The following is a 56914-nucleotide window of genomic DNA, read 5'->3' as shown; positions in this document are numbered from 1 at the left end:
TTGCCGCCGCTGTAGGACGACTCGTCGAGGCTGGCCAGCACCCGGGCGCTGGACCGGGGGTTGGTGCGGTAGTTGTACCACTCGTCGGAGCGGACCCAGGTGGTCCCGAGGTGGGCGGTCGAGGGGTTGGTCTGGTCCTCGATCTTCACCGTGGCGTTCTGGATCGCCGGGTGCGAGTCGAACCATGCTCCGACCAGCGAGCCGTACCACGGCCAGCTGTACTCGGTGTCGGCTGCGGCGTGCACGCCGACGTAGCCACCACCGGCGGCGATGTACGACTCGAACGCGCTCTGCTGGCTGGCGTTGAGGACGTCGCCGGTGGTCGACATGAAGACCACCGCCTGGTACTGGGCCAGGTTGGAGGTGGTGAACTGGGCGGCGTCCTCGGTCGAGGTCACTGTGAAGCCGTTGGCCGAGCCGAGCTGCTGGATCGCGGCGATGCCGTTGGGGATGGACGAGTGCCGGAACCCGGCGGTCTTGCTGAACACCAGGACCTTGGTCAGGGGTGCCGCCGAGGCGGGGGTCGGCAGTGCCACCAGGCTGGCCAACATGACGGCCAGGCCGGTGACGAGTGCCAACAGGCGGGGACGGGAACGCATGGTCTTGCTCCTCTGCTGAGCGTCGACCTCAGGCTGTGCACACGGTTAGGCCGGAGGCCGCGATGGCGGTGGTGCGGAAGCCGGGCCGCCGATGCTCGGCTGAGGTGGTGCGGGGTGGTGGGGGTGCAGGGGTGGGCTTGCTGAAACCAGCCGATGACGGAGAGCACCCACATTGGACGATCAAAATTCATCGACTGGCATCGTTGACGCAGTAAACCTCCGATGTCTACGCCCCGTCAAGCCCAGGCGCTCCGGGCCGAGCGCACCCGTGCGTGGCCGGCGGAGGTGCTGAGGTGAGACGTATGACGTATGGTCGGTGTATGGCCATCGACGAAGATCGAGAACAGCTCGCCGGGCACCTCGTGGCGCTGCGGCTGGCCGTCGCGCGGCCAACCACTGCGGCCCTACGCGGGACTGCGGGTGCCGCGGGTCGCCATCAGGATGAGGTCGGCGATCGTCTCCGGGTGCGTGACCATGGCCAGATGCGATGATTCGACCTCAATGGTCGTGGCGTTCATCCGATCGGCCAGAAACCGCTCCAGCTCCGGCGCTGTAGTGCGGTCCTGAGTGGAGATCGAGTAAAAGCACTGCCGAGCCCGCCAGGCGGCCGTGGTCGTGCGGCCCTGGAAGAGGTCCTTGGCGATCGGGCCCTGCACCGCGTACAAGGCGCGGGCGCGGGCCTCCTCGATTCCACCGGCGAAGTCGGCCAGGAAGGCGCTCTCGCTGAGCTGCGCGTACCCGTCGTGGTGCACGAGGCCGGCGTTCGCTGGTGGCGTGGGATATTTCGCCGCGAGCGCGTTGTAGTCCTCGCCGGCGTCCGGCGCGCGGGCCGCCACGTACACCAGGGCGGTGACCCTCGGGTGGTTGCCGGCCTCGCTGATGATCGTGCCGGCCCAGGAATGGCCCACCAGCACCGTCGGGCCGTCCTGGCGGTCGAGGGCGCGGTTGGTGGCCGCGACGTCGTCGGCCAGGGAGGTCAGCGGGTTCTGCACCGCGGTGACCGTCAGCCCGGCCCGCTGTAGCAGCGGGATGACGTCGGACCAGGACGAGCCGTCGGCGTACGCGCCGTGGACCAGGACCACGTTGCGAACGGGCGTGGCCGAAGACGTGTCGCTCATCCGAAGAACCTCCGCACGACGCCGTGCCGTCGCTCGCTGGTCGACGACAGCTCTCGCCCGCCACTCTTCCCCACGCCGGTCGGGCCGGTGGGCCAAACGCCCAGGCTTCAGCCCTTCAACGCACCGGCTCGGGTGCGAGGGCGCGCCAGTTCAGGCGGTCCCGGTAGTGGTGTCGCAGGACCAACCAGCTCACTGAGAACGGGATGGCCCCCATGGCCACCACGCCCAGGACGTCCGCGCCGACCACGTCGAAGACCGCCCCGACGTCGCCGAACAGCTGAGCGACAGTTTGGAACGCGACGTGCAGGCCGATGCCGGCCCAGATGTCGCCGGTGGCGGCGCGGAAGGCGCCCAGCAGTAGCGCGAAGACGAAGAAGAGCGCCAGTCGGTCGACGGACCTCGCCGCCCCGGTAAGGAACCCGAACACTGTGAACAGCACCGCCTGCCCGATGGTCGCCTGCCAGGCGGGCAGCCGGGTGGCGAGATTGTGTTGCAGGTACCCGCGGAAGATCAGCTCCTCCGGCAGCGCCTCCTTCAGGAAAACCAGCACGACCAGCAGCGCCGCCACCCGCAGCACGTCCCCGACGGACGTCCGGACACTGATCTCGACCCAGCCGAGACCGAGGCAGAGTGCGAACCCCACAGCGGCGGGCACGAGCCAGCAGGCCATGCCGAACAGCAGACGCCGCCAGCCGGCGCGCAGCGACGGCAACCCGAGGCCGGCCCACGGCCGTCGGTCCAGGACGCGACGGGCGACGACCACCAGGGGTACGACCAGCGCGGTGGTGAGAACCGCCCCGACCGCATGGGTGGGCCGGTCGTAGTCACGATCGAGCAGGACGCCCAGGAACAGCCACACCAGCACGGCGGCGGCGGACACGACGAGGATCCGCCAGGGCAGGGCGAGACGAGATCCGGCGCTCACCACGCGCAGCCTAGCCAGCGACGTCAATTGCGGACGGTCAGCGCCCGAGGACGAGATAGCCGAGGCCGAGGACACCCCGGTAACCGCCGACGTACTGGCACAACCGGTCGTCGAGTTCCGCGCGGACCTCGGCCGCACGGGGATCCTCCGGGTACGCCAGCAGCCACTCCTGCCGGCCGGCGAGCCAGGTGGACTCGAAGTCGTCCCATTCCCGCTGATCGGCGGTGCTCAGGTGCAGCAACCGCCAGCCCCGCTGACGGGCGGCCTCGACCAGGCCGGGCAGGGTCGGGACCTCCGGGCCGAAGACCTCGGCGATCTCCGCCGTGGGGGGCCGCTCCCAGTACGCGTCACCGAACAGCAGCCGCCCACCGGGCCGGACCACTGCGGCGAGGGCGTCGAGGGCGGCCTCGGTGCCGCCGAAGGCGTGTGCCGAGCCGATGCAGAGGACCCGGTCGGCCGGCTCATGCCAGGCCGCCGCTTCCCCCATCACGAAGGCGACGTGCCGGTTCAATGACCGCCCCGCGGCCAGCCGCCGCCCTCGGGCGAGCGCGCCCTCGTCGGTGTCGACGCCGACGCCCCGCGTCGCGACCGGACCGGAGACACCGCCGGCGGCGACCGCCCGCAGCAGCAGCTCACCCCAGCCGCAGCCGAGGTCGAGTACGCGCGCGCCGGGGCGGACGTCGAGCCGTTGCAGCAGCAACGCGGCGTGCTCCGGCGAGAGCGGAGTGTTCCAGCGCATCCGCGCGTAACGGCTGGCGGCGAGGTGGTCGGTTGACTGCATCCGTTGAGGGTGTCAAGCCGTCCGCCGGGTCCGGCACCGGGGCGTACGGCAGGATCAGTGGAGTGGACGCTGAGCGTGCGGGGCCGGCGCGGCGGCCGACCCCGCAGGAGGTGTCTGCGGCGGCCGGCCGGGGTCTGCCGGACATCATCGGCCCCGGGCTGCGCGTGCTGTTCTGCGGCTACAACCCGGGCCTCTACTCGGCCGCCGTGGGGGAGCCGTTCGCCCGACGGGGCAGCCGATTCTGGCCGGCCCTGCACGGAGCCGGCTTCACCGATCGCCAGCTGCACTCGTGGGAACGCGACGAGCTGCTGCGGCAGGGCCTGGGCATCACCAGCCTGAGCAACAGGGCCACCGCCCGCGCCGCCGAGCTGACCCCGGAGGAACTGGTGGCCGGTGTGACCGGGTTGGCGGTGAAGGCCGAACGCTACCGGCCGCGCTGGGTGGCGATCCTCGGGGTGAGCGCGTACCGGATCGCCTTCGCCCGACCGAAGGCCGGGCTGGGCCCGCGACCGGACCGGCTGGGGCCGGCCCAGGTCTGGGTGCTGCCGAACCCCAGCGGCCTGAACGCGCACTTCCCGCTGCCGGCGTTGACCGCCGAGTTCGCCAAGCTGCGGCGGGCCCTCGACCCCTAGCCGGCCGCGGCGGCCAGCCCTTGGTAGTAGGGCTGCATCGCCGGGTGGTAGTCGTCGAACTCCGGGCGGGGCGAGCCGTCCCGGGAGGCGACCAGCATGTCCAGGTAGTACTCCCAGCCGGCGCCGACCTCGGCGATGCCCTCCACACTGGTGAGATGCTGGACGAACCGCAGCTCGGTGCTGCCGTCGGTCTCGGTCAGCACCATCTCCAGCAGCCAGGTCCCGTAGCTGTCGATCATCGACACGGCGAGGCGCTGCTGCGGTTCGCACGCGTCGATGAGTACCTCACACCAGGGCTGCTGCTCCTCGTACGCCATCTGGACCCGGATGGTCCGTCCGGGCCCGGCGTCGCCCTCCCACGGGCCGAACCAGCGGGCCGTGCGCTCGGGCTCGGTCAGGCTGGCCCAGACGTCCGCCGCCGGGGCGCGGAAGGTTCGGGTGAGGACGAGATCGTGGCCGGTGTCGGTGTGAAACAGGCGTCCGGCGGGTGTGCGGGTCATGCCGTGTGCTCCCTTCGGTGCTCCGCCGGGCCGCGGCTGCGGCGCTCTCGGCGGGTGCGATAGACCTCGGTCTCCAGTGCGTCGAGGTGCCGCTCCCACCGGTCGGTCGCTGCGAGCGCGGCGAGCCAGTCGACCAGCGGAGCGAGCGGGCGCGGATCGAGTCGGTAGATCCTCTGGCGGCCGACCATCTCGTCGTGCACCAGACCGCTCTCGCGAAGCAGCCGTAGGTGGCGGCTGATCGCGGGTCGGCTGATCACGAATCGCTGGGCGATGTCACCAGCGGACAGCGGCTCGTCGCGCAGCAGGGTCAGGATGTGCCGCCGTACCGGGTCGGCGATCGCGGTGGCCACCTCGTTCACTCGGGAAGCGTAACCTATGGGTTACGGGTTTGCGTGGTGAAGGCCACGCTCGGCCGCATGTCGCCACGTCGATGGTGGTCACATGATCACTTGACCTGGCACTCTGTATGGCATGGCCGCCCTCCTTCGCTCCCGCCTGACCGACTGGACGTTCGTCGTACCTGTGCTCGCCGTCCTGATATTGATGGTCACCTGGGGGCGGAGCCTGCCTGGGCCCGTCATCGTGGTTGTCGCGGTGCTGCTGGGCGGCGCTGTGCTCGCGGCGGTGCACCACGCGGAGGTGGTCGCCCACCGGGTGGGGGAGCCGTACGGGTCCCTCGTGCTCGCCGTCGCGGTCACCGTGATCGAGGTGGCCCTGATCGTCACGCTCATGATCAGCGGGCCGGAGAAGACCCAGTCGCTCGCCCGCGACACCGTCTTCGCCGCCGTCATGATCACCTGTAACGGGATACTCGGCCTGTCCCTGCTGCTCGGGGCGCTGCGCCGTCGCGTCGCGGTGTTCAACCCGGAGGGCACCGGCGGCGCCCTGGCCACCGTGATCACCCTGGCCACCCTGAGTCTGGTCATCCCGACCTTCACCACGGCCCGGCCCGGCCCGGAGTTCAGCCCGGCCCAGCTCACCTTCGCCGCCGTCGCCTCGCTGGCGCTCTACGGGCTGTTCGTGCTCGTGCAGACCGGTCGGCACCGCGACTACTTCCTGCCGGTCGACAGCCGGGGCAAGGTCATCGAGACGGAGGAGCACGCCAAGCCGCCCACGACCCGCGCGGCGATGGTCAGCCTGGGCCTGCTGCTGGTGGCGCTGGTCGCGGTGGTCGGCGACGCGAAGACGGTCTCCCCGACCATCGAGGCCGGGGTCGCGGCGGCGAACCTACCGCACGCGTTCGTCGGCGTGATCATCGCCCTGCTGGTGCTGCTGCCGGAGACCCTGGCCGCCGCCCGCGCCGCCCGCCGCGACCGCGTCCAGACCAGCCTGAACCTCGCGCTCGGCTCGGCGATGGCCAGCATCGGCCTGACCATCCCGGCCATCGCGATCGCCTCGATCTGGCTGGACGGCCCGCTGCTGCTCGGCCTCGGCGGCACCCAGCTCGCCCTGCTCGCGCTCACCGCCGTGACCGCCGTCCTCACCGTGGTGCCCGGCCGGGCCAACGTGTTGCAGGGCGGCGTACACCTGGTGCTGCTGGCCGCGTTCGTCTTCCTGGCCGCCAGCCCGTGACCCGCACGGGCCGTGCGGCTCAGCCCGTGATCCGCACGGCCGGCCGGCTCCGCCCGTGACCCGCACGGGCCGTGCGGCTCAGCCGGCGGGCGGCGGGTCGCCCGCGAGGCCCCCCGCGCGGGCGTTCAGGTAGCGCTGCTGCGCCAGGTTCGTCGAACGCGCCGCCGCCATCCGGTACGCCTCCCGCGCAGCTACCCGCTCACCCTCCAACTCCCAGAGGTGGGCGCGGGCGGCCGGCAGTCGCGGGTCGTCGGCCAGGCGGGGGTCGTCGGCCAGGTCGGCGAGCAGCGCCAACCCGGCCGGCGCGCCCCGGCTCATGGCCACCGCCACGGCGTGGTTGAGCGCCACCACTGGGTTGTCGGACATCCCGAGGAGCACCTCGTACAGGGCGGTGATCTGCGCCCAGTCGGTGGCCGCCGCGTTGGGCGCCTCGTCGTGCACGGCCGCGATGGCCGCTTGGAGCTGGTACGCCCCGACCACCCCGCGCGGCAGCGCCCCGGTGATCAGCTCGACCCCCTCGGTGATCTGGTCGGCCCGCCACCGGGAGCGGTCCTGCTCGGCCATCGGCACCAGCTCGCCGTGCGGGCCGATCCGCGCCGGCGCGCGGGCGTCGGTGAGCAGCATCAACGCGAGCAGCCCGGTGACCTCGGGGTCCTCGGGCACCAGCCGGCGCACCAGCCGGGTCAGTCGGATCGCCTCGGCGGTCAGGTCGGCGCGCAGCAACCCGGGCCCGGCGGTGCGGGCGTACCCCTCCGTGAAGATCAGGTAGAGCACGTGCAGCACGGCGGCGAGCCGGTCGGCGCACTCCGGGCCGGTGGGCGGCGCGAACCGCAGCCCACTGTCACGGATCCGCTGCTTACCCCGACTGATCCGCCGGGTCATCGTCGCCTCCGGCACCAGGAACGCGCGCGCCACCTCGGCAGTGCTCAGCCCGCCCACGGCGCGCAGGGTGAGCGCGATCTGCGACGCCGCCGACAGCGCCGGGTGGCAGCACAGGAACAACAGGATGAGCGTGTCGTCGGCGTCCGCCGGCGGACGGTCGGCGGCGGGGGCGCGCCACTGCTCCGGGAGCACCCACCGGGCCACCGTGTTCTCCCGCCGGATCCGGGCCTGCTCGCGACGGAGCAGGTCGGTCAGCCGACGGGACGCCACGGTGATCAGCCAACCGCGCGGATTTTCCGGTACGCCGTCGCGCGGCCAACCGTGCGCCGCGGCGATCAGCGCCTCCTGCACCGCGTCCTCGGCCGTGTCGAAGTGCCCGTAGCGGCGTACCAGCGCGCCGAGGACCTGCGGCGCCAGCTCGCGCAGCAGGTCCTCGGCGGGAGTCTCCGGCACCCTGTCAGCCGGCCAGGTCCTCGACACCGTCGAGAACCGGCCGCACGTCCACGTAACCGCCGGGGGCGTCCGGGTCGACCAGGCCGGCGGCGATCTCGGTGGCCCGGTCGAAGCTGGCGCACTCCACGATGGTGTAACCGGCGAGGACCTCCTGCGTCTCCGGGTACGGGCCGTCGGTGACCACTGGTGTCCCCTCGCGCACCTGCACCCGGCGGGCGTGCACCGGCTCGCTCAGGCCCCGGGCGTCGACCAACTCGCCGGACTCGGCCAGCGCCTGGTGGAAGGTCTCCATGTGCTTGTGCATCGCCGCGATCTGCTCGGCCGACATCGCCGGCCGGTCGGAAGCCCGCCCCGACAGCACGTCGTAGTCCTGCTGCGACCCGTAGAGCAAAATCATGTACTTCACGGTTCTTCCCCTCCTCCTGCGAGGACACCACCCCGGCGCCCCCACAGGAAACGTCGAACCCAACCCCCGGTCCCGGACACCCCCTGCCCCACCCGAACCGGTGATCATGAAGTTAGCGTCACGACACGCCGAGTGGGATGACGCCAACTTCATGATCACCGAGGTTCCGGGGTGGTCGGCGGGGCCTAGGTTGGCGGGATGACTGTGGTGTGGGTGGTGGGCGGGGTCTTTGTTGTCTTGGCGGGTTTGGCGTTTGGCGTCGTGGCGCGGCGGGGGCGGATTCGTGAGGTTGGGGGCGACGACCCTCGGGCTGGGCGGGACGCTCGGGCGCGGCAGCAGCGGTACGAGGCCGAGCGGCACGGTGACCAGGGCGACACGTGGCAGCGCGGCCGGGAGTCGGGCGGGTGAGCGACCCTACTGGCCGTACGAGCGGCGCAGCCGACCCGGGACCATCGGAGGTGAACCGTTCGGCCACCTCGTGCGTGAATCGGTGATGGGCGTGGCGGTCGTATCGTCGGGGTACATCGCAGCGCGAGCACCGATGTCTGGGGAGGCACAGTGGGGGCACGGTTCGGACGCGACGCGCGGGGCCCGCTGGCGGGTCTGCTGATCGCCGCCCTGGTCTCCCTCGCCTGCGCCGGCGGTGGGCTGGCCGAGCCGGAGGCCGAACGCCCCGGGGTGAACCCGACGGCCGCGTCACCGGGCCCGAGCACCACCCGGGCCGACAGCACCACCAGCGTCGCCGAGTTCGAGCAGGACGTCGCCGACGCGCAGGCGGTCGCCGAGCGGTACTGGGCGGCCCAGTTCAAGGAATCCGGGCAGCGCTTCCGACCGATCCGGCGGATCATCCCGTACCAGCGCGACGGCGAGGTGTCCTGCGGCGGCCAGTCGTTGCCCCGCAACAACGCCGTCTACTGCTCGCAGGGCGACTTCATCGCGTACGACGTCGCCTGGTCGGTGGCGGCGTTCCGCCAGGTCGGCGACGCGTTCGTGTTCTACCTGCTCGGGCACGAGTACGCGCACGCCATCCAGGTGCGGCTCGGCATCAACTACAGCTTCACCATCCAGCAGGAGTTGCAGGCCGACTGCATGGCCGGGGCGTACCTCGGCGATTCGGTGCGCTCGCGGGCCCTGACCCTCGCCGAGGGTGACCTGGACGAGTTCCGGGAGGGGGTGGCGGCGGTCGGCGACGACCCGGACCAGCCGTGGTTCGCGGAAGGGGCGCACGGCACCGCCGAGCAGCGCACCGACATGTTCTTCAGGGGTTACGAGGGTTCCCTGAAGGAGTGCGACCTGGGCTGAGCGGGGTTGCCCGGATCACCCTGGAGCCCGTTGCCGCCACCGGCCCCGGGAGCTGCTGGCAGGATCGCCGGTGTCGGTCACGACCCTGGAGGTTCCGCTGAGCAGCCATCACCCCGCCGCTGTGCTCTTCGACATGGACGGCACGCTGGTCGACAGCGAGAAGCTGTGGGACGTCGCGTTGCAGGAACTCGCGAAGGAATACGGCGGCGAACTCTCCGTCGAGGCCCGCCAGTCGATCATCGGCACCGCCATGGCCGAGTCGATGCGCATCCTGCACGACGACCTGGGGCAGCCGGAACGGGATCCGGAGATCAGCGCGGCGTGGATCAACACCCGGATCCTGGAGCTGTTCCGCACCGGCCTGCCCTGGCGGCCGGGCGCGTTCGACCTGTTGCGCGCGGTCCGCGCGGCGGCAATCCCCACCGCGCTGGTCACCTCCAGCCCTCGGGCGCTGGTCGAGATCGCCCTGGACACCCTTGGTCGGGACAACTTCGACACTGTGGTCGCCGGTGACGAGGTGGTGGCGGCCAAGCCGCACCCCGAGCCGTACCTGACCGCCGCCCGGCTGTTGGGTGTGCCGATCGAGCGGTGCGTGGCGATCGAGGACTCACCGACCGGGGTGGCCAGCGCGCTCGCCTCGGGCGCGGCGGTCCTGGCCGTACCGGCGGAGGTGGCGTTGCCGAGCACTGTCGGCGTACACCAGGTGGAGAGCCTGACCGGCGTGGACCTGGCGCTGCTCGCGGGCCTGCTGACCGATCGGGCCGCGACGACCGGCTGACCCGCCCGGCGCGGGTCCGACGGTGCGCGGCTGTCGCGACCGGCCTCGTTCACTGGCGCTCGGCGAAGACCGCCGCGACCACCTGGTAGCTGTCGAACGCCCGCGCGGCCCCCGCGTACGCGGCCAGGTGGATGAACAGCTCGACGATCTCCTCCCTGGTCACGCCCGAGGTCAGCGCGATGCGCAGCTGCCCGCGCAGCGGCTCGTGGGTGCCGAGGGCGGCGGCGATCGCCACCGAGACCAGGCACCGGCTGCGCAGGTCCAGGCCTTCCCGGGGCCAGGCCGCGCCGAAGGTCTGCACGGTGGCGAGACGACGGAAGTCGTTTCCCACCGACGGCTCACCCTCGCCGAGCGGCAGGACCAGCGGCTGCCCGAGCAGCCGCTCGGCGTTGTCGAGTGCCCGCTGGTACGCGTCCTGATCGGTCATGTCACCGGCCCCGGTTCTCCGACCGCCCGCTCGCGGGGCGGGCCGGCGCCCTGCCGGCAGCACCAGCCTGGCAGTCGCGTACGGGTGGCCGAGGGGGAATGGGACACGCCGAGGCCCCCGTCGCGCGGATGGCGACCGGGGGCCTCGGTAGTGCCGATCAGTCGTGGGCGATGGCGCCCAGGACGTTGATCCGGGCCGCCCGGATCGCCGGGAGCACCGCGGCCACCACGCCGATGATGGCGGCGAGACCGAGGAAGACACCCATCTGCCCCCAGGGCAGGATCAGGTCGGTGATGCCCTCGTCCTTGAGGGCCTCGACCACTGCGGCGCCGAGGCCGGTGCCCACCACCACGCCGAGCAGCGCACCGAACACCGAGATCACCACCGCCTCCACGGTGATCATGCCCATGGTCTGGGACCGGCGCAGGCCGATCGCCCGCAGCAGACCCAACTCGCGGGTCCGCTCCAGCACCGACAGGGCCAGGGTGTTGATGATGCCCAGCACGGCGATCACGATGGCCAGCGCGAGCAGGATCTGGATCATCGTGAGCAGCCCGTCGAGCGAACTGGTCTGCTGCTTGATGAACGCGTCCCGGTCGGCCACCGACACCTCGGGGCTGTCCGCGAGCAACGCCTCCACCTGCGGCTGGACGTCGGACACCCGGGTGCCCGGGTCCAGTTGGATGAAGCCCTGGATGGGCTGCGGGATGGCGAAGTCCTTCGCCGCGGTCGCCGGCAGCGTCACCGGGTTGGTCAGCTGCGACGACTCGTAGATGCCGCTGATCGTGTAGGTGCGTGCCTCGCCCCGGGTCAGCTGCACGTTGACAGTGGAGCCCACCGACCAGCCACGGGACGTTGCGGTGTCCGAGCTGGCGAGCATCTGGGTCGGCCCGAGCCGGTCGATGTCACCGGCGGTCGGCTTCGCGCCGAAGATCTGCCGCAGCGACGCGATGTCGCTGCTCGCCGCGACCCAGGTGCTCTCCCCGTCGATCCGCCCCATGTCGCCGTACTCGCCGTCGACCAACCGCACACCGGGCAGGGCCTTGGCCTGATCCAGTACCCCCGGGTCGAAGGTCGGCGGACGCGGGCCGCCCTGCTGACCGGCGATCACCAGCTCGGCCTTGATGGTGTCCTGGGCGAGTGCGCTGATGCTGCCCTTGGCCGAGTCGAGGATGACAGTGACACCGGTGACCAGCGCGATGCCGACCATCAGCGCGGCGGCGGTGATCGCCGTACGACGCGGGTTGCGCCCCGAGTTGAGCCGGCCCAGCTTGCCCGGCACCGACCAGGAGAAGATCGCCCCGAGCAGGCTCACCACCGGCCGGCTGATCAACGGGGTCAGCAGCGCCACCCCGATGAAGGCGAACAGCACCCCACCGAGGATGGTGGCCAGGGTCTGACCCCCGGCGTTGCCGCTGAGCCCGAGGAACAGCAGCACCGCGCCGACGCCGGTGACCAGCGACCCGGCAACGGTGACCTTGGTCAACGGCCGGTCCGGGGTGGCCACGTCCTGCATGGCAGCGATCGGCGGGATCCGGGACGCCCGCAGCGCCGGCAGCAACGCCGCCACCACGGTGATCACCAGACCGACGGCGAACGAACCGATCACCGCGGCCGCCGGCACGCCGATCCCGGCCAGTGTGAGCCCACCGGCGAGCTTGCCGAACAGGAACGCCAGCAGCGCGCCCACCCCGATACCGGCGGCGAGGCCGAGCACCGACGCGATCAACCCCACCGCGATGGCCTCCAGCACCACCGAACCGATGATCTGCCGGCCGCTGGCCCCGATGGCGCGCATCAGCGCCAACTCCCGGGTCCGCTGCGCCACGATGATCGAGAAGGTGTTGAGGATCAGGAAGGTGCCCACCAGCAGCGCCACCGCGGCGAAGCCGAGCAGGATCTTGTTGAAGAAGGACAGGCCCTCCTTCAGGCTCGCCGAGGCGTCCGCGGCCACCTGCTCGCCGGTCTTCACCTCGAAGTCCGCGCCCAGGGTGCGGGCCACGTCGTCGCGCAGCTTCTCGTCCGAGACCCCGCCGGCGGCCTGCACAGTGATGCTGCTGAACACGTCCGGCTCGCCCAGCATCAGCCGCTGCGCCACCGGCGTGGTGAAGAAGACCTCGTTGACCCCGCCGATCGAGTCCCGGTCACCGCTGTAACCGAAGACGCCGACCAGTGTGAAGTCCCGCTTCTTCGACTCGAACGCGGTGAGCACGCCGACCTTCTGGCCGACCTGCACCTTCGCGGCCGTGGCCAACGCCTTGTTGATGACGATCTCGTCCTCGGCCTGCGGCGCGCGCCCCTCACGCAGCTTCAGCAGCTCGCTCTCGCCGATCCAGTTCTCGCCCAACTGCGGCGGGCCGAACGACGTGACGACCTTGCCGTTGCTGCCGATCACACGTGCGCCGTCGGCGTTGACCACACCGGTCGCCGAGGCCGCCCCCGGCACCTGCTTCACCCGGTCCACCAGCGTGGCCGGCAGCGGCGCGACCGTCTGCTCGCCCTCCATCTCGTTGACCTGGACCTTCGGCTTCGCCGCGACGTTCACGTCGATTTCGGAGAAACCGTCGGCGAAGACCGAGTCGAAGGAGCGACCCAGCGTGTCGGTGAGCACGAACGCGCCGGAGACGAACATCACCCCAAGCACCACCGCCAGGCCGGACAGGATCAGCCGGACCTTACGGGCCAGCAGACTCTTCAGCGTCGCGCGGAACATCAGTTGCCCACCTCGGCCGCAGTGTCCAGCTTCTTCATGGTGTCCAGCACCGTCTCGGCGGTCGGCTCGATCAGCTCCGAGACGATCTCGCCGTCGGCGAGGAAGACCACCCGGTCGGCGTACGCGGCGGCCGTCGGGTCGTGGGTGACCATCACGATGGTCTGGCCGTGCTCCCGAACCGAGTTACGCAGGAAGTTGAGCACCTCCGCGCCGGAGCGCGAGTCCAGGTTGCCGGTCGGCTCGTCCGCGAAGATCACCTCGGGGCGGGAGACCAGCGCCCGGGCGCACGCCACCCGCTGCTGCTGCCCACCGGAGAGCTGTGCCGGCCGGTGGTCCAGCCGGTCCTTCAGACCCACCGTCTCGATCACCGTGTCGTACCAGGCCGGGTCCGGCTTGCGCCCGGCGATCGACAGCGGCAGCAGGATGTTCTCCTTGGCGGTCAGCGTCGGCAGCAGGTTGAACTGCTGGAAGATGAAGCCCACCTTGTCGCGGCGCAACTTCGTCAGCCCCGCGTCGCCCAGCCCCGTGACCGTGGTCTCACCGATCGACACCGTCCCCCGGGTCACCGAGTCCAGGCCGGCCAGGCAGTGCATCAGCGTCGACTTCCCGGAACCCGACGGGCCCATGATCGCGGTGAAGCGGCCACGTTCGAACTCCGCGCTGACCCCCCGCAGCGCGATGACCTGAGCCTCGCCGCTGCCGTACACCTTCCACACGTCGTTCGCCCGGGCCGCGGCCTGCGCCTGCTGGCCTACCGTCGCGGTCACGTCATCTACCTCTTCCGTCTGTCCGAAAATGCACGCCGCCCCCCGATGGTCCGGCGCGACTGTTCAATCATCGGTGCTGACTACGTCCGCCCCGTCCGACCCTGGGGGGACCCGGCGCGGATTTCCCGCTGCGGGTGCACCCCCATGTCGCATCAGGGTTGCCCCTGAGTCGACGCCGGCCGACCGTTTTTCCCCACGGCGGCGGGCGGCAGCACCGACACTTGCACCTGACGCCACAGGAGGGTCAACCGAACCAAGCCATCTCCGGTCACGGTAGGTGACGACGGCAACGGCAGCCGTCCCCCCACGGAGGGATCTTCGAGTACGCCGGGTGAGGTACCCGGGCCGGCGGAACTACGCCCGGGGGCGGACCAGCCCCGACTCGTACGCCAGCACCACCGCCTGCACCCGGTCGCGTAGCCGCAGCTTGGTCAGCACATGCCCGACGTGCGTCTTGATGGTGGTTTCGCTCACCGAAAGGACCGTCGCGATCTCGGCGTTGGACAGCCCTCGGGCGACCTGCACGAGCACCTCGCGCTCCCGGTCGGTGAGCGCGTTGAGCGCCGCCGACGGCGTCGCCGCCGGGTCGGGCAGCAGTTCGGCGAAGCGGTCCAGCAGTCGCCGCAGGATCCGAGGTGACACCACCGCGTCCCCGCCGGCGACAGTGCGGATCGCCGCTATCAGATCCTCGGCCGGCACGTCCTTGGCCAGGAACCCGCTGGCGCCGGCCCGCAACGCGCCCACCACGTACTCGTCCAGGTCGAAGGTGGTGAGCACCAGCACCCGTACCGGCAGCCGGGCGTCGACGATGGCCCGGGTCGCCGCCACCCCGTCCATCCGGGGCATCCGAATGTCCATCAGGACGACGTCGGGCAGCAGCCGGCGGGACAACTCCACCGCCTCCACGCCGTCACCGGCCTCCGCCACCACGTCCAGGTCGCTCTCGGCGCCCAGCACCATCCGGAACCCGGTCCGCAGCAGCGGCTGGTCGTCGGCGAGCAGGATCCGCACCGGCCGCGCCGAGGGCGCCTGATCGTTCATGTCGTCTCCCGTCCCGCCGACGTCGTGGCGCGCACCGGTCATCCTCGCGTACCGGAGCCGGTGCGTCGCGGATCACCGTAGAGGCCGGCCGGTCGCCCTGTCCCGACCGCTGCGGCACCACTGCGGTCGGGTCCTCGGCGGCGGCGGCGTGCGGCAGGCGGTCCCGGCGGCCCGCATCGCCGCGCCGGGCGTGCGCGTCGCTCAGGAAGCCGTCACTCGTCGGCGCCCGGCGCCACCGGAGTGGCCCGGGAGTCACGCAGGGGGTCGGCGTTCGCCGCGGCGACCGGGAACGGCGGCGGGGTGCCGCCGAAGCTGGGACAGAGCGCCTGGTGGCTGCACCAGTCGCAGAGCCGGCTCGGCCGGGGCCGGAAGTCCTGCCGGGCGGTGGCCTGCTCGATGGCCCGCCACAGCGCCACCACTGTGCGCTCGAAGCGGACCAGCTCGTCGGCGTCCGGGGCGTAATCCAACACCTCGGCGTCGCGCAGGTAGAGCAGCCGCAGCACCCGGGGCACCACCCCCCGGGTGCGCCACAGCACCAGGGCGTAGAACTTCAGCTGGAACAGCGCCCGCGCCTCGAACGCCTCCCGCGGAGCGCCCCCGGTCTTGTAGTCGACCACCCGCAGCGCGCCGTCCGGAGCGACGTCGAGCCGGTCGAGGTAACCCCGGATCAGCAACTCCTCGTCGACGACAGCGGAGATCAGGCTCTCGCGTTCGGCCGGCTCCAGTCGGGTCGGATCCTCCACCGCGAAGTAACCCTGCAACAGCCCGGCGGCGGAGCGGAGGAACTCCACCGGGCCGGCCGGCTCCGCGCCGTCGAAGATCCCGGCCAGCTCGGGCTGTTCGGTGACCAGCCGGTCCCATTGGGGGGCCACCAGGTCGCCGGCCGCCTCCGGCGTGCGGCCGGTGGCCGGTAGGTCGAACAGGCGCTCCAGCACCGCGTGCACCAACGTGCCCCGGGCCTGCTCGATGGTGGTGCGCTCGGGCAGCCGGTCGATGCTGCGGAACCGGTAGAGCAGCGGGCAGGTCTTGAAATCCGCCGCCCGCGACGGGGACAGCGAGGCCCGCACCGTCGGCGGCGCCTGCGCCGCGGGGGAGGGCTGGGAGGTGGTGACCGATTCCGCCGTCATGTCGGCAAAGGTTAGGGCACCGGTGTGACACCGACCGCCGCCCGCCCCACACCGCGACAGTCCGTAGCCACGACAGTCCGTAGCATCGTGGCGATGGAGCAGACAACCAGGCCGCCGCGCCGACCGGACCGACGCCTCGGCCTGAACGTCGGCAAGGTGTTCGGGGTGCCGCTGTACCTCAACGGCTCCATGGTCCTGCTCGCGGTGCTCATCGCTGTGCTGTACGGCGAATTCGCCCGCCGACAACTGGACCTGCCGCAGCTCAGCGGCTACCTGATCGGCTTCGGTTTCGTCGTGTCGCTGCTCGGCTCGGTGCTGCTGCACGAGCTGGGCCACGCCCTCACCGCCCGGCGGTACGGCATCGGTGTGCGCGGGATCACGCTGGAGCTGCTCGGCGGTTACACCGAGATGGACCGCGACGCCCCGTCGCCCCGCGTCGACCTGCTGGTCTCGTTGGCCGGCCCGGCGGTCTCCGCTGTGCTCGGCGTCCTGGCGGTCGCCGCCACGCTCGCCCTGCCCGAGGGGACCGTGGCGCACCAGCTCGCCTTCCAGCTCGCGGTCAGCAACGTCATCGTGGCGCTGTTCAACAGCCTGCCCGGGCTGCCGCTCGACGGCGGCCGGGCGCTGCGCGCCGCCGTGTGGGGGCTGACCCGCGACCGGCACCTCGGCACCGAGGTCGCCGGCTGGGCCGGCCGGGTCGTCGCCGTCGGCACCGCGGCCCTGGTCCTGCTGCTCACCGTCGAGCGGCGGCTGGCGCCGCTGGCGCTGCCGCTGATGCTGCTGGTCGCCGTCACCCTCTGGCGTGGCGCCGGGCAGTCGATCCGGGCCGCCCGGGTCAGCCGCCGGTTCCCGCTGATCGACCTCGCCCGGCTGGCCCGTCCGGTCTGGCCGGTGGCCACCGGTACGCCGCTGGCCGAGGCCCAGCGCCGACGCGCCGAGAGCGGGCAGCCCGGCGCCGCGCTGGTGGTCACCGACTCCACCGGTCGACCGGTGGCGCTTGTCGACCCGGCCGCCGCCGACGCGGTGCCGGTCGAGCGCCGACCGTGGCTGGCGGTGGACGCCGTCGCCCGGTCGCTGGGCACCCTTCCCACGTTGTCGGCCGGGTGGGACGGCGAGCGGGTGATGGAGGCCGTACAGACCTACCCGGGCGCACAGTACGTGGTGACGTCAGGCGAAGATGTCGTCGGCATTCTGCACATCGCGGACCTGGCACAGCTCCTCGAACCCAACCGGAAGATGACACCGTGACCGCAACTCCCTCCACCGTCGCCGCCGACCCCGCCAACCCGGCGCTGACACCCGTACACCGCGGGCCGTTCCGGCCCGGCGACCGGGTCCAGCTGACCGACCCCAAGGGGCGGATGCACACAGTGACGCTGGAGCCCGGCAAGGAGTTCCACACCCACCGCGGCATCCTGGCGCACGACGCGCTGATCGGGCTCCCCGACGGCAGCGTGGTGACCACCTCCGGCGGCGGCACCGCGTTCCTGGCCCTGCGACCACTCCTGTCGGACTACGTGCTGTCCATGCCGCGCGGCGCCCAGGTGATCTACCCGAAGGACTCGGCGCAGATCGTGGCGATGGGCGACATCTTCCCCGGCGCGAAGGTCCTCGAGGCCGGCGCCGGCTCCGGCGCGCTGAGCTGCTCCCTGCTGCGGGCCGTCGGCACCGAGGGCGAGCTGCACTCGTTCGAGCTGCGCGACGACTTCGCCCAGATCGCCAAGCGCAACGTCGAGGCGTTCTTCAACGGGCCGCACCCCTCGTGGAACCTGCACGTCGGCGATGTCGCGCAGTGCCAGGAGACCGGCTTCGACCGGATCATCCTGGACATGCTGACCCCCTGGGAGACCCTCGACATGGTCGAGCGGGCGCTGGTGCCCGGTGGGGTGTTCATCGGCTACGTCGCCACCACACCGCAGCTCTCCGAGCTGGTGGAGGCGCTGCGCGAGCGCGGCGGCTGGACCGAGCCGCGGGCCTGGGAGTCCCTGGTGCGCGACTGGCACGCCGAGGGCCTCGCCGTCCGTCCGGACCACCGGATGATCGCGCACACCGCCTTCCTGGTGTCCGCGCGCAAGCTGGCCCCGGGCGTCACCGCTCCGCCGCGTCGGCGCAAGCCCAGCAAGGGCACCGAGGCGTACGCGCAGCGCCGTCAGGACCTGCGCGAGGCGGAGGCGGCCCGACAGGCCGCCGCCGCGCAGGCGGCAGGCGCGCAACCCAACGGTGCGGGGGAGATGGACAGGCCGTGACCAACGAGCTGGGTGTCGGCAGCGCCGAGCAGGGGGAGACGCTGGCATGAGCCGACCGGGCTACGGCGGTGGAGACCTCCCCGCGGTCTTTCCCGACTGGTCGCCCTACCAGGACCTGGAGTCGGCGGCGCGGGCCTACCTGCGCGACCCGGACGTCGCCCTGGAGGCGCTCGGCGGCGTGCTGCGCGGCGCGTCGGTGCTCGGCTTCACCTTGGAACGCTTCGTCAACGAGGTCAACGGGGTGTGGCAGGAGGTGGTGGTCTGCGACGGCAGCCGGCTCATCCTCTGGCACGGCGAGGACGTGCCGCCGGAGGAGGGCCCGCCGGGCTCGATGACCTCGTCGCTGCGGGTGGTGCCGGTCTCCACAGTCACCGAGGTGGGCTGCCGGCGGCGACTCAACCGTGCCGAGAGCGGCGAGATCCGGGTCGACAGCATCGACGTCTACCTGCTGCTCACCTCGTTGGACGAGGCGCCGCCGAGCGAGGAGATGGCCGGCACACCCCGGCACGACGCGTTGCGCTTCGGCAAGACCCTCGACGACGGCGGGGCCGGGCAGATCGCCCGGTTGGAGGAGTTCGCGCGGTTGGTCGCCTCGGTGGTCGGCCGTCCGATGCTCTGAGGCGTGCCCGTTCTGACCGGCCGGGCCTTCGCGGCCCGGCCGGTGGGTCAGTCTTCCTCGGCGTCCGGGCCGGCGACTTCGACGCCGTCGCCACGCACCACGTGGATGCAGTCGCCCGGGCACTCCTTCGCGGAGTCGATCACCTCGAGTCGCAGGTGCGCGGGGACGTCGACCCGGCTGCCCGGTGCCATCTTCAGCTCACCGTCGACGCCCTTGACGTAGGCCAGGCCGTCGATGTCGAACTCGAACACCTCCGGCGCGTACTGCACGCAGAGCCCGTCGCCCGTGCAGAGGTCCTGGTCGACCCAGACCTGCAATTCGTCGGTCGCGACCTCGGCCACCTGTGCACCCCCCATGTTCTCCCGTGCCACGCTCCGACGGTACCCGAACGCCGGTAACGGCCCGTCAGGCCACCCTTGGCGATCAAGGTTCGGTGACGAGGGTGTTGCGTGGGACCGAATCGGCCTCATAGCGGCTAGTGTTAGGGCAGAACGTTCAAGCCCCCCGGGGAGGTGGGACGTGGCAGCACGTAGCGACGACGCGGACTCGCGCGCCGCACGGTGGGAGAAGGAAGCCCACGATCTCTCCACGCAGGTCGCGTTCCTGCAAGAGGAACTCGCCCTGGTGCGGCGCAAGTTGACCGAAAGCCCCCGACACGTCCGGCAGCTCGAAGAGCGGCTGGCGGCCACCCAGGCACAGTTGGCGCGGCTGACCGAGAACAACGACCGGCTGGTGAGCACCCTCAAGGAAGCTCGCACGCAGATCGTGACGCTCAAGGAGGAGATCGACCGGCTCGCGCAACCGCCGAGCGGTTACGGAGTCTTCCTGGCCAAGCACGAGGACGGCACGGTGGACGTCTTCACCGGTGGCCGCAAACTGCGGGTCGCGGTCTCACCCTCGCTCGACGTGGGTGACCTGCGGCGTGGCCAGGAGGTCCTGCTCAACGACGCGCTCAACATCGTCGACGCGTTCGGTTACGAGCGGGTTGGCGAAGTGGTGATGCTCAAGGAGATCCTGGAGGGACCGAACGGCGGGCCGGGCGACCGGGCGCTGGTGGTCTCCCACTCCGACGAGGAGCGCATCGTGCACCTCGCCGAGACGCTCATCGGCTCGGCGATCCGGGCCGGCGACTCGCTCATGATCGAGCCCCGCTCGGCGTACGCGTACGAGCGGATCCCGAAGAGCGAGGTCGAGGAGCTGGTCCTGGAGGAGGTGCCCGACGTCGACTACGGCGACATCGGTGGCCTCCAGTCGCAGATCGAGCAGATCCGCGACGCGGTGGAGTTGCCGTTCCTGCACGCGGACCTGTTCCGTGAGCACCAGCTCCGGCCGCCCAAGGGCATCCTGCTCTACGGCCCACCCGGCTGCGGCAAGACGCTCATCGCCAAGGCGGTGGCCAACTCGCTGGCCAAGAAGATCGCCGAGCGGCAGGGCAAGGAGAAGCACACCAGCTTCTTCCTCAACATCAAGGGCCCGGAGCTGCTCAACAAGTACGTCGGTGAGACCGAGCGGCACATCCGGCTGATCTTCCAGCGCGCCCGGGAGAAGGCCGGCGAGGGCACGCCGGTGATCGTGTTCTTCGACGAGATGGACTCGATCTTCCGGACCCGCGGCTCCGGTGTCTCCTCCGACGTGGAGAACACCATCGTCCCGCAGCTGCTCAGCGAGATCGACGGCGTGGAGGGGCTGGAGAACGTCATCGTCATCGGCGCCTCCAACCGGGAAGACATGATCGACCCGGCGATCCTGCGCCCCGGTCGCCTCGACGTGAAGATCAAGATCGAGCGACCGGACGCCGAGGCGGCCAAGGACATCTTCTCCAAGTACATCCTCTCCGGGCTGCCCCTGCACCCGGACGACCTGGCCGAACACGGCACCGACCCCCAGGCCACCGTCGCGGCGATGATCGACGCCGTGGTGCTGCGGATGTACTCGGAAACCGAGGAGAACCGATTCCTCGAGGTCACCTACGCCAACGGTGACAAGGAAGTCCTCTACTTCAAGGACTTCAACTCCGGCGCGATGATCCAGAACATCGTCGACCGGAGCAAGAAGATGGCCATCAAGGAGTTCCTCACCTCGGGGCGCAAGGGGCTGCGCCTGCAGCACCTGCTCGACGCCTGCGTCGACGAGTTCCGCGAGAACGAAGACCTCCCCAACACCACCAACCCCGACGACTGGGCGCGCATCTCCGGCAAGAAGGGCGAGCGGATCGTCTACATCCGCACGCTCGTCTCCGGCGGCAAGGGCGCCGAGGCCGGCCGGTCCATCGAGACCGCCAGCAACACCGGCCAGTACCTCTGACCGCAACAGCGAGGGTGCCCACCATCCGGTGGGCACCCTCGCTGCGGTATGCCAGGGCGTCGGTCAGGCGGCGAAGATCCACCGCTTCGACACCACGTAGTTCGCCGCCGACAGCGACGCCGTCACCAGCAGCTTCGCCAGCAGGTACGGCGTGCCCGCCCAGGTCAACGCGGACACCAGCACCACGTTGGCGGTCAGGTTGGCGAGGACCAGCGCGAAGTAGCGCCCCACCTGCGGCACCATCTGGGCGGACGAGCCGAACGACCACGCCCGGTTCAGCCCGAAATTGACCCAGAACGAGGTCAGGAACGACATGCCGGCCGCAACCGGCAGGACAATCCGGAGAACTCCGTGGTACACGAAGAGTGATCCCGTGTCCACGGCAACGCTCAGACCCCCGACGACCAGGAACCGCACAGCGCTGTGTCGGGACAGGTGGCGGACGGAATCGGCAACAGGTGACAGCAAAGAGTTCTCCAAGGGGGGACCCGGAGCGGTGAGGACGACGAGGGAGTCTATCGTCTGTCCATCCACCCAGCGGGGCCTGCCCGCGCGAGCCGCGAGGTTGACGTGCCTGATCCCGGAAGAGTGACGCCGCCGGCCACCGGCGGAAGCCCGGCGGCCACCATGAACACAAGCCGACGACACTGGGCCCTCGCCTTCGCCGCATTCTTCCTGATCATCTTCGCCTGGTCGATGGCCGCCCCCTACGACGGCACCCCGGACGAGCGGGAGCACATCGTCCGAGCGGCCGGCGTCGCCGCCGGGCAGATCGCGCCCCCGCCCGCCGACGCGAAGAAGGGCACCGGCGCCTTCCAGACCGTTCCCGGCGGTCTCGTCCGCGAGCAGTGCTGGCAGTTCAAGAAGGAAGTCTCGGCGGCCTGCGCCCAGCCCCCCGGCAGCGATGACACACCGACCCGCACCGGCACCGGGGCCGGTCGTTACTTCCCCGCCTACTACGCCCTCGTCGGCGCACCCACAGTGCTCTGGCCCGGCTGGTCCGGCGTCCTGCTCGCCCGCATGATCAGCGCCCTGTGCTGTGCCGCGCTGCTCGCCGGCGCGTACGTCGTGATCCGCAACCGATCCCGCCGTGGCCTCATGATGGGCGCCCTGCTCGTCGTCACCACCCCGATGGCCGTGCACATGGCCAGCGCTGTCAACCCGAACGGCCTGGAGATCGCCGCCGGCATCGCCTTCTTCAGCGCGGTCATCCCCCTGCTTCTCGGTCCACCCGGTCCACGGCGCGGTCTCATCGTCCTCGTCGGGATCAGCGCGCTGCTCCTCGCGGTGCTGCGCCAGACCGGCCCGCTCTGGCTGGCGACCGCCTTCGTCGCGTTCGCCTTCCCGCTGCGCCGCAGCAACCTCCTCGGCCTTCTGCGGGACCGGGCCGCGCAGCTCTGGGCAGGTGGCATCGTGCTGTCCACCCTCGCCGTGCTCGCCTGGTCCGTCCGCCAACAGACCTCCGACCTCGGCAACTACTCGGCCGATCGGCTCACCTACGGGCAGGCGGCCCTGCGCGAGGCCGACCGGTGGCGGGGATACCTCGACCAGATCGTCGGGGTCACCTCCTGGCTGGACACCCGGATGCCCGCCCCGCCATACCTGATCTGGCAGCTCGTCGCCGGGGCGCTGCTGCTCATCGGGGTCGTCTGGGGCAGCACGCTCGACCGGTGGCGCCTGCTCGTGCTGCTCGGCGGCGGCGTGGCCGTCCCCTCCCTCATGCAGATCGCCCTGGTCAACGAGAGCGGCTTCGTCACCCAGGGCCGCTACATGCTGCCCATGTTGGTCGGCGTCCTGCTCTACGCCGCGTGGGTCGCCGAACAGCGCGGCTTCGAGATCGCCCGGGCCCGCTCGTTCACCCGACTCGCCGTGCTGCTCCTTCTGCCGATCCAACTCTTCTGCCTGGCGTACACGATGGTCCGCTGGCAGAACGGCCTGCCCGCCAACATCGGGCTGAGCAGCCTCAACCCCCTCGCCGGCGACTGGCACCCGGTGGTCGGCTCGGCGATCCCGCTGCTGAGCGCCACCGTCGGCCTGGTGCTGTTCGGGTGGCTCGTCTGGACCACCCGCACCGCCGCGACCGACGACCCGACGCCGCCCGCTGAGCATTCCGACACCGAATCCACCGAACTGTTCCGGCCCGCCGGCACTCACCTACAGAGTGCAGGCGCTCAGGGCGGACTACGCTCGACCTGACGGTGGACCGGGTCGGGCGAGCGAAGCGGGTAGGTCGATGAGCGTAAGACGGATCATGGGCACCGAGGTCGAATACGGCATCTCCGTGCCCGGGCAGGCCGGAGCCAACCCGATGGTCACCTCGTCGCAGGTGGTCAACGCCTATGGGGCACGTCCGGAACTCAACCGGGGCGGCCGGGCCCGGTGGGACTACGAGGAAGAGTCGCCGCTGCGCGACGCCCGCGGTTTCACCTACTCCGGTGCCGCGTACGACCCCGCCGAGGCCCTCGCGGACGAAGACCTCGGCCTGGCCAACGTGATACTCACCAACGGCGCACGGCTCTACGTGGACCACGCTCACCCCGAATACTCGACCCCCGAGGTCACCACCCCCAGGGACATCGTGCGCTGGGACAAGGCCGGCGAGCGGGTGATGGCCGAGGCGTCCCGCCGGGCCGCCACCATCCCGGGCACCCAGCCGATCCACCTCTACAAGAACAACACCGACAACAAGGGCGCCAGCTACGGCGCCCACGAGAACTACCTGATGCGCCGGCAGACGCCGTTCGCCGACATCGTGGCGTACCTGACGCCGTTCTTCGTCACCCGGCAGATCGTCTGCGGCGCCGGCCGGGTCGGCATCGGGCAGGACGGCGGCCAGAGCGGCTTCCAGATCTCCCAGCGCGCTGACTTCTTCGAGGTCGAGGTTGGCCTGGAGACCACCCTCAAACGGCCGATCATCAACACCCGCGACGAGCCGCACGCCGACGCCGACAAGTACCGCCGGCTGCACGTCATCATCGGCGACGCCAACCTCTCCGAGATCTCCACCTACCTCAAGGTGGGCACCACCGCGCTGATCCTCACCATGATCGAGGAGAAGGCCCTTGGTGCTGACCTCGGCATCGCCGACCCGGTCAGCGAGCTGCGCGCCGTCAGCCACGACCCCTCTCTGACGCACCGGATGCGACTGCGCGACGGCCGTCGGCTCACCGCTCTCGACCTGCAATGGGCGTACCTGGAGCGGGTCCGGTCCTTTGTCGACGACCGGTACGGCACCGACGCCGACGAGCAGACCATCGACGTGCTCGACCGCTGGGAGAGCGTCCTGGACCGGCTCGGCCGGGATCCGATGCTCTGCGCCGACGAACTGGACTGGGTGGCCAAGCTGCGGCTGCTGGAGGGCTATCGGGAGCGGGAGAAGCTCGGCTGGGGCTCGCACAAGCTCCAACTCGTCGACCTCCAATATTCCGACGTCCGGCCGGAGAAGGGCCTCTACCACCGCCTGGTCAGCCGGGGAGCGATGAAGACCCTGCTCACCGACGACGAGACGCGCAGCGCGATGACCGAGCCACCGGAGGACACCCGGGCCTACTTCCGCGGCCGCTGCCTCGCTCAGTACGCCTCCGAGGTGGTCGCCGCGAGCTGGGACTCGGTGATCTTCGACGTGGGCCGGGAGTCGTTGGTCCGGGTGCCGATGATGGAACCCGAGCGGGGCACCCGTGCGCACGTCGGGGCGTTGTTCGACCGCTGCGCCAGCGCCAAGGACCTGTTGGAGACACTGACCGGGGGCTGAGATCCGGTGCCTCCACCGGGAATCACTCTGTGGCATGCCAGGCTGTCCCCGAGCCTTCACCGTCGTCCTGGCGTTCCTGTCCCGGCATCTGGTGGAGAAGCAGGTGTTGCGGTTCAAGGACTGGACGCCCCGCCTACGGCCCGGGCACCACTGGCGGAGGCGTTGGAAAAGGGGGCAGCCCGAGCCGGCGCCGGTCCCGGGCCTGGCCGACGCATCGGCTCATCGGAGCTGACCGCTTCGGCGCAATCGAACGCCCCCGACCCGAACACGGCGGACGTGAGGGCTTTCTGTCGTCTGCACGGGGTAGATTTCATCCCAGACGATCGTGGAGGAGACAGCCATGGCCACTCATGACAGCGGCGGCCAGTCGCAGTCCGGCAAGTCCCGTCAGGGCGAGGAAATCGAGGACGTCACCACCGAGGCCAACCCCGAGGTGGCCGAGCGGCACGCCGAGATCACCGAGGACGTCGACGACCTCCTCGACGAGATCGACTCCGTCCTCGAAGAGAACGCAGAGGAATTCGTGAGGGGCTACGTCCAGAAAGGGGGGGAATAGGGGCATATGTCCGATTCGGTGTGCCCCTCGGACAAGGTGTGCCCGCAATGCAAGAGAGCGCTGGCCAGTACGGAATTCCACCGTGATCGGCGGCGGGCAGACGGCCTCGCTTTCTACTGCAAAGCATGCGCCGCCATTCGGTCGGAGGCGAGCCGACGCAAGCGGGGTGTCGCTCCGCAGAAGAAGTCGCCAACGCCCGTAGGTGAGGGTCTCAAGTGGTGTCCGGACTGCGAGCAGATCAAGTCGCTCGACGATTTTCCTACCACGACGACCAAAGCCAGCGGCCGGCACAGCTACTGCAAACCCTGCCATAATGCCCGTGGCAAGGAGACAGCGCAGCGACTCTACGGTGGAACTCGCGAGTACCACCTGCGGCGGCGGTACGGCGTGGGTGAGAAGGAGTTTCAGGAGCTCCTGGCCGAGCAGGGCGGGGTCTGCGCGATCTGTGGCGGCGCCGACCCGCAACATCTGGACCACGATCATCGCACCGGATGGGTGCGCGGGATACTCTGCTTCAACTGCAACGGTGGTCTTGGCCAGTTCCGTGACAGTCCCATGAGGCTGGCCAGGGCGATCACGTACCTGAGAGGAACCACGTGGCAGCGGGCTTTGATCCATCCGGGCGTCTTCCAGATGTGTTCACCAACGCGGGGACGTCCTCCTTCACGACGTTTCTGAGTCGGGTGGCCCCCGAGATGTTGCCCGGTCGGCGACCGCTGCCGCCGGGCATGGCCGCCGACCTGGCGCCGCACGCGACCACCATCGTGGCCATCGCGGCCGCCGAGGGTGTGGTGATGGCGGGCGACCGACGGGCCACCATGGGCAACCTGATCGCCCAGCGCGACATCGAGAAGGTGCACCCCGCCGACGCGTACTCGCTGGTCGGCATCGCGGGCACCGCCGGTATCGGCATCGAGCTGATGCGACTGTTCCAGGTGGAGCTGGAGCACTACGAGAAGATCGAGGGCGCGATGCTCTCGTTGGACGGTAAGGCCAACCGGTTGGCCTCGATGATCCGGGGCAATCTGGGTGCGGCCATGCAGGGGTTGGCAGTGGTGCCGCTCTTCGCCGGCTTCGACCTGGCCGCCGCCGATCCGGCGCGCGCCGGTCGGATCTTCAGCTTCGACGTGACCGGTGGCCCGTACGAGGAGACCGGCTACGACGCGATCGGATCCGGGTCGCTGTTCGCGAAGTCCGCGTTGAAGAAGCGGTTCCGGGCCGGGTTGTCCGTGGACGACGCGACGCGGCTAGCGGTCGAGGCGCTCTACGACGCCGCCGACGACGACACCGCGACCGGTGGGCCGGATCTGACCCGCCGGATCTACCCCGTGGTGATGACCGCGACCGCCGAGGGCACCCGCCGGTTGACCGACACCGAGACGGCGGCGATCGCCGAGGGTGTGGTTGCCGGCCGGATGGAGAACCCGGGCGGTTGAGACCCGCACCTCACCAGTCAGCAGTCGTCAGCACAGCGCCGTAAGGAGAACCGCCGACGTGGCCATGCAGTTCTACGCCTCTCCCGAACAGATCATGCGCGACCGCTCCGAGTTGGCCCGCAAGGGCATCGCTCGGGGTCGCAGCGCGGTGGTCCTCAGCTACTCCGGCGGGGTCCTCTTCGTCGCGGAGAACCTTTCCAGCGCCCTGCACAAGGTCAGCGAGATCTACGACCGGATCGGGTTCGCAGCGGTCGGCCGGTACAACGAGTTCGAGAACCTGCGCCGCGCCGGTGTCCGGATGGCCGACCTGAACGGGCTCAGCTACGACCGGCGTGACGTCACTGGTCGGGCCCTGGCCAACGCGTTCGCGCAGACCCTGGGTGCCATCTTCACCGAGCAGTCGAAGCCGTTCGAGGTGGAGATCTGCGTGGCGGAGGTCGGTGCCACCCCGGAGGCGGACGAGCTGTACCGGCTGACCTATGACGGTTCGGTGAACGACGAGCCGGGGCGGATGGCCATGGGTGGTCAGGCCGAGGCGATCACCGGCGTGTTGAAGTCGCAGCATCGGGCGGACATGTCCCTGGGCGAGGCGGTCAGGGTGGCGGTGCAGGCGTTGAGCACCGTCGGTGGTGAGGGCGGTGCCGCCCGGACGATCGCCGCGAACCAGCTCGAGGTGGCGGTCCTGGACCGTCAGCGGATCGGGCGGACGTTCCGGCGGATCACCGGTGCCGCGCTGACGGCTCTGTTGGACGGGGATTCGGCGGCTGAGGGCCAGGCGGATGCGGCGGGCGGTCCCGCCGAGCCGGTCGTGCCGACCACGGAGGGGCACAAGCCGACGAGTTCGGCCGGTTCCGCGGATCTGGAGGACCGGCCCGCAGAGGGCGGCGAGCGCTAGGGTCTTGCCCCGTTGGTGCCGGGCCCGTGTTCGGGCCCGGCACCAACGGTCAGCCTCGGCGCAGCAGCGGCCGGGCCAGGGCCCAGTAACCGCCGGCTACGGCGTTGAACGCGCCCAGGCCGGGTGCGGTCGGCACACCGGAGGGCGTGACCCGACCGGTCATCAGTTCCGCGATGACCCCGTCCGGCACCCGGCGTTCGGCCTGTAGCTGCCGTCGACGGCCGCGAACCCAGTCGCGGTTGCGCCACAGCCAGCCCCAACCCTGCAGCTTCTGCCGGGACCAGCCGCCAGCGAACGCGGCGGTGAGCATGGCGGCCTCGGTGAGTAGCAGCGCCGGGGCGAGCACGACGAGTGTCCGCGCCTCGTAGGCGGTGAGCAGGGTGACCAGTCGGTTCCGCTCGACCAGGTAGAGCTTCAGGGCGTTGCGGGAGAACTCGTAGTGGTGACGCACGACGGCGTCCGGCACGTACTCCAGTCGTAGTCCGCGCTGCCACAGTCGCAGGCTGAGTTCGGTGTCCTCGTGGTAGGCGAAGTATTCGGCGGCGAAGCCGTCGAGCTCGCGCCAGAGCTGCCGGCTGATCACGAAGCAGCACCCGCTGAGGGAGGCTACGGCCCGCCGCTCGGCGTGGTTGCTGGCCGGTTCGCCGTTGCCGCCGGCCCAGGAGAGGCCGGTGAAGTGCAGCGGGTTACCGCTGGTGTTGATCAGCTCGGGGGTGTCGGCCAACCGGATGGACGCCATGGCCGCGCCCACGCCCGCTTCGGCGGCTACCGCGGTGGTCTTGGCCAGGGCGTCGGGCGCGACGACGGCATCGGAGTTGACGAACGCGAGCCAGTCACCGGTGGCCTCAGCCGCACCGACCCGGCAGCCGCCGGAGTAGCCGGTGTTCTCCTCCGGTCGGATCACCCGCACCCCGGGGAGGCCCTTGACGATGTCGATGCCGTCCCCGGTGCAGCCGTTGTCGACGACGATGAGGTCGATCTCGACGTCGGTGCTGGCCAGCACCGCCCGGGCGGCGTCGACGAGGTAGGGCTCCGGGCCGTAGGCGAGCATGACGGCGCTCACCCGGGGTCGGGTCATCGGATGCCTCCGGATGCGGCAGGGGCGACGGCCTCGGCGAGCGGCCGGGTGGGGGTGGTGGGTCGGCGGACGCCGCCTCGCAGCAGCATCGCCATTGTGGCGGCCACGATGACGGAGCCGATGGTGTACGCCAGCTCGACTCGCAGGGTGACCGGAGCCGGGATCAGTGTCACGGCGATCAGGGCGGCGACGCCGGCGGTCCAGGCGAGGGCCTGGGCGCGGTGCCGGTCGAGGGCGAGCAGGGCTTGGCCGAGCACCATCGCCCACAGGTAGGCGAGCGTGGCGGCCGCCAACCAGGCGAAGTCGCCGTGGCCGAGAACGCCGGGTGCGTCGAAGAGGGTGCCGACCAGCCATGGCCCGAGCAGCACGGCGCCGAGGGCACCGGTGAGGCCGAGCGCGGTGACGATGCCGAGAGCCCGGCGCAGCAGGCTGTGGAAGCCGGCCTGGTCGCCGGTGGTGGCGGTGGTGGCCAGGCCGGGCAGCAGTGACGCCTGGAGGGAGCCGAAGACGAACAGGGGGATGCGGACCAGCACGAGGGCGGAGAGTAGTGCGCCGGCGGCTGCCGCGTCGGAGGGTGCGAGTAGCTGCACGTTGATCACGCCGATGTTCACCACGACCTGGGAGAGCAGGCTGGAGGCGGTGAGCAGACCGAGGCCGCGTAGCAGGGTGGCCCAGGCCACCGGCGGGCCTCCGCCGATGGCGCGCAGCACCGGCGGCAGGGTGAGCAGGACGCTGACCAGAGGGGCGGCGACGAGCACGAGCCCGTACCAGACGGGCGACGTCACTCCGGCCAGCCCGAGCAGGGCGACCATGATGATCCGCAGGCCACCGTCGATCCCGAGTTGAGCGCCGTACCAGGGGAACAGTTGCAGGCCGGAGAGGACGCCGCGGGTGGCGTAGGCGACGGCCATCGCGGCGAGCGCGCCGATCAGCACGGTGACCAGGTTGCCGTCACCGGCGAAGAGTTTGTCGGCGAGCGGCTGACGGCCGACGGTGACGGCCAACACCAGCACCGCGAGCATCACGGCGGCGACGGTGACGCCGCGGGCCAGTACCGGCCCGGGGGGCAGCCCCTGGCTGTGTCGGGCGGCGACGACCCGGGCGACCTCCTGCTCGATCGGCATGAACACGCCGATGCCGAGGGTGAACACGATCGACCAGAGCACCGACAGGGACGAGTAGTCGGCCTGGCTGAGGCTGTGGCCGGCGACGGCGAGGTGAACGTAGGAGGCGAGCCCGAGAAGGGCCAGCCCGGCACCGACAGCGACGGTGCCGGGCGGGACCAGGCTCAGTAGCCGTCGGATCACCGGCGGATGAGCGCCAGCGTGAGAACGGCGAACGCGCGGCCGAGGTAGACCATCGCCTTGGCGGGGGAGTGGCTGGGTGTGCCCGCCATCCGCTTGCGCATGGCGACCGGCACCTGGCGGATGCGGTAGCCGCGGCGGGCGGTGTGCACCAAGGTCTCCACCGTGTCGCCGAGGTACTCGGCCGGGTACCAGCCGGCGAACATCTCGATGACCCGCCGGTTGGCGGCCCGGAAGCCGGAGGTGGTGTCGGTGAGCTTGGTGCGGGCGACCCGGGACAGCACGGCGGAGAGCATCACCATCGCCCAGCGGCGGGGGCCGCGGACGTTGTAGTCGCCCTCACCGGCGAAGCGGGCGCCGATGACGAGGTCGTTGTCCTCGAGCAGGTCGACGAGCTTCGGCACGTACCGGGGGTCGTGCTGGCCGTCGGCGTCGATCTGGATGGCGACGTCGTAGTCGTGGTCACGGGCGTAGCGGTAGCCGAGGCGCATGGCCCCACCGACGCCGAGGTTGTACGGCAGTTTGGCGACCAGGGCTCCGGCGGCGGCGGCGACGGCGGCGGTGCGATCGGTGGAGCCGTCGTCGACGACGAGCACGTCGACGCCGGGCAGTTCGCCACGGACCTCGCCGACGACGTCGGCGATCGAGCCCGACTCGTTGAGAGCCGGGATGATGATCAATGTGCGCTTGCCGTTAACCATCGGTCGACACCAGTTCGTCTCGGGCTGCCCGGTCCGCGTCGATCTGAGCGCGGAGCAGGGCGAAGTCTTCGGCCAGGGTGCGGGTCTCTTCTTCCAGGGCGCTGACCTCCCAGCTGAGGTGTACGCACACCAGCAGCAGGAAGACGATGCCGAGGAAGAGCACCAGGCTGACACCGGAGGCGACGCCGAGGAGTTCGGCGACGTTGTCGAGCAGCCGGGGGAAAAGGGACAGCGGAATCACGATGATCAGTACGGCGAGCCAGAGCATGCCGTACTTCTCGCGCAGCTGACGGCGGCGCAACAGCTCGACGATGGTGCCGAGGAGCAGCAGGCCGGTCAGGCCGGTGACGAGGGTGAGCTTCATGCGACCTTCCACGGGGCGGGTGGAGCGGGGGAGTGGAACGCGTCAACCAGGGCGCTGTGCCAGTCTGGAAGCGGGGGTAGACCCACGGCTGCCCAGCGGCTGTGCCCTAGCACACTGTACGCAGGCCGTGGGGCGGGACGCGGATACCGGTCGCTGGTGGTGGGTCGGATCCGGTCCGGGTCCAGTCCGGCCAGCGTGAACGCGGCGCGCGCCAACCCGTACCAGGTCGTCTGACCGGCGCAGGTGCCGTGGTAGACGCCGGGCGTCGCGTGACCGGCGAGCGCCGCGTCGGCGAGCGCGACGAGCCGCTCGGCGAGCGCGTACGACCAGGTGGGTTGGCCGTGTTGGTCGTCGACCACGTCGAGGTGGTCGCGCTGGGTGGCGAGTCGGAGCATGGTGGCCACGAAGTTCGGGCCGTGCGCGCCGTAGAGCCAGGCGGTGCGCACGACGTACCCGGTGTCGGGCAGCAGCCGCGCGACGGCCTGTTCGCCGACCAACTTGCCGCGGCCGTAGGCGTTGACCGGGGCGGTGGGCGCGTCCTCCGGGTACGGGGTGTCCGCGTTGCCGGCGAGGACGTAGTCGGTGGAGACCTGGATGAGCCGGGTTCCGTCGGTGGCGCACGCCGCGGCCAGGTTTGCCACGGCGTGGCCGTTGACGGCGGTCGCCGCGGCCTCGTCGGCCTCGGCGGCGTCGACGTTGGTCCACGCGGCCGCGTTGATCACCAGGTCGTGCCCGGCGACGGCGGCGTGGACCGCCGCGCGGTCGGTGACGTCCAGGTCGGCGCGGGTGGCGGCGGTCACCTTGAGGTCGGGCCGTGCACCCAGCACGGTGACCAGGTCCCGGCCGAGCATCCCGCCCGCGCCGGTGACGAGGAGACGGGTCATGCGGTCGGCGCGGACTTGAGGGGTTCCCACCAGTTGCGGTTGTCCCGGTACCAGCGGACGGTGTCGGCGAGGCCCTGGTCGAGGGTGATGCTGGGGTGGTAGCCGAGCTCTTCGCTGATCTTGGTGATGTCGAGGGAGTACCGGCGGTCGTGGCCCTTGCGGTCGGTGACCGGGACGACCCGGTCCCACCCGGCGTCGCAGGCGTCCAGGAGCAGGCCGGTGAGTTCCTTGTTGGTCAACTCGGTGCCGCCGCCGATGTTGTAGACCTCACCGGCGCGGCCCTTCTGCTGGACGAGGGCGATGCCCCGGCAGTGGTCGTGCACGTGCAGCCAGTCACGGATGTTGCCGCCGTCGCCGTAGAGGGGGACGGTGCCACCGTCGAGCAGGTTGCTGACGAACAGCGGGATGACCTTCTCGGGGAACTGGTACGGGCCGTAGTTGTTGGAGCAGCGGGTGACGACCACGTCCATGCCGTGGGTGCGGTGGTACGACAGCGCGAGCAGGTCGGAGCCGGCCTTGGATGCCGAGTACGGCGAGTTGGGGGCGAGCGGCCAGGCCTCGGTCCAGGAGCCCTCGTCGATCGAGCCGTAGACCTCGTCGGTGGAGACGTGCACGAACCGGCTGGTGCCGTGCCGCAGTGCCGCGTCGAGCAGCGTCTGGGTGCCCAGCACGTTGGTGGTGACGAACGGCGCGGCGCCCGCGATCGAACGGTCGACGTGTGACTCGGCGGCGAAGTGCACGATCACGTCGTGCTCGGCCACCACCTCGTCGACCACGACCGGGTCGCAGATGTCGCCCTGCACGAACCGCAGTCGCGGGTCGTCGCGGACGGGATCGAGGTTGGCCAGGTTGCCCGAGTAGGTCAGCTTGTCCAGCACTGTCACGACGGCTGGCTCGAGCGGCGGCACGCCGTCCGCACTGCCGAGGGGCTTGCCCAGCAGTAGGCGAACGTACTCCGACCCGATGAATCCGGCTCCGCCGGTGACGAGGATCCTCACGGGTCCGGAAGTATACGCGACGGGCGGCGCGGCCCCTGGTATGCGACCCCCGCACAACGGGTTCGGGTGCGGCTAGGCTTCCCCGATGCGCGGAATCCTACTTGCCGGCGGCACCGGGTCCCGGCTCTGGCCGATCACCCGGGCGGTCTCGAAGCAGCTGATGCCGGTCTTCGACAAGCCGATGATCTATTACCCGCTCTCCACCCTGGTGATGTCCGGGGTCCGGGAGATCCTGGTGATCACGACTCCGGACGACCAGGACCAGTTCCGCCGGCTGCTCGGCGACGGCAGCCAGTTCGGGCTGCGGCTGGAGTACGTCAGCCAGGAGCGCCCGGAGGGCATCGCGCAGGCGTTCATCCTCGGCGCGGACTTCATCGGCACCGAGTCGGTTGCGTTGGTCCTCGGCGACAACATCTTCCACGGCGTGGGTCTGGGCCGGCAGCTCGCCGACCACGGTGACCCGGTCGGTGGGCGGGTCTTCGCCTATCAGGTGGCCAACCCGCAGGAGTACGGCGTTGTCGACTTCGACGCCGATGGTCGGGTGCTCTCGATCGAGGAGAAGCCGGCCCGCCCGAAGTCCCGCTACGCGGTGCCCGGCCTCTACTTCTACGACAACCGGGTGGTGGACATCGCCCGCAAGCTCACCCCGAGCGCCCGCGGCGAGCTGGAGATCACGGCGGTCAACGAGGTGTACCGGGAGACCGGGGAACTGGCGGTCACGGTGCTGGATCGGGGCACCGCCTGGTTGGACACCGGCACGTTCACCTCGATGATGCAGGCCGCCGAGTTCGTCCGGGTGGTCGAGGAGCGGCAGGGTCTCAAGATCGGTTGCGTCGAGGAGGTCGCCTGGCGGGCCGGCCTGATCGACGACGCGCAGCTGCGCGCGCTCGCCGAGCCGCTGACCAAGAGCGGTTACGGCAACTACCTGCTCGGTCTGCTCAGCGATCAGGCCGGCAACGACGGGGGTTCCTGGTGAAGATCCGGGAGCTGAGCATCGAGGGCGCCTGGGAGATCATCCCCCAGCAGCACGGTGACCCGCGCGGCATGTTCATGGAGTGGTACCGCTTCGACAAGCTCGCCGAGGTGGTGGGGCATCCGCTGCGGCTGGCCCAGGCCAACCTGTCGGTCTCCGCGCGTGGCGTGGTGCGCGGCGTCCACTTCGCCGACGTCCCGCCCGGGCAGGCCAAGTACGTCACGTGTGTGCGGGGCGCTGTCCTCGACGTGATCGTGGACCTGCGGGTGGGCTCGCCGACCTTCGGTCGTTGGGAGGGCGTCCGGCTGGACGACACCGACCGTCGGGCGGTCTACCTCAGCGAGGGGCTGGGGCACGGGTTCTGCGCGTTGACCGACGACGCCACGTTGAGCTATCTCTGCTCGGCCACCTACAACCCGACCGGCGAGCACGCGGTGCACCCGCTGGACGAGGAGTTGGGCATCGAGTGGCCCGCCGACGTTCCGTTGCTGTCAGCGCGCGACGACGCGGCGCCGACTCTGGCGCAGGCCCGCGAGCGGGGCCTGCTTCCGGAGTACGACAGCTGCCGGCGGTTCGTGGCGAGCCTCGGTCCGGACGGAATGTCGCACTCAACCGGTATGTGACCGCGCTCGGGGCACGACCTGTGGTCTGACAGTGACGAACCGGGCCTCCGGGCGGCTAATGTCACACCATGGAGCGGCGAATCTTCGGCCTCGAGACCGAGTACGGCGTCACCTGCACCTATCGCGGGCAGCGGCGGCTGTCCCCGGACGAGGTCGCGCGGTATCTGTTCCGTCGCGTGGTGTCCTGGGGTCGGTCGAGCAATGTCTTCCTGCGCAATGGGGCCCGGCTCTACCTGGACGTCGGGTCGCATCCGGAGTACGCGACACCGGAGTGCGACTCGGTGACCGATCTCGTCGCCCACGACCGGGCCGGCGAGCGGATCCTGGAGGGCCTGCTCGTCGACGCGGAGAAGCGACTGCACGACGAGGGCATCGCGGGTGAGATCTACCTGTTCAAGAACAACACCGATTCGGCCGGCAACTCATACGGCTGCCACGAGAACTACCTGGTCTCCCGGCACGGCGAGTTCGGCCGGCTCGCCGACGTGCTCATCCCGTTCCTGGTCACCCGGCAGTTGATCTGCGGGGCCGGCAAGGTCCTGCAAACCCCACGCGGCGCGGTCTACTGCCTCTCGCAGCGGGCCGAGCACATCTGGGAGGGCGTCTCCTCGGCGACCACCCGCAGCCGCCCGATCATCAACACCCGCGACGAGCCGCACGCTGACGCCGAGCGCTACCGGCGGCTGCACGTGATCGTCGGCGACTCCAACATGAACGAGGTCACCACGCTGCTCAAGGTCGGCACCGCCGACATCGTGCTGCGGATGATCGAGGCCGGGGTGGTGATGCGCGACCTGTCCCTGGAGAACCCGATCCGGGCCATCCGGGAGGTGTCGCACGACATCACCGGCCGGCGCAAGGTGCGGTTGGCCAACGGCAAGGAGGTCAGCGCCCTGGACATCCAGCAGGAATACCTCGCCAAGGCCACCGAGTTCGTCGAGCGCCGCGGCGGCGACCAGGCCGCCAAGCGGGTCGTCGAGCTGTGGGGCAGGGTGCTCAACGCTGTGGAGAGCGGCGACCTGGAGCCGGTCTCGCGGGAGATCGACTGGGTCAGCAAGCTGCGGCTGATCGAGCGCTACCAGCGCAAGCACGACCTGCCGCTGTCGCACCCCCGGGTGGCGCAGATGGATCTGGCCTACCACGACGTGCGCCGTGGCCGGGGCCTCTACGGGCTCCTGGAGCGCCGCGGCGAGGTCGACCGGGTGGCCACCGACCCGGAGATCTTCGAGGCCAAGGAAACCCCGCCGCAGACCACCCGGGCCCGGCTGCGGGGCGAGTTCATTCGGCACGCCCAGGAGAAGCGCCGGGACTTCACAGTCGACTGGGTGCACCTGAAGCTCAACGACCAGGCGCAGCGCACAGTGCTCTGCAAGGACCCGTTCCGGGCGTACGACGAGCGGGTGGAGCGGCTGATCGCCAGCATGTGACCGGTTGCCGGCCCCGTCGGTGCGCTGCGCCGACGGGGCCGCTCAGCCCGGCGCACTGAGCGGTTAAGCTGAGCGCGCCATGACGACTTCTGGACCTTCCGACCGCTCCGAGCGCGGCACCGAGCGGCAGAACTGGATCGAACGCCGGCGAGAGAAGATCCGCGCCGAGATCGACCGTAACCGGCGCGGTGACTACACAGTGCCGACGTGGGTGCTGGCCCTGGCGCTGGCGCTCATCGTGGGCGGCTGGCTGGCCCTGATCTTCCTGGCCTAACCCCACCCCACCCCACCCCCGCCCCCCACCCCGCCTCAGCTCGCGTTGATCATGAAGTTATTGCCATGACACGCCGGGGCGACGGGCAATAACTTCATGATCAACCGGGTGCGGGTCCGGGGTCCGGGGTCAGGGGAGGAGGGTTGCCGCGTGGCGGCCGGCGGCTGCTGCCGCCAGGAAGTACGCGTGGTCGGCGTCGAGGCCACGGCCCATGGTGGACAGGGGCACGGCGCTGGCCCGCAGCGCGGCGTCCAACCCGTCGGTGGGAACCCGGACGATCCGGTGCCGGGCCGCGAGGGGCGCCAGCGCCGCGTCCACCTCGGCCGCGAGCGACGGCGCCAGGTCCTCGGGCACCACCAGCTCCGCCGGGGCGAGCGCCACCCGACCGTACGCGGTGAGGCTGTGGTGCGACACGCCCCGGTGCCGGGGGCGGGGGTCGGCGTCGGAGATGCGCAACGAGCCGACCGGCTTCCCGCCCAGCGTGGCGATCGCGTTGACCGCCTCGCCGACGGCGACGCCGGAGAAGCCCCACCGGGTTCCGGTGCCCAGGTTGCCCGGTCCCTGAGCCACGATCGCCACGTCCGCGTGGAGCACGTACCGGGCGGCGAGCAGACCGCCGTGCACTGTGGTGGCCTCCAGGTCGCCACCGAACGCCTGCCCGACGGTGATCGTGCCGGCCAGTTCGGCCCGCAGCCCGGCGAGGGTGCGGGAGAACCAGGCGGGCAGCGCCCCGCCGTCGGTGAGCAGGTACGCCACCCGCGCCTGCGGGGCGTCGGCCCGGATGCCGGCCAGGATCGCCGGGAGCGCCGAGTGCAGGTCGGCGGTGATCACCGGCAGACCGCCCAGGTCGTCCGCGTCGGCCAGCACGTCGCGGTGCGGAGAGGCCTCCTCGTCGACGCCGAGGAGGATGGGCTGCAACGGCGTGTAGCGGGCCTTGACCAGGTGCCCGGCGTCGCGGGTGTCGGCGACGTCCGGCGGGTCCGGCGGCAGCCGGTCCGGCAGGGCTACCACCAGGGCGTACCCGCCGGTGCCCAACCCCATCAGCAGCGCGCCGGCGTTGAGTAGCACCCGGTCGCCGGGCTCGGGCGTGCCGACCAGCTCCGGGTAGGCCAGCGCCCGCATCCGCGTGCCGTCGGGCAGGTCGACGTCCAGCTCCACCGCCCCGGTCCACTGCCGTCGCAGCGTCGCCACCGTCCCCGTACGCCATCGCACCATGACGGGCACGCTAGCCGCGCGGACGTGGCGGCCCGCGTCCGGGTGTGGGTCAGGTCGGCTCGGGGCCGCCGGCGTCCGGGCTCGGCCCGGCCTGGGTGTGCCGGGCTGTGCCGGTGGCGCCGGGCATCGAACGGGTCGGGTCGAGGAAGACGAAGCGGATCTCCGGGTACCGGTCGGTGAGCCGCCGCTCGGCCTCGTCGGCGGTGGCCTCGATCTGCGCGCCGGTGGCCTCGTCGCGGAAGTCGACCTTCGCGGCGACCAGGATGTCCTGCGGGCCGAGTTGCATGGTCAACAGTGTGTCGATGCGCTCCACCTCGGGCAGCCCGGCCAGATCCTGCTCGATCTCGTGGCGCAGCCGCTCCGGGACGGCCCGGCCGACCAGCAGCGACAGGTTGTTGCCGGCGAGGACCCCGGCGACAGTCAGCAGCAGGAGCCCGATCAGGATCGACGCGACGCCGTCCCACACCTCGTCGCCGGTGGCGTGGGACAGGCCGACGCCGAGCCCGGCCAGCACCAGACCGATCAGGGCCGCGCTGTCCTCCAGGAAGACCGCCTTGACCGTGGTGTCGGCGGTCAGCCGCAGGAACCTCCGAGGAGTGGTCCGCCAGCGTCGCGACTCGCGGCGGACCTGCCGCACGGCCCGGGCCAGTGAGATCGACTCGATGACGAACGACACCCCGAGCACGACGTACGAGATGAGGTAGTCACCGCTGTGCTCGTGCACCAGGATCGTGGTGACGCCGTGGGTGACGGCGAAACCGGCGCCGGCGACGAACGTGAACATGGCGGCGAAGAACGCCCAGACGTAGCTTTCCTTGCCGTACCCGAAGGGGTGTCGCTGGTCGGCCGGGCGGGCGCCGCGGCGCAGCGCCTGGAAGAGCAGCACCTCGGTGGTGGTGTCGGCGATCGAGTGCGCCGCCTCGGAGAGCATCGCGGCGGATCCGGAGATCAGCCCGGCGATCAGCTTGGCGACCGCGATGGCGAGGTTGGCGGCGCCGGCGACGACGACGGTGCCGACGCTCTCACTCTCGGGCCTGGCCTCCGCTTGCGACATGAGGATCACCCTATGACCGCGGGCGGCGACGCGCCGGAGGAGGCACGATCCGAACAAGTGTGCGGCACGCCCGCGTGGGTGCACGGTGTGGGCGGGTCGGCTGCTAGCGTCTACCGCGTGTCGCGGACCCGCACCGAACGCCTGGTCAACCTGGTGATCTGCCTTCTGTCCACGCGACGGTTTCTGACCGCCGCGCAGATCGCCGCGACCGTGCCCGGTTACGAGCACGATCCGGACGACGCGCGCGACCATGAGGCGTTCCAGCGCAAGTTCGAGCGGGACAAGGCCGAGCTGCGCGAGCTCGGTGTGCCACTGGAGACCGGCACGGCGAGCGCCTTCGACGCCGAGCCCGGCTACCGGATCGCCCACCGTGAATACGCGCTGCCCGACATCCTCCTCGAGCCGGACGAGGCCGCCGCTGTCGGCATCGCCGCCCGGCTGTGGCAGCACGCCGGGTTGGCCGCCGCCGCGTCCTCGGGGTTGGCCAAGCTGCGTGCCGCCGGGGTGGACGTGGACCCGCAGGCGACCCTCGGCCTGGAGCCGATGGTCACTGTCGACCCGGCGTTCGCGCCGCTGACCGCCGCCGCCCGGGACCGCCGCGAGGTGGGGTTCGACTACCGGGTGCCCGACCGTGACGCGCCCAGCCGGCGGCGGCTGCAACCGTGGGGCGTGGTCTGCTGGCGTGGCCGGTGGTATGTGGTCGGCCACGACCAGGACCGGGCGGCGACCCGCTGCTTCCGGCTGTCCCGCGTCGTCGGCGCGGTCCGGGTGACCGGCGCCCCCGGCGCGTACGAGCCGCCGGCCAACGTCGACCTGATCAGCCACGTGGCCCGCTGGTCCGGTCCGGTGGAGCGCACCGGCCGGGCCACAGTGCTGGCCGCGCCCGGGCGGGCCGCCGGGCTGCGCCGGTGGGCGGTGGAGGTGACCGCCGGGCCGGACGGTGACCGGCTGGTCCTGCCGTACGCCGACCCGGAGGGGCTGGCCGGTCATCTCGTCGGCTACGGCCCGGACGTGCGGGTCCTCGACCCACCGGAGGTCCGCGAGGCGGTCATCCAACGACTCAAGGAGATCGCCGTGCGCCACGACGAGCTGGCCGTCAGCGGGGGTGCCCGGTGACCCGCCCGGCCGCCCGCAACGGCTCCCGCGCGTCCGCCGACCGGCTGGCCCGACTGCTCAACCTGGTGCCCTACCTGTTGGCCCGGCCCGGCATCGAGATCGCCGAAGCGGCTGGTGACCTGGGCATCACCGAGCGTCAGCTCCGGGAGGACCTGGAGCTGCTCTGGGTGTGCGGGCTGCCCGGGTACGGCCCCGGTGACCTGATCGACATGGCGTTCGACGGTGACCGGGTGACGATCACCTACGACGCCGGCATCGACCGGCCGTTGCGGCTGACCCCCGACGAGGCCCTGGCCCTCGTGGTGGCGCTGCGGATGCTGGCCGAGACGCCCGGGGTGGCCAACCGGGAGGCAGTCGAACGGGCCCTCGCCAAGATCGAAGCCGCGGGCGACCTGGTGGGCGCGCCGGTGGCGGTCCGATTGCCCGGGGACACCCCACGGGTCGAGGCGCTGCGCGCCGCCGTGGAGGGCGGCAAGGCCCTGCGGATCACCTACTACACGGCGGCCCGGGACGAGACCACCGAGCGCGTCATCGACCCGCTGCGCATGCTGATGGTCGGCGGCCGGGCGTACGTCGAGGCGTGGTGTCGGCGCGCGGAGGCCGTCCGTCTGTTCCGCGCCGACCGGATCGACGCGGTCACCGAACTGGACGAGCCGGCCATGGTGCCGCCGCAGGCCGTCCCGCACGACCTCACCGAGGGCGTGTTCCGCCCCTCGGCCGACCTCCCGTTGATCACCCTGCGCATCGGTCGGGGCGAACGGTGGATCACCGAGTACTACCCGTGCGAGCGGGTGGAGGCCGGCGACGGCGACCAGTGGCTCGTCTCCCTGCGGGTCACCGACCTGCTGTGGGCCCGCCGGTTCGTGCTGGGCCTCGGCCCGGAGGTGACGGTGGTCGCCCCGGTCGAGTTGGCCGAGCAGGTGCGTGCGACAGCGGCCGCCGCGCTGGACGCGTACGCCGTGCCCGCGCCCACGGCAGTGCCCCGGCCGCCCGAGGTCGACAGGGAGCGCGCACCGTCGGGTGACCCGGCGGTGGCCGGCCGCACCCAGTAGGCTGACCGCCGTGCTGATCTGGATCGTGCTCGCGGTGGTGCTGCTACCCCTCGTGGCGCTCGCGTTGGCCGTGCGCCCGGTGCTCGCCCGGCTGCCCCGACTGCGCCGTGCCGCCGTGGCGTTGCAGCGGCGGGCCGTCGAGGCCGAGGCGCTGCGGGAAACCGCCGAGGCGCTGCAACAGCGTGCCGAGGACGTCCAACGTCGGCTCGACACCACCAACCAGCGACTCGCGGTGATCAAGGCCAAGCGCGGCTGATCGGGTACGCACCCGGCGGTGGTTGACGGATCATCGCGGGTTGGTCAAGACTTCACCCTCCCGCCCAGACCACCACCACCCAGCGGGTGGCGGGCAGCCGATCCGCACGTACGATGGGCTGCGTACCACCCCCCGGACACAGAGCGACTGGAGCTTCTCATGGGTGCCCTCAAGCCGTGGCACATCGCTGTTCTCGTGGTTGTGCTGATCCTGCTCTTCGGTGCGAAGCGGCTCCCCGACGCGGCCCGTTCGCTGGGTCGGTCGCTGCGGATCATCAAGGCCGAGACCAAGAGCCTGCAGGACGACGACCGCGACCTCGCCGAGAAGGCCGACGCGCAGGCCGGCTACCAGCCGCTGCCGCCGCACGCCGGGCAGCAGGCGCCGTACGCCGGCCAGCCGCAGCAGGCCCCGTACCAGCAGGCGCCGCCGCAGCAGCCGGTCGTCGACCCGGTGCACCGCGTCCGCGACAACTGACCGAAGGGCCCCACTCCCGTGGCCTTCGCACTGCGTAAACGCGGCCCAAAGGCGTTCGAGCGGGCCGCCGACGGGTCGATGACGCTCATCGAGCACGTCCGTGAGCTACGTAATCGTCTGTTCCGTGCGTCCGTGGCGATCCTGATCGGGTTCGGCTTCGGTTTCTGGTTGGCCAAGCCGGTGCTGCACCTGCTCCAGCAGCCCTACTGTGACCTTCCGCAGGCCAGGTATGTCGACGGCAAGTGTGAGTTCGTGCAGCTCGGCCCGGCCGACCTGTTCCTGCTCAACCTGAAGGTCGCGCTCTGGGTCGGTCTGATCGTTGCCGCGCCTATCTGGCTGTACCAGCTCTGGGCGTTCATCGCGCCCGGCCTGCACCGGCACGAGCGGCGCTACGCGTACTTCTTCACCGCCCTCGCCGCGCCGCTGTTCGCGGCCGGTGCGGTGCTGGCGTACTTCGTCACGGCCAAGGGCCTGGAGTTCCTGCTCAGCATCTCGGACAGCGAGATCAGCACGACCCTGGAGATCACCAAGTACATCTCCTTCGTCACCAACCTGATCCTGTTGTTCGGTGTGGCCTTCGAGTTCCCGCTTGTCGTGCTGATGCTCAACTTCGTGGGCATCGCCAGCGCGAAGCGGTTGCTGAGCTGGTGGCGCGTGGCGATCTTCGTGTTCTTCGCGTTCTCTGCCGTGGTCACCCCGACCCCGGACCCGTTCGGGATGACGGCCCTGGCGATCTGCCTCTCCGCGCTCTACTTCGGTGCGGTGGGCATCGCCTTCCTCAACGACAAGCGGCGTGGGCGCGGCAAGGAGATCTACGCCGGCATCGACGACGACGAGGTGTCGCCGTTGGACTTCGACGCGGACCCGGTAGTGGCCGGGCAGCGGGTCGACTCGACTGCGCCGATCGGCGTACCCGAACCGGTCGCCCCACCGGCGCCGATCGAACGCCGCTACGACGACATGACCTGACCGGCCCCGCGCCGGCCGGTCCACCGACGCCGTCCCCGTTCACCGGGGGCGGCGTCGTCGCGTCACCTCGTGCGTCGGCGGCGGAACTGATGGTGACGGCGCCTGCCCCTGGTGAACGGCGGGTGTCCGACCGGTACGGTGCTGCCCGTGACCGCAGACGATCACCTGCCCGGCCCGGTCGCAGTGCTCGCCAACCCGACCGCCGGTCGTGGACGGCACCGCGCGCTGCTGCCCCGGCTGCTGGACGGCTTGGCCGCCGCCGGACGGCCGATCCGGTTGCTGCCGGCGTCCAGCCCCGCCGAGGCGGAGGCGGCGTGCCGGGCCGCCGTCGCCGACGGCGCTGGCGCGTTGGTGGCGGTCGGTGGGGACGGCACCGTGCACCGGGCGTTGCAGGCTGTCGCCGGCACCGCCGTGCCGTTCGGCCCCATCCCGGCCGGCACGGGCAACGACTTCGCTTTGGACACCGGCTTCCCGGCCGACCCCCTCGCCGCGGCGGCGGTGATCGCCGAGGCGGTGCGCGACGGCCGCAGTCAACCGGTCGACCTGGCCCGGATGGTCGGGGCCGACGGCGTCGAGCGCTGGTACGGAGCGGTCCTCGCGGCCGGGTTCGACGCGATCGTCAACGAGCGGGCCAACCGGATGCGTTGGCCACGCGGCCCGCGTCGATACGACCTGGCGATCCTGGTCGAGCTGGCTCGGCTGCGCCCACGCCGCTACACGCTGCGCCTGGACGGGGTGCCGCACGACCTGGACGCGGTGCTCGTGGCGGTGGGCAACTGCCCCACGTACGGCGGTGGGATGCGGATCTGCCCCGACGCGGACCCGACCGACGGACTGCTCGACGTGGTGGTGGCGGGTCGGGTCAACCGGCGGACCCTGGTCCGGGTTAAGCCGCGCATCTACCAGGGCACCCACGTCAGCCACCCGCTGGTGCGCAGTTTCCGGGCCCGCACAGTGGAGTTGGCCGCCGAGGGCATCACCTCGTACGCCGACGGGGAGCGCTCCCTGCGGCTGCCGGTGACGATCAGCGCGGTTCCGGGCGCCCTGCGGCTGCTGCGTTGACCCGTACCGCGCCGATGCTGGCGGCGATGACCAGCACGATGGCGGCGCACTCCAGCACTGTCAGCTCCTGCCGCAGCACCAGCCACCCGGCGAGCGTGGCGACGGCCGGGCCGAGGCTCATCAGCACCGCGAAGGTGGCGGTGGGCATCCGTCGTAGCGCCAGCAGCTCCAGGGTGTAGGGCAGCCCGGAGGCGAGCACCGCGAGGGCGGCGCCGAGCGCCAGCACCGGCGGGTCGAGCAGCACCGCGCCGCCGTCGACGATGCCCAGTGGCAGGGTGACCAGCGCGGCGAGGGTCAGCGCCAGGGCCAGCCCGTCCGCGCCGGGGAATCGGCCGCCGACCCGGGCGCTCAGCACGATGTACGCGGCCCACATGGCGCCCGCGCCGAACGCGAAGGCCACCCCGACCGGGTCCAGTCTGTCGAAGCCGCCCTGCCCGAGCAGCGCCACCCCGGCCAGTGCGAGACCCGCCCAGCCCCAGCTGGCCGGTCGGCGGGCGGAGAACACCGACAGGGCGAGGGGGCCGAGCACCTCCAGGGTCACCGCCGGGCCCAGCGGAATGCGTTCGATGGCCTGGTAGAACAGTGAGTTCATGCCGGCCAGCGCCAGCCCGAACGCGCCGGCCGTGAGCCAGGCCGACCGGTCGTGTCCGCGCAGTCGGGGCCGGCACACCACGAGCAGCAGCACCGCCGAGATGGTCAGCCGCAGGGTCACCGCGCCGGCCACTCCGGTACGCGGGAAGAGCAACGCGGCCACCGCGGAGCCGAACTGCACCGACAGGGCCCCGCCGAGCACCAGCCCCACGGCGGCGACGCCACCGCGCCGGGCCGGTCGTGTCTCGCCCGACCGGGGCGTGGGCAGCAGGATCTCGGTCACGGGCACGACGGTAGGCGCTCAGCTCCGGCTACCTGGCGGCGGTGCCCACCGCTGTGACCAACGGTGGGCACAGCACGGATCGGGCGGTGTCGTTCAGGCTGGCAGGGCGAGGTCGAGGACGGCGCCCAGCCCGTTCTCCCGGCCCGGCTCGGCTGCCGGGAGCACCAGCACCGAGCAGCCGGCGGCCACCGCGCCCGCGTCCGCCGGGGTGTCACCGACCATCAGGGTCTGCTCCGGGTCGACGCCCAGCATGCCGCAGGCCCGCCAGAAGATCGCCGGGTCGGGTTTGCAGCGCCCCACCTCGTAGGAGAGCACGAACGCGCCGACCAGGTCGGTCAGCCCCCAGGCGTCGAAATGTGGCCGCAGGTCGAAGCCGATGTTGCTGACCACCGCCACCGGCACCCCGGCGTCGCGCAGCGCGGTCAGCGTGGGGGTGGTGTCGGCGTACGGCAGCCAGCCCTCGGTGGTCAGCAGCCGCTCGTAGAGCGCGTCGGCGAAGCCGTCGATGCCGGCGTCGACGGTCTCGGCCAACCCGGTGTACGCGCCCCGGTGGGCGTGTTGGTAGAGGTCCCGGTCTGCCCACAGTTCGGCGAGTCGGGGCGGCACCCGTGCCGGCAGTGGCCCGCCGGCGCGTCCGGCGGTCAGCAGCCGGTCGGCCAGCGAGGTGGCGCGGACCCGGTCCAGGGTCACGCCGCACGCCGCCGCGGCCTCCAGCACCCACCGCTGGGGGTCCTCCACCTGGGCCAGGGTGCCGTGAAAGTCGAAGAGCACCGCCTTGACAGGGCGTCGGGACGCCCGGCGGGCGGCGGGCGCCTCAGCGGTGCCCGGCGGACTGGTCTGGGGCGGTTCGGCATGGTCCGGCACGCCGTGCACCCTACCGACCGCCCCCGACCGCGCCTCCGGACGGCCTTGTGGGGTGACATGACGCGGCACGCACTAATCTTGGTGCCATGTCGAGCCCCGCCGAGCGGTACGCAGCGGCGCGCCGCAAGGCCGCACAAGCCGCACAGTTTCCGGCGCTGGACGAGTTCGCGCTCGAGTTGGGGTTCGACCTCGACGACTTCCAGCGGGAGGCGTGCCAGTCGCTGGAGCGGGGCAGCGGTGTGCTGGTCTGCGCTCCCACCGGCGCCGGCAAGACGGTGGTCGGGGAGTTCGCCGTCCACCTGGCGTTGCGGGGGCGACCCGACGACCCGGTGCCCGCCGTCGACGCGGCGACCCCACCGGCGCGACGCAAGTGCTTCTACACGACGCCGATCAAGGCGCTGTCCAACCAGAAGTACCACGACCTGGTGGCCCGCTACGGCGCCGAGCAGGTCGGCCTGCTGACCGGTGACAACGCGATCAACGGCGACGCGCCGGTGGTGGTGATGACCACCGAGGTGCTGCGCAACATGCTCTACGCGGGCTCCAGCACCCTCCAGGGCCTCGCGTACGTGGTCATGGACGAGGTGCACTACCTGGCCGACCGGTTCCGCGGTGGGGTCTGGGAAGAGGTGATCATTCACCTGCCCGCCTCGGTCACCCTGGTCTCGTTGTCGGCGACCGTCTCCAACGCCGAGGAGTTCGCCGACTGGCTGGTCACCGTGCGCGGCGAGACGGCAGTGGTGGTCAGCGAGCACCGGCCGGTGCCGTTGTGGCAGCACATGCTGGTCGGCAAGCGGATGTTCGACCTGTTCCACGACGCCGACGCCGCCCGCAAGCACGACGTGCACCCGGAGTTGCTGCGCTACACCCGGGAGACCGCGCGGCGGCTGGAGCTGGGTGAGGGGCGCAGCGCCGGGCCCGGTGCCGGCCGGCGCGGCCCGCGCTGGCGTGGCCCGTTGCGCCCGGACATCGTCGACCGACTGGACCGGGAAGGTCTGCTACCGGCGATCCTGTTCATCTTCAGTCGGGCCGGTTGCGCCGCCGCGGTGCAGCAGTGTCTCGCGGCCGGGCTGCGGCTCACCTCGGCGGAGGAGCGGGCCGAGATCCGCCGGGTCGTCGAGTCGCGGGTCACCGCCATTCCCGGCGAGGACCTGTCGGTCCTGGGCTACTGGGAGTGGCTGGATGGCCTGGAACGCGGCCTGGCCGCCCACCACGCCGGCATGCTGCCGGTGTTCAAGGAGATCGTCGAGGAGCTGTTCGTCCGCGGCCTGGTCAAGGCGGTCTTCGCCACCGAGACGCTGGCGTTGGGCATCAACATGCCAGCCCGCTGCGTCGTGCTGGAACGGCTGGTCAAGTACAACGGCGAGGCGCACGTCGACCTGACTCCGGGGGAGTACACCCAGCTCACCGGGCGCGCCGGCCGTCGAGGCATCGACGTGGAGGGGCACGCCGTGGTGGTGTGGTCCCCGGAGACCGACCCACGGCAGGTGGCCGGGCTCGCCTCCACCCGCACCTATCCGCTGCGCTCCAGCTTCCGGCCGTCGTACAACATGGCGGTGAACCTGGTCGGCACCGTCGGCGCGGAGCCGGCCCGAGCCCTGCTGGAGTCCTCGTTCGCCCAGTTCCAGGCGGACCGGTCGGTGGTCGGCCTGGCCCGGCAGGTGCAGCGCAACACCGAGACCATCGAGGCGTACGGCGCGGAGGCCGCCTGCCATCACGGCGACTTCGACGAGTACTTCGCGCTGCGGGTGGCGATCGCCGACCGGGAGAAGGCGATCGCCCGGCAGGGGCAGACCCAGCGCAAGGCCGCCGCGGTGGCCTCGTTGGAGCGGCTGCGGGTCGGCGACGTGATCCGGGTGCCGTCGGGCCGGCGGGCCGGGCTGGCCGTGGTGCTGGACCCGGCGACCGGTGGGTTCGGTGAGCCCCGGCCGCTGGTGCTCACCCAGGACCGTTGGGCCGGGCGGGTCAGCCCCGGCGACTTCACCACTCCGGCCGAGGTGTTGGCCCGGATCCGGGTGCCCAAGCACTTCAACCACCGGTCCCCGGGAGCCCGGCGGGATCTCGCCGCCGAGGTCAGCGGCACCGGCCTGGATCGGCACGGTGGCCGACGCGGGGGCCGTTCCCGGCAGGTGACCGGCGAGGACCACCAGATCACCCAGCTCCGCACCGAGCTGCGTCACCACCCCTGCCATGCCTGCCCCGAGCGGGAGGAGCACGCCCGCTGGGCGGAGCGGCGTCGGCGGCTGGAGCGCGACACCGATGAGCTGCGCGAGCGCGTCAGTGGTCGTACGGGGTCCCTCGCGCGAACGTTCGACCGGATCGTGGCGTTGCTGACCGAGCGCGGCTACCTTGCCCGCGACGGCGCGGTCACCGACGCCGGTCGGATGCTGGGCCGGATCTGGACCGAGGCGGACCTGCTGGTCGCCGAGTGCCTGCGCCGGGGGGTGTGGAACGGGTTGTCCCCGGCCGAGCTGGCCGCTGCGGTGTCAGTGGTGGTGTTCGAGGCGCGCCGCGATGTCGACGAGCGGGCGTCGCTGCCGCGCGGGCCGGTGGCCGACGCGGTGGACGAGACGCTGAAGCTGTGGGGGGAGATCGAGGCCGACGAGGCGGCGCGAGGGCTGACGGCGACCCGGGAGCCGGATCTCGGTTTCGCCTGGCCCGTCTACCGGTGGGCCCGGGGCGAGGCGCTGGCGAAGGTGCTCGGCAGCGGTCACGAGATCGATGGTGAGATGCCGGCCGGTGACTTCGTCCGGTGGGCCCGACAGGTCGTTGACCTGCTCGGTCAGATTGCCGACTCTGGCGGTGCCACAACGGAGCTGCGGTCGACGGCTCGACAGGCTATAGCGGCGGTCAATCGAGGCGTTCTCGCGTACCACACGTCAGCGTAATAGTCACGCTCAGTCATTTTCGTCGGTGAAATCGACGCAGCGGACGGTTACCGCAACGGCACCCCTCGGATAGCCCGGGGGGCACTGTTGCGCCTGATCACAGCACCCCTGATCATTGCCGAGGCGTCTTGTTGACGCGTCGGTAACGAATGGGGAGAAAGCCGCCGTGGCGGAGATCAATCACTTTGAGTACGGGTGGATTACGCCCGCGCTGAGTTATGCGCTGTCCGTGCTCGGTTCGATTCTCGGTCTGGTCTGTGCCGGGCGCATCCGCACGGCCCGGACGAACGGCCAGCGGGCGTGGTGGGGTCTGCTGTCGGCCTGGGCGCTGGGCGGCACCGCCATCTGGGCCATGCACTTCATGGCCATGCTCGGCTTCGCCGTCGAGAACACTCGGATCCGCTACGACGTGCCGCTGACCGCGGCCAGCACGGCCATCGCCGTGGTGGCGGTCGGTATTGGCCTGGCGATCGTGGGCACCGGCCGGCTGAATCCGGTACGCCTGATCGCCGGGGGTATCTTCACCGGCGTCGGCGTGGCCTCCATGCACTACACCGGCATGGCCGCCATGCGCCTCAACGGCAGCCTCGGCTACGACACGGTCCGGGTCGTGCTCTCGGTGGTAATCGCCGTGGTGGCGTCCACCGTCGCGCTGTGGCTCGCGATGACCGTCCGGCGGGGGTTGGCGATCTTCGCCTCCGCGTTGGTCATGGGGGTCGCCGTCAACGGGATGCACTTCACCGGCATGAGCGCCCTGTCGGTGCACCGCCACGAACGGGCGGGTGAGGTGACCGGCGCCGGGGTGAGCACCCTGCTGGTGCCGATCGTGCTGGCGGTGATCTTCGGGGTGGTCGGTCTGCTCTACGCGCTGCTCGCCGCTCCGACCGACGACGACCGGGCCGCCGCCGCGTACCTGGACGGACGGCGGCTCTCGGAGCCACCGACCCCGGCGCCCACCGCTGCTCCGGACCCGGTCGGGCTGCGCGCCCGCTCCACCCTCGGCCAGCCCGGTACCCCGTTCCCGTCCCGCCGGGACACGCCGCCGCGCTGACGCCGTGCGGCCGGCCCGCGCCGTGTTGCTGACGGCCTCATAGATCCGGCCGCCTCCGCCCGGTACGGAGGCGGATCAGGCTGGCCGTCGGCCGGGTCGGCTGCTGTCGATCGTGAGGGCGACCAGCAGCCCGGGGTGGTCGGTCGTCCCGTGCATGGGCACCAGGCTGCGACAGCAGAGGGTGATGTCGGTGGTCGCCGTGACGTGTTGCAGTCGGCCGTCGTCGACCCGCTGATGGCCCGGCGGGGTGCAGGACCGTACGTCGGGGTCGGTGCCGGCGCGCAGGTTGAGGTCGCCGCCGAGCACTGTGGGCGCGTACCCGGCGTTGCGGCTGATCGTCGGCAGGATGGTGTCGAGCAGGTGGTCGCACTGGGTGAGCGCGACGCGGTAGCCGGTGGCTGACAGGTGCGTGGTGCAGGCGAGCAGGGCGCCGTCGACGTCGACGCAGAGCCAGGCACGTTCCTCGGGGTCGGCGAGGTCCTGCGTCGGGTGGGTTCCGGCGTACACGGTGCGCGGGGTGGTTGGCGTCCGCACGTGGGTCAGCAGCCCGATGCCGAACCGTTGGCCGTTACGGCAGCGGGTGTCGTCGCCGCTCGGGCGGTCACCGGCGGCCTGGAACGCGGCCACGACGGTCCGCCCTGGGTGAACGGTTTGGAACACGCTCTGCAGGTCGGACACGTCACCGGCGCAGATTTCGTTGAGGGTGACCAGGTCGGGCGCCTCGATGCTGATCACCTCGGCGGCCCTGGCCATCGCTCGACCGCTGTAGCAGCCGGCGCGGCCACTGTTGCAGAGGTTCAGTTGGAGCATCCGTAGGACGGTGGGCTGCGCGGCGTCCCCGGCAAACGGCGATGTGGTCGGCCGGTTGGCCGGGAGTGCGGCGGCGGCGAGTAGACAGACCACGGCCAGGGTTCGGCGCAGGAACCGGTACGGACGGGCGGCCACACGGACTCCGGGGTGCACGAGGCGACAGTCGTCGCCGAGGTGCCAGTGATCCTACTGGCGGCCGAACCGGCTGTTCAGATCCGGAGCGTTGGTGCCGAGGGGGTACGCGCGGCGCGTACCCCCTCGGGTCGCTCAGTGGGCGCGGACCGCGACGGCCGTGTAGGGCGTGGTGGGGGTCGGCGGTGTGGTGAAGCGGGCGTTGGGCAGGTAGAGCCGGCCCAGCGCCTTGGCCACCGTGGTGGGTACGTCGAAGTTCGGATCGGTGATGGTGCTGGTGAGCGCTCCGGCGGTGCCGGAGTGGTTCAGCCGGACCACCGCGATCTGGTTGAGGCGGTTCTGCACCACGTAGAGGGTGCGGCCGAGCAGCAACAGGCCGTCGCCGTTGGTGAAGGTGTGGCCCGGGACGTCCACGGCGGTGCTCGCGCCGGTCGCCGGGTCGACCCGGTACAGCGTGCCGGTGGTGGACTGGACGACGATCAGCGCCCGGCCGTCCGGTGTGGTGGTGATGCCGTTGAGGTTCACCCCCGTGCCGACCTGCTCGTACGCGCCGGTCAGGGTGATCGTGGTGAAGGCGTCGGCGGGCGGCAGCGCCCCATGGCGACCGAGCGGCAGCCGGTAGAGCACCGGTCGGTTCGAGTCGGTGAAGTATGCCGCGTCGCGGGTCAGCACGACGTCGTTGACGAACGTCGGGGCGGTGGCGAACTGGTAGCGGGCCAGCACCTCGCCGGTGCGGGTGTCGAGCACGCGAGCGTCGCCAGCCGTGCCACCGGAGACGAAGAGCCGGCCACGTGGGTCGACCTTGAGGCCGAGCGACGGCGTGCCGGTGGCCGCGCCGATCGTCGTGCCCCGTCCGGTGATCAGGTCGACGCGCTGGATGGCACCGGTGGCGCGGGAGCCGAAGTAGGCGTACCGGCCGGCGGTGGCGATGCCCTCGGGCTGGAACCCGTCGGGGAGGGCGAGGACGGTTGGCGGCCGGTTTGCGGGGTGCGCCTGCGCCGGCGCGACGGCGACGGTGGCCAGCAGGGCGGCGGTCAACGCCCCGCCGAGCGTGGTGCGGAGGGGGCGGTTCACTGTGCTCCTTCCGGGCGGAAGCGGCACGAGCCGACACGTCCGCCACGTTCACTGGGGCCAGGACCTTCCCCACTGTACGACCGTTGGCGGGCGCCCGCCCGGCGTCACCGGCGCGGCCTTCGGGTGGCCGCGCCGGTGAGCCCGTCGAGCGGGGCGGAAATCAGGCGTTGCGGACCAGCCTCCACCGGTTGTCAGCGCTGCCGTTGTCCGGATCCTGCACGGCCTGTGCTCCCCAGGCGGTCGACCCGTTCAGGATCCCGAGCAGCTTGTTGCTGTTGACGTTGCGGATCTTGTAGGTCCCGTCGCCGTTGTCCACGAGGATCCACCGGTGGTCGGCGGTGCCGTTGTCCGCCCACTGCAGGACCCGTGCGTTGTCGGCGGTGGACATGTTCTCCACACCCAGCACCTTGCCGCTGTGGACGTTGCGGAACCGGACCGCGTTGCCGTCGGTCACGACCACCCAGTTGTGGTCGGCGGTGCCGCTGTCGCTCCACTGGACGGCCAGACCACCGTCGGCGGTGGACATGTTCTGCACGCCGAGGACCAGCCCGGTGCCGACGTTCTGCAGGCGGTAGCTGCTGCTGCCGCCGCCGCTACCGGTGGTGTTCCAGTAGACCGTGTAGTTGAAGCCGTGGGCGTCGTAGAAGGGCCCGAGGTTCACAGTGGACCCGTTCGCGCTGGCGGTGAACGCGAGCGAGCTGGTGCTGGTCCGGGTGATCGAGGAGGCGGTGAGGGTGGGCAGGGTGCTCAGGGCCGTGTTGCCGTAGTTGCCGGCCAGCACCGTCGGGCCGTACGTGACCGCGCCGACGTTGGCGTTGTCGTTGGCGGCCTTGACGGCGACCTGCATCGGCAGCCGCACGGTGATGGTGTCGCCCGCGGCCCAGGTACGCGTGACAGTGGCGTAGCTGCCCGGTGTGGTGGTGACGTTCTCCACAGCGCCGTTGACGGCGATCGTGGCGCCGCTGGTCCAGGACGGGATCCGCACCCGGATGCTCCACGACCCGCTCATCGAGCCGCTCAGGGTCAGGGTGCTGGTGTCACTGACCGGGAAGCTGGTGGTCTGGGTGACAGTGATGCCGCGCTGCGTCCAGTTCAGCACCGACGGCGTGAACAGGTTCACGCTCAGCGTGGTGCCGTTGTAGAAGTAGATGGAGTCCATCAACCTTGTGTTGATCTCCAGGCCGGTGCCCTGGCAGCACCAGAACGAGTTGTAGTCGGTGCTCCAGGTGCCGCCACCCCACGCTGGGCCCACGCCCCGACGACCACCCGGCCGCAGCGGGGTGAAGTAGGTGATGTGGCCGTGGCTGTCGGCCGGGTTCTGCCCGCCGATCAGGTGGTTGAGCAGCGCGCGCTCATAGAAGTCGAAGTAGTCCGCCCGGCTCGGGTCGAGCAGCCACAGCTCGCGCGTCAGCTTGAGCATGTTGAACGTGTTGCACTGTTCGCAGGTGTCGTTGCTGAGGTAGCCGGCGATGGCGTTCGGCGGCCGGAAGTGCTCTGCCTGGCTGTTGCCGCCGATGGCGTAGGTGTGCGCGCCGACGGTGATGTTCCACGCGTTGCTGGCGATGTTCCGGTAACGGGTGGTCCCGGTGGCCTTGAACTCCCGGGCCGCGCCGATCCACTTGGGCACCTGCGTGTTGGCGTGCTTGCCGTTGAGCTGGTCCTGGTTGTTGGCCAGCGGGTCGAACACGCCGGCGTGGTCGAACCGCTGCGCGGCGGCGAGCCACCGGCTGTCACCGGTCTGCTGGTAGATGTCGGCGAGCACGTCGTTCATGCCCCCGAACTCGGTGCCCAGCATCGACTGCATCTGGCTGGAGCTCAGCCGACTGGTCCGGGTGTCGACCCAGCCGGCGAGGGACAGCAGCACCGTACGGGCCTGGGTGTTGCCGATGTAGCGCCAGACGTCGAGCAGACCGGCGAGGGTCTTGTGGATGCAGTAGTAGGGCACGTTGCCGTTGGACAACGTCCGAGCCTCGAGCGCCGTGAAGTCGGACTCCGGGAAGCCGGAGAGGTAACCCGCGCCGAACCCGGCGGCACCGTTGTTCGCCTGGCACTTGGCCAACTCGGCGACCATGTAGTTCGCCTTGTCCCGGCAGGTCGTGTCGCCCAGCACCGCGTACGCGTACGCCCACGCGCTCAGGAAGTGGCCCTGCATGTGGGTCCGGAACGGGAAGTTCGGCGCGTCCCAGCCCCCGTTGGTGGCGGCGCCGTTCGTGGACAGCCGGTGGTTGGCGCGGAAGTTGTAGAGCATCCGGTCGACGTCGACGAACCGCAGGTAGTTGAGCGTCCGGGTCTGGTTGTCCATCCAACGGCCGGAGCTGAGTCGTACCTGACCCGGGTCGAACGCGTACGCCGAGACGCCGATGTCGGACCGGACCGGGGGCACGACGGCTGCGGACGCGCTCCCGGGGGAGACGGCGACGCCGGTTGCGGAGACCACCACGGTGGCTCCGGCGGCCTGGAGCAGGTGACGGCGGCTGAGGGGCAGGGGTGGCATGGGGAACCTCCAGGTGGCCGGGTACGTCGGGGCCGCCATCGATGGCGGCGGATCGTCGGCGGCAGAGAGCCGGCGACGGTGCGGTGCGGGTGGTGGGACGCGGTCGCCGTGAACGCCGGGTGCCCATCCCTGGCGCTATCGCGGCACATCGATGTGATCGCTAACATAGTTCGTCGTTAACACGCCCGCAACCCCCGGGGCACCTCGCCGACCCATTCCCGCGACGACCTGGCCCGGGGCCATCGGGGCCGGTGGCGGCTGTGGCCCGAAGCGGACGTTCGCCGGGCTCGCGATCACCGAAGCGTTACCGTGCGTGACGGCTGACTCGATGTCTCCGCCGTTGACGCCCCTCCGGTCGCTCAGTACCGTGCATCGTAAATCTTCGATGTCAACGCCGATACCTCAATGCTGCGATGGGCTACGACGGTCATCCCGCGCCTCACAAAAATGCAGGTCAGATGGGGGAGGGGGCATTCACCGAAAGCTGTTAGCGCTAACACGACTGCCGGTCAATGATCGGTTTCTGAACGACAAAGCCCGTTCGAGTGGCCGTCAGGACGGCGGCGGCTCGTCCAGTCAACATCGCGCACGGCGCACTCTCTGTGGGAGTAATCGTGAACGTGAAGGATCGAACCGCAACCCGGGCCGCTCGCCGGACCAGGCGCGCCATCGCCTGGCTCGCAAGCATGGCCTGTCTCCTCGCACTGATCCCGGGTACGGCCAGGGCCGACAACCCCATCGTCCAGAACATCTACACCGCCGACCCGGCGCCCATGGTGCACAACGGCCGGGTCTACCTCTACACCGGCCATGACGAGGACGGGTCCACCTATTTCACAATGCGTGAGTGGCGGGTGTACTCGTCCGCCGACATGGTGAACTGGACCGATCACGGATCGCCGATGAATCTGGCGACGTTCGCGTGGGCGGACGCCAACGCGTGGGCCGGACAGGTCGTTGCGCGTAACGGAAAGTTCTACTGGTACGTGCCGGTGCGCCAGCGCTCCAATGGGCAGATGGTCATCGGCGTCGGCGTCGCCGACAGCCCGACCGGGCCGTTTCGCGACGCGCTCGGTCGACCACTGGTCGGCAACAACGAGATCGACCCGCACGCGTTCATCGACGATGACGGGCAGGCGTATCTGTACTGGGGTAACCCGGGTCTGTGGTACGTGAAATTGAACCCGGACATGATCTCGTTCTCCGGCAGCGCGACACGCATTCCACTCACGACGGCGGGATTCGGTACCCGCAACGGTAATGCGAGTCGGCCGACGCTGTACGAGGAGGGGCCGTGGGTGTTCAAGCGCAACGGGTTGTACTACAACGTGTTCGCGGCGGAGTGCTGCTCGGAGTTCATCGCGTACTCCACTGCGACCGGGCCGACGGGGCCGTGGACATATCGGGGAACGATCATGCCGCGGCAGGGTGCCAGCTTCACCAATCACGCTGGTGTCATTGATTTCCAGGGTGGTTCGTATTTCTTCTATCACAACGGGGCGTTGCCCGGCGGCAGTGGTTACACCCGTTCGGTCGCTGTGGAGAAGTTCAGTTACACCAGCAGTGGCCTGTTCCCGACGATCACCATGACGACCACCGGTGCCCCGCAGGTGGGCACGCTGAACCCGTACGTGCGACAGGAGGCCGAGACGATCGCGTGGGGCTCGGGGATCGAGACCGAGGCGTCCAGCGAGGGCGGGATGAACGTCGGTTGGATCGAGAACGGCGACTACATCAAGGTCAAGGGCGTCGCGTTCGGCGCGGGTGCGACAGCGTTCAGCGCCCGGGTCGCGTCGGCAACCAGCGGCGGTCGGATCGAGGTGCGCCTCGACAGCGCCACCGGCCCAACCGTTGGTACCTGCACCGTGGGTGGCACCGGCGGCTGGCAGACCTGGACCACCAGCACCTGCGCGGTCAGCGGCGCGACCGGCACCCATGATCTCTACCTGCGCTTCGCCGGCGGCAGCGGCAACCTGTTCAACATCAACTGGTGGCAGTTCAGCGGCACCGGCGGCGGCAGCGCCAACCTGATCACCAACGGCGACGTGGAGAACGGCACGACGGGTTGGGGTGTGCACGGCAGCGGAACGCTCGCCAGGAACACCACAGTCGCGCACGGCGGCAGCGGGTCGCTGTCGATCACCGGCCGGACCGGTGCCTGGAACGGCCCCAGTCAGGACGTGGCCGCCAAGCTCACCAACGGTAAGAGCTACACCACAAACGTCTGGGTACGAGCACAGAGCGGCACCCCGTCGGCGAAGGCGACGCTGTCGCTGACCGCGAACGGCACGACGAACTATCTGCAGCTGACGCCGGCGGTGGGAGTGAACGTCAACGGCTGGACACAGCTCACCGGCACCGCGAGCGTGTCGTGGAGCGGCACCCTGACCAACGCCGCCTTCTACGTCGAGACGGCCGAGGGCACCGACAGTCTCCTCGTCGACGACGCCTCGTTCCAGTGACGGGCGCTGCCGGGGCCGTGCTCGGCGCGGCTCCGGCAGCGACGCGTGTCCCACCGGAACGACCCGTGTTCGGTGCGTCTGGTTACGACTTGACGAACGGCATGTTATCGCTCACAGTCGATGGTTGAGGGCGGCCGCACCTGTGGTTCACCGGGCGAACCTGCTGCGGCCCCTCGGAGCGCGACGTCCGCCCAGGGCATGCCGGACGTCGGGTCAGGATTCCCCGCACTGCTGCCGCGACGGCGATTGGTGCTGCCGTCGCCAACGTCGCAGGAGCAGATTCGGGCGCTGCGCCTCCATCGCTGCACCACCACAGAGAAGGAATCCGCATGAAGCACAGAAGAGTTCTGCGGGCGGCGGTGACCGTCGCGGTCACCGGCGCCCTTGCCGCGGGTATGACGATGGCGCTGACCACCTCGGCCAGCGCCGGCACCACCCTCCGTGCCTCGGCGGCCGAGAAGGGTCGTTATTTCGGCGCGGCCGTCGCGACGGGCAAGCTGTCCACCAGCGTGTACGCGACGATCTTGAACCGTGAGTTCAACAGTGTCGTGGCCGAGAACGAGATGAAGTGGGACGCCACCGAGCCGCAGCAGGGCCAGTTCCGGTACACC

56 protein-coding genes (1 of these 56 cut by a window edge) are annotated in these 56914 nt (G+C 70.9%); 28 read left to right on the top strand and 28 right to left on the bottom strand.

Features of this window, described 5'->3' with window-relative positions; all coding sequences use genetic code 11:
• The 4 genes from AB0C19_RS18550 to AB0C19_RS18535 form a co-directional block, all read right to left on the bottom strand.
• A protein-coding gene (locus AB0C19_RS18550) for a ThuA domain-containing protein (RefSeq protein ID WP_357187043.1) crosses the window boundary here: on the bottom strand, positions 1–551 show its 5' portion. Its footprint begins 589 nt before the window's first position; the window shows 551 of its 1140 coding nt (coding positions 1–551); its start codon is at positions 549–551; the stop codon falls past the left edge of the window.
• 452 nt (positions 552–1003) lie between these two features.
• Positions 1004–1717 (bottom strand): alpha/beta hydrolase, encoded by a 714-nt coding sequence (locus AB0C19_RS18545; RefSeq protein WP_357186618.1) that lies wholly within the window; start codon positions 1715–1717, stop codon positions 1004–1006.
• Between the two features lie 115 nt (positions 1718–1832).
• The gene (locus AB0C19_RS18540; RefSeq protein WP_357186614.1) at positions 1833–2642 is read right to left on the bottom strand and encodes a type II CAAX endopeptidase family protein; all 810 of its coding nucleotides are present in this window, start codon (positions 2640–2642) and stop codon (positions 1833–1835) included.
• A gap of 37 nt (positions 2643–2679) precedes the next feature.
• Positions 2680–3423, bottom strand: a complete 744-nt coding sequence (locus AB0C19_RS18535) for a methyltransferase domain-containing protein (RefSeq protein WP_357186611.1) — start codon at positions 3421–3423, stop codon at positions 2680–2682.
• A 62-nt stretch (positions 3424–3485) separates the two neighbouring features.
• Between AB0C19_RS18535 and mug the strand changes: the two genes are divergently transcribed.
• Complete coding sequence (gene mug, locus AB0C19_RS18530) at positions 3486–4055, top strand: G/U mismatch-specific DNA glycosylase (RefSeq protein WP_357187040.1); 570 nt, start codon at positions 3486–3488, stop codon at positions 4053–4055.
• Here mug and AB0C19_RS18525 read toward each other — a convergent pair.
• Positions 4052–4555 carry an SRPBCC family protein gene (locus AB0C19_RS18525; protein WP_357186608.1) on the bottom strand — a complete coding sequence of 168 codons (504 nt, stop codon included), beginning with the start codon at positions 4553–4555 and terminating at the stop codon, positions 4052–4054. The two genes, mug and AB0C19_RS18525, sit on opposite strands and share 4 nt — an antisense overlap.
• Complete coding sequence (locus AB0C19_RS18520) at positions 4552–4914, bottom strand: metalloregulator ArsR/SmtB family transcription factor (RefSeq protein WP_357186605.1); 363 nt, start codon at positions 4912–4914, stop codon at positions 4552–4554. The genes AB0C19_RS18525 and AB0C19_RS18520 overlap by 4 nt, the downstream gene beginning before the upstream one ends.
• A gap of 112 nt (positions 4915–5026) precedes the next feature.
• Between AB0C19_RS18520 and AB0C19_RS18515 the strand changes: the two genes are divergently transcribed.
• Positions 5027–6127, top strand: a complete 1101-nt coding sequence (locus AB0C19_RS18515) for an ionic transporter y4hA (protein WP_357186602.1) — start codon at positions 5027–5029, stop codon at positions 6125–6127.
• A 78-nt stretch (positions 6128–6205) separates the two neighbouring features.
• Here the strand turns inward: AB0C19_RS18515 and AB0C19_RS18510 are convergent, their stop codons facing one another.
• Together AB0C19_RS18510 and AB0C19_RS18505 are read right to left on the bottom strand one after the other, a co-directional pair.
• Complete coding sequence (locus tag AB0C19_RS18510) at positions 6206–7462, bottom strand: DUF6596 domain-containing protein (RefSeq protein ID WP_357186600.1); 1257 nt, start codon at positions 7460–7462, stop codon at positions 6206–6208.
• A 4-nt stretch (positions 7463–7466) separates the two neighbouring features.
• Entirely contained in the window at positions 7467–7859 is a 393-nt protein-coding gene (locus tag AB0C19_RS18505) for a YciI family protein (protein ID WP_357187037.1), read from the bottom strand.
• 567 nt (positions 7860–8426) lie between these two features.
• Between AB0C19_RS18505 and AB0C19_RS18500 the strand changes: the two genes are divergently transcribed.
• Together AB0C19_RS18500 and AB0C19_RS18495 are read left to right on the top strand one after the other, a co-directional pair.
• A complete protein-coding gene (locus AB0C19_RS18500; protein ID WP_357186597.1) occupies positions 8427–9170 on the top strand; it encodes a neutral zinc metallopeptidase in 744 nt (247 codons plus the stop codon).
• Between the two features lie 121 nt (positions 9171–9291).
• Positions 9292–9948 carry an HAD family phosphatase gene (locus AB0C19_RS18495; protein ID WP_357187035.1) on the top strand — a complete coding sequence of 219 codons (657 nt, stop codon included), beginning with the start codon at positions 9292–9294 and terminating at the stop codon, positions 9946–9948.
• Positions 9949–9997: 49 nt separating this feature from the next.
• Here AB0C19_RS18495 and AB0C19_RS18490 read toward each other — a convergent pair whose 3' ends face one another.
• The 5 genes from AB0C19_RS18490 to AB0C19_RS18470 all read right to left on the bottom strand — a co-directional run bounded on the left by AB0C19_RS18490 (position 9998) and on the right by AB0C19_RS18470 (position 16023).
• A complete protein-coding gene (locus AB0C19_RS18490; protein WP_091408607.1) occupies positions 9998–10375 on the bottom strand; it encodes a carboxymuconolactone decarboxylase family protein in 378 nt (125 codons plus the stop codon).
• Between the two features lie 157 nt (positions 10376–10532).
• Positions 10533–13088, bottom strand: coding sequence for an FtsX-like permease family protein (locus AB0C19_RS18485; protein WP_357186594.1), 2556 nt, complete (start codon positions 13086–13088; stop codon positions 10533–10535).
• Positions 13088–13855: an ABC transporter ATP-binding protein gene (locus tag AB0C19_RS18480; RefSeq protein WP_210781706.1), complete on the bottom strand. Its 768-nt coding sequence runs from the start codon at positions 13853–13855 to the stop codon at positions 13088–13090. The genes AB0C19_RS18485 and AB0C19_RS18480 overlap by 1 nt, the downstream gene beginning before the upstream one ends.
• A gap of 354 nt (positions 13856–14209) precedes the next feature.
• Complete coding sequence (locus AB0C19_RS18475; protein ID WP_357186590.1) at positions 14210–14896, bottom strand: response regulator transcription factor; 687 nt, start codon at positions 14894–14896, stop codon at positions 14210–14212.
• 212 nt (positions 14897–15108) lie between these two features.
• A complete protein-coding gene (locus tag AB0C19_RS18470) occupies positions 15109–16023 on the bottom strand; it encodes a PD-(D/E)XK nuclease family protein (protein ID WP_357186586.1) in 915 nt (304 codons plus the stop codon).
• 93 nt (positions 16024–16116) lie between these two features.
• Here AB0C19_RS18470 and AB0C19_RS18465 point away from each other — a divergent pair, with 93 nt between their 5' ends.
• From AB0C19_RS18465 to AB0C19_RS18455, 3 genes are read left to right on the top strand one after another with little or no spacing between them, the layout of a single operon-like run.
• Positions 16117–17271, top strand: a complete 1155-nt coding sequence (locus tag AB0C19_RS18465; protein ID WP_357186583.1) for a site-2 protease family protein — start codon at positions 16117–16119, stop codon at positions 17269–17271.
• 44 nt (positions 17272–17315) lie between these two features.
• Positions 17316–18269, top strand: coding sequence for a tRNA (adenine-N1)-methyltransferase (locus AB0C19_RS18460; protein ID WP_274524482.1), 954 nt, complete (start codon positions 17316–17318; stop codon positions 18267–18269).
• Positions 18270–18315: 46 nt separating this feature from the next.
• Entirely contained in the window at positions 18316–18888 is a 573-nt protein-coding gene (locus tag AB0C19_RS18455) for a hypothetical protein (protein WP_091408625.1), read from the top strand.
• A gap of 47 nt (positions 18889–18935) precedes the next feature.
• Here the strand turns inward: AB0C19_RS18455 and AB0C19_RS18450 are convergent, their stop codons facing one another.
• Positions 18936–19229, bottom strand: coding sequence for a ferredoxin (locus AB0C19_RS18450; protein ID WP_238685979.1), 294 nt, complete (start codon positions 19227–19229; stop codon positions 18936–18938).
• 178 nt (positions 19230–19407) lie between these two features.
• Between AB0C19_RS18450 and arc the strand changes: the two genes are divergently transcribed.
• Positions 19408–21192 carry a proteasome ATPase gene (gene arc, locus AB0C19_RS18445; RefSeq protein WP_030332887.1) on the top strand — a complete coding sequence of 595 codons (1785 nt, stop codon included), beginning with the start codon at positions 19408–19410 and terminating at the stop codon, positions 21190–21192.
• Positions 21193–21255: 63 nt separating this feature from the next.
• Here the strand turns inward: arc and AB0C19_RS18440 are convergent, their stop codons facing one another.
• Positions 21256–21609: a GtrA family protein gene (locus tag AB0C19_RS18440; RefSeq protein WP_266305161.1), complete on the bottom strand. Its 354-nt coding sequence runs from the start codon at positions 21607–21609 to the stop codon at positions 21256–21258.
• A 210-nt stretch (positions 21610–21819) separates the two neighbouring features.
• On the opposite strand from AB0C19_RS18440, the gene AB0C19_RS18435 reads away from it, so the two are divergent.
• From AB0C19_RS18435 to prcA, 6 genes are all read left to right on the top strand, one after another.
• Positions 21820–23388 carry a DUF2142 domain-containing protein gene (locus tag AB0C19_RS18435; protein WP_357186578.1) on the top strand — a complete coding sequence of 523 codons (1569 nt, stop codon included), beginning with the start codon at positions 21820–21822 and terminating at the stop codon, positions 23386–23388.
• Positions 23389–23425: 37 nt separating this feature from the next.
• Positions 23426–24943 carry a depupylase/deamidase Dop gene (dop, locus tag AB0C19_RS18430; RefSeq protein ID WP_357186575.1) on the top strand — a complete coding sequence of 506 codons (1518 nt, stop codon included), beginning with the start codon at positions 23426–23428 and terminating at the stop codon, positions 24941–24943.
• A gap of 340 nt (positions 24944–25283) precedes the next feature.
• Positions 25284–25499, top strand: coding sequence for a ubiquitin-like protein Pup (locus AB0C19_RS18425; RefSeq protein ID WP_088948111.1), 216 nt, complete (start codon positions 25284–25286; stop codon positions 25497–25499).
• Positions 25500–25505: 6 nt separating this feature from the next.
• Complete coding sequence (locus AB0C19_RS18420) at positions 25506–26177, top strand: endonuclease VII domain-containing protein (protein WP_357186572.1); 672 nt, start codon at positions 25506–25508, stop codon at positions 26175–26177.
• Positions 26096–26935, top strand: a complete 840-nt coding sequence (gene prcB, locus AB0C19_RS18415) for a proteasome subunit beta (RefSeq protein ID WP_210781714.1) — start codon at positions 26096–26098, stop codon at positions 26933–26935. Before AB0C19_RS18420 ends, prcB begins: the two co-directional genes overlap by 82 nt.
• Positions 26936–26993: 58 nt before the next feature.
• Entirely contained in the window at positions 26994–27830 is an 837-nt protein-coding gene (prcA, locus tag AB0C19_RS18410; RefSeq protein ID WP_357186568.1) for a proteasome subunit alpha, read from the top strand.
• Positions 27831–27879: 49 nt separating this feature from the next.
• On the opposite strand, the gene AB0C19_RS18405 is transcribed toward prcA, so the two are convergent.
• From AB0C19_RS18405 to rfbB, 6 genes are read right to left on the bottom strand one after another with little or no spacing between them, the layout of a single operon-like run.
• Positions 27880–28908, bottom strand: coding sequence for a glycosyltransferase family 2 protein (locus tag AB0C19_RS18405; RefSeq protein ID WP_357186565.1), 1029 nt, complete (start codon positions 28906–28908; stop codon positions 27880–27882).
• Entirely contained in the window at positions 28905–30215 is a 1311-nt protein-coding gene (locus AB0C19_RS18400) for a polysaccharide biosynthesis protein (RefSeq protein WP_357186562.1), read from the bottom strand. Before AB0C19_RS18400 ends, AB0C19_RS18405 begins: the two co-directional genes overlap by 4 nt.
• Positions 30212–30913 carry a glycosyltransferase family 2 protein gene (locus AB0C19_RS18395; protein ID WP_328654380.1) on the bottom strand — a complete coding sequence of 234 codons (702 nt, stop codon included), beginning with the start codon at positions 30911–30913 and terminating at the stop codon, positions 30212–30214. The genes AB0C19_RS18400 and AB0C19_RS18395 overlap by 4 nt, the downstream gene beginning before the upstream one ends.
• Complete coding sequence (locus AB0C19_RS18390) at positions 30906–31277, bottom strand: DUF2304 domain-containing protein (RefSeq protein ID WP_139584287.1); 372 nt, start codon at positions 31275–31277, stop codon at positions 30906–30908. The genes AB0C19_RS18395 and AB0C19_RS18390 overlap by 8 nt, the downstream gene beginning before the upstream one ends.
• Complete coding sequence (gene rfbD, locus AB0C19_RS18385) at positions 31274–32161, bottom strand: dTDP-4-dehydrorhamnose reductase (RefSeq protein ID WP_357186558.1); 888 nt, start codon at positions 32159–32161, stop codon at positions 31274–31276. Before rfbD ends, AB0C19_RS18390 begins: the two co-directional genes overlap by 4 nt.
• Complete coding sequence (rfbB, locus tag AB0C19_RS18380; RefSeq protein ID WP_357186555.1) at positions 32158–33159, bottom strand: dTDP-glucose 4,6-dehydratase; 1002 nt, start codon at positions 33157–33159, stop codon at positions 32158–32160. Before rfbB ends, rfbD begins: the two co-directional genes overlap by 4 nt.
• A gap of 85 nt (positions 33160–33244) precedes the next feature.
• On the opposite strand from rfbB, the gene rfbA reads away from it, so the two are divergent.
• The 4 genes from rfbA (at position 33245) to AB0C19_RS18360 (ending at position 36456) form a co-directional block, all read left to right on the top strand.
• A complete protein-coding gene (gene rfbA / locus AB0C19_RS18375) occupies positions 33245–34135 on the top strand; it encodes a glucose-1-phosphate thymidylyltransferase RfbA (RefSeq protein WP_357186552.1) in 891 nt (296 codons plus the stop codon).
• Entirely contained in the window at positions 34132–34755 is a 624-nt protein-coding gene (rfbC, locus tag AB0C19_RS18370; protein WP_091408691.1) for a dTDP-4-dehydrorhamnose 3,5-epimerase, read from the top strand. The genes rfbA and rfbC overlap by 4 nt, the downstream gene beginning before the upstream one ends.
• A gap of 68 nt (positions 34756–34823) precedes the next feature.
• Positions 34824–36182, top strand: coding sequence for a Pup--protein ligase (pafA, locus tag AB0C19_RS18365; protein ID WP_328654375.1), 1359 nt, complete (start codon positions 34824–34826; stop codon positions 36180–36182).
• A gap of 79 nt (positions 36183–36261) precedes the next feature.
• Positions 36262–36456 carry a hypothetical protein gene (locus AB0C19_RS18360; protein ID WP_357186548.1) on the top strand — a complete coding sequence of 65 codons (195 nt, stop codon included), beginning with the start codon at positions 36262–36264 and terminating at the stop codon, positions 36454–36456.
• 129 nt (positions 36457–36585) lie between these two features.
• Here AB0C19_RS18360 and AB0C19_RS18355 read toward each other — a convergent pair whose 3' ends face one another.
• Together AB0C19_RS18355 and AB0C19_RS18350 are read right to left on the bottom strand one after the other, a co-directional pair.
• The gene (locus tag AB0C19_RS18355; RefSeq protein ID WP_357186546.1) at positions 36586–37671 is read right to left on the bottom strand and encodes a DUF3866 family protein; all 1086 of its coding nucleotides are present in this window, start codon (positions 37669–37671) and stop codon (positions 36586–36588) included.
• 49 nt (positions 37672–37720) lie between these two features.
• On the bottom strand, positions 37721–38725 hold the full coding sequence (locus AB0C19_RS18350; protein WP_357186543.1) for a cation diffusion facilitator family transporter: 1005 nt from the start codon (positions 38723–38725) through the stop codon (positions 37721–37723).
• A gap of 117 nt (positions 38726–38842) precedes the next feature.
• On the opposite strand from AB0C19_RS18350, the gene AB0C19_RS18345 reads away from it, so the two are divergent.
• The 6 genes from AB0C19_RS18345 (at position 38843) to AB0C19_RS18320 (ending at position 43654) form a co-directional block, all read left to right on the top strand.
• Complete coding sequence (locus AB0C19_RS18345) at positions 38843–39841, top strand: WYL domain-containing protein (protein WP_357186540.1); 999 nt, start codon at positions 38843–38845, stop codon at positions 39839–39841.
• Positions 39838–40893 carry a YafY family protein gene (locus AB0C19_RS18340; RefSeq protein ID WP_357186537.1) on the top strand — a complete coding sequence of 352 codons (1056 nt, stop codon included), beginning with the start codon at positions 39838–39840 and terminating at the stop codon, positions 40891–40893. The genes AB0C19_RS18345 and AB0C19_RS18340 overlap by 4 nt, the downstream gene beginning before the upstream one ends.
• A 10-nt stretch (positions 40894–40903) precedes the next feature.
• Positions 40904–41149 carry a hypothetical protein gene (locus AB0C19_RS18335; protein WP_357186534.1) on the top strand — a complete coding sequence of 82 codons (246 nt, stop codon included), beginning with the start codon at positions 40904–40906 and terminating at the stop codon, positions 41147–41149.
• Between the two features lie 159 nt (positions 41150–41308).
• The gene (gene tatA / locus AB0C19_RS18330) at positions 41309–41623 is read left to right on the top strand and encodes a Sec-independent protein translocase subunit TatA (RefSeq protein WP_124855346.1); all 315 of its coding nucleotides are present in this window, start codon (positions 41309–41311) and stop codon (positions 41621–41623) included.
• An 18-nt stretch (positions 41624–41641) separates the two neighbouring features.
• Positions 41642–42592, top strand: a complete 951-nt coding sequence (gene tatC, locus AB0C19_RS18325; protein WP_357186530.1) for a twin-arginine translocase subunit TatC — start codon at positions 41642–41644, stop codon at positions 42590–42592.
• Between the two features lie 138 nt (positions 42593–42730).
• The gene (locus AB0C19_RS18320; protein WP_357186527.1) at positions 42731–43654 is read left to right on the top strand and encodes a diacylglycerol kinase; all 924 of its coding nucleotides are present in this window, start codon (positions 42731–42733) and stop codon (positions 43652–43654) included.
• Here the strand turns inward: AB0C19_RS18320 and AB0C19_RS18315 are convergent.
• Positions 43617–44528 carry an EamA family transporter gene (locus AB0C19_RS18315; RefSeq protein WP_357186524.1) on the bottom strand — a complete coding sequence of 304 codons (912 nt, stop codon included), beginning with the start codon at positions 44526–44528 and terminating at the stop codon, positions 43617–43619. The two genes, AB0C19_RS18320 and AB0C19_RS18315, sit on opposite strands and share 38 nt — an antisense overlap.
• 93 nt (positions 44529–44621) lie before the next feature.
• Positions 44622–45392, bottom strand: a complete 771-nt coding sequence (locus AB0C19_RS18310) for an HAD-IA family hydrolase (protein ID WP_238685798.1) — start codon at positions 45390–45392, stop codon at positions 44622–44624.
• Positions 45393–45478: 86 nt separating this feature from the next.
• On the opposite strand from AB0C19_RS18310, the gene AB0C19_RS18305 reads away from it, so the two are divergent.
• Both AB0C19_RS18305 and AB0C19_RS18300 read left to right on the top strand, forming a co-directional pair.
• Positions 45479–48280 (top strand): DEAD/DEAH box helicase, encoded by a 2802-nt coding sequence (locus AB0C19_RS18305; protein ID WP_357186519.1) that lies wholly within the window; start codon positions 45479–45481, stop codon positions 48278–48280.
• Between the two features lie 166 nt (positions 48281–48446).
• Entirely contained in the window at positions 48447–49331 is an 885-nt protein-coding gene (locus AB0C19_RS18300; RefSeq protein WP_357186516.1) for an MHYT domain-containing protein, read from the top strand.
• Positions 49332–49406: 75 nt separating this feature from the next.
• On the opposite strand, the gene AB0C19_RS18295 is transcribed toward AB0C19_RS18300, so the two are convergent.
• The 3 genes from AB0C19_RS18295 to AB0C19_RS18285 all read right to left on the bottom strand — a co-directional run bounded on the left by AB0C19_RS18295 (position 49407) and on the right by AB0C19_RS18285 (position 53841).
• Complete coding sequence (locus AB0C19_RS18295; protein ID WP_357186513.1) at positions 49407–50276, bottom strand: endonuclease/exonuclease/phosphatase family protein; 870 nt, start codon at positions 50274–50276, stop codon at positions 49407–49409.
• 132 nt (positions 50277–50408) lie between these two features.
• Positions 50409–51347, bottom strand: coding sequence for a superoxide dismutase (locus tag AB0C19_RS18290; protein ID WP_357186510.1), 939 nt, complete (start codon positions 51345–51347; stop codon positions 50409–50411).
• A 160-nt stretch (positions 51348–51507) separates the two neighbouring features.
• Complete coding sequence (locus AB0C19_RS18285; protein WP_357186507.1) at positions 51508–53841, bottom strand: beta-L-arabinofuranosidase domain-containing protein; 2334 nt, start codon at positions 53839–53841, stop codon at positions 51508–51510.
• Positions 53842–54527: 686 nt separating this feature from the next.
• On the opposite strand from AB0C19_RS18285, the gene AB0C19_RS18280 reads away from it, so the two are divergent.
• On the top strand, positions 54528–56303 hold the full coding sequence (locus AB0C19_RS18280; RefSeq protein ID WP_357186504.1) for a family 43 glycosylhydrolase: 1776 nt from the start codon (positions 54528–54530) through the stop codon (positions 56301–56303).
• A 329-nt stretch (positions 56304–56632) separates the two neighbouring features.
• A partial coding sequence (locus tag AB0C19_RS18275) for an endo-1,4-beta-xylanase (RefSeq protein ID WP_357186501.1) occupies positions 56633–56914 on the top strand: 282 nt, incomplete at its 3' end.

Source organism: Micromonospora sp. NPDC048842 (genome assembly GCF_040649935.1).
In the GTDB taxonomy this organism is placed as follows: Bacteria; Actinomycetota; Actinomycetes; order Mycobacteriales; family Micromonosporaceae; genus Micromonospora; species Micromonospora hortensis.
The sequence above is the reverse complement of the archived record's forward strand: the minus strand, read 5'-3'. Positions and strand labels throughout refer to the sequence as shown.

Coding starts and splice junctions, on each gene's coding strand:
- AB0C19_RS18545 (WP_357186618.1), bottom strand. CDS start 1,717: ATGAGCGACACGTCTTCGGCCACGCCCGTTCGCAACGTGGTCCTGGTC.
- AB0C19_RS18535 (WP_357186611.1), bottom strand. CDS start 3,423: ATGCAGTCAACCGACCACCTCGCCGCCAGCCGTTACGCGCGGATGCGC.
- AB0C19_RS18525 (WP_357186608.1), bottom strand. CDS start 4,555: ATGACCCGCACACCCGCCGGACGCCTGTTTCACACCGACACCGGCCAC.
- AB0C19_RS18515 (WP_357186602.1), top strand. CDS start 5,027: ATGGCCGCCCTCCTTCGCTCCCGCCTGACCGACTGGACGTTCGTCGTA.
- AB0C19_RS18505 (WP_357187037.1), bottom strand. CDS start 7,859: ATGATTTTGCTCTACGGGTCGCAGCAGGACTACGACGTGCTGTCGGGG.
- AB0C19_RS18490 (WP_091408607.1), bottom strand. CDS start 10,375: ATGACCGATCAGGACGCGTACCAGCGGGCACTCGACAACGCCGAGCGG.
- AB0C19_RS18485 (WP_357186594.1), bottom strand. CDS start 13,088: ATGTTCCGCGCGACGCTGAAGAGTCTGCTGGCCCGTAAGGTCCGGCTG.
- AB0C19_RS18475 (WP_357186590.1), bottom strand. CDS start 14,896: ATGAACGATCAGGCGCCCTCGGCGCGGCCGGTGCGGATCCTGCTCGCC.
- AB0C19_RS18470 (WP_357186586.1), bottom strand. CDS start 16,023: ATGACGGCGGAATCGGTCACCACCTCCCAGCCCTCCCCCGCGGCGCAG.
- AB0C19_RS18465 (WP_357186583.1), top strand. CDS start 16,117: ATGGAGCAGACAACCAGGCCGCCGCGCCGACCGGACCGACGCCTCGGC.
- AB0C19_RS18455 (WP_091408625.1), top strand. CDS start 18,316: ATGAGCCGACCGGGCTACGGCGGTGGAGACCTCCCCGCGGTCTTTCCC.
- AB0C19_RS18435 (WP_357186578.1), top strand. CDS start 21,820: ATGAACACAAGCCGACGACACTGGGCCCTCGCCTTCGCCGCATTCTTC.
- dop (WP_357186575.1), top strand. CDS start 23,426: ATGAGCGTAAGACGGATCATGGGCACCGAGGTCGAATACGGCATCTCC.
- AB0C19_RS18425 (WP_088948111.1), top strand. CDS start 25,284: ATGGCCACTCATGACAGCGGCGGCCAGTCGCAGTCCGGCAAGTCCCGT.
- AB0C19_RS18420 (WP_357186572.1), top strand. CDS start 25,506: ATGTCCGATTCGGTGTGCCCCTCGGACAAGGTGTGCCCGCAATGCAAG.
- AB0C19_RS18405 (WP_357186565.1), bottom strand. CDS start 28,908: ATGACCCGACCCCGGGTGAGCGCCGTCATGCTCGCCTACGGCCCGGAG.
- AB0C19_RS18395 (WP_328654380.1), bottom strand. CDS start 30,913: ATGGTTAACGGCAAGCGCACATTGATCATCATCCCGGCTCTCAACGAG.
- AB0C19_RS18390 (WP_139584287.1), bottom strand. CDS start 31,277: ATGAAGCTCACCCTCGTCACCGGCCTGACCGGCCTGCTGCTCCTCGGC.
- rfbD (WP_357186558.1), bottom strand. CDS start 32,161: ATGACCCGTCTCCTCGTCACCGGCGCGGGCGGGATGCTCGGCCGGGAC.
- rfbA (WP_357186552.1), top strand. CDS start 33,245: ATGCGCGGAATCCTACTTGCCGGCGGCACCGGGTCCCGGCTCTGGCCG.
- pafA (WP_328654375.1), top strand. CDS start 34,824: ATGGAGCGGCGAATCTTCGGCCTCGAGACCGAGTACGGCGTCACCTGC.
- AB0C19_RS18360 (WP_357186548.1), top strand. CDS start 36,262: ATGACGACTTCTGGACCTTCCGACCGCTCCGAGCGCGGCACCGAGCGG.
- AB0C19_RS18355 (WP_357186546.1), bottom strand. CDS start 37,671: ATGGTGCGATGGCGTACGGGGACGGTGGCGACGCTGCGACGGCAGTGG.
- AB0C19_RS18350 (WP_357186543.1), bottom strand. CDS start 38,725: ATGTCGCAAGCGGAGGCCAGGCCCGAGAGTGAGAGCGTCGGCACCGTC.
- tatA (WP_124855346.1), top strand. CDS start 41,309: ATGGGTGCCCTCAAGCCGTGGCACATCGCTGTTCTCGTGGTTGTGCTG.
- AB0C19_RS18305 (WP_357186519.1), top strand. CDS start 45,479: ATGTCGAGCCCCGCCGAGCGGTACGCAGCGGCGCGCCGCAAGGCCGCA.
- AB0C19_RS18285 (WP_357186507.1), bottom strand. CDS start 53,841: ATGCCACCCCTGCCCCTCAGCCGCCGTCACCTGCTCCAGGCCGCCGGA.
- AB0C19_RS18280 (WP_357186504.1), top strand. CDS start 54,528: ATGGCCTGTCTCCTCGCACTGATCCCGGGTACGGCCAGGGCCGACAAC.